We start from the raw sequence: 44534 nt of genomic DNA, 5'->3' as shown, positions 1-44534 counted from the left end.
ACAGACTGAAAAAATAAATCCTACTATGAATCAACTTTTTCCTAGTAAAGTTCTAAGTCAAATTACAGCAGATAGACGCTATTATATTAATTCTGATGCATTTACTACGCCAAAAGCCTACCAAAGGATATTTCACTTTGATACTGCTACAGGTGAAGAATGATTCAAGTCAGAGAATATGCTCAGCTGACTACCGATCAGACAGTATTTCCTAGCTTAGACTTGGCTATCATTGAGCAAGAAACTTTTGATTGGTTAGTGGAATTAAGTGAAAAAGAGAGCTATGGACGGTTTATTACTTATAAGCGTCCAAATTACTTACAGTTGCATTCTTATGTAGGTTATTTGGAAAGCCCTTGCCGCGAAGGTATTGAGATACTACCAAAGACAGGATTAGGTACTCAAGAGTCAGATAAGAGCAGAGAGGTCTTATGCAAAATGCTAAGCTCCGTATTAAACCTATCCTATAAAGAGGCTCAATCTGCCAGTCTCAATCGAATGAACTTACCTATTCATGAGTGGATATACTACCAGTTTTTATATTTGCTAAAGGAGCTGGTAGCGTCTGGGCTCAGATTTGACTATCAAAGAATTGAAGAAGAAAGTAGATTTATTCGTGGCCAGCTTGATATTACAGTTCAACAAAGGCAAACGGTTGGCCGAGCTCATCTTTTTCATATTCGTCATGATGTCTATCATCCAAATCGACTTGAGAACCAACTAATCAAAACAGCATTGGATTACGTACAGCAGCACTGTAGGAGTTCTGAGAACTGGCGACTGGCTAATGAGCTCTCACACATCTTAGACCCTATAACGAGTCTTAGAGAGCCTCTAAACTCAATGCATAAGTGGTCAGACATCAAAATATTGCAATCCTACCGAGCGATAAAGCCATGGTGCCAACTAATACTTGAAAAGCTTAATCCAAACTTTCAAAAGGGAGAGCATCGGGGTATTGCATTGTTATTCCCAATGGAAATTTTGTTCGAGAAGTATGTGGCAAAATGCTTACGACGAGATATCAAGTCGCCCTGGCAACTAACAACACAGGCTTCTAATAAGCACATGGTGAATGACCAAAAAGGTTTAAAATCGCGCTTTCAATTAAAGCCTGATCTATTAATCAGTAGAGAAAGAAAAAATTACCATGTACTTGATACCAAATGGAAGTTAATAAACTCAAATAAAAAGAATTTTGATATAGAACAGGATGATATTTATCAGCTATTTGCTTATGGTCACAAATATTTGAATGGGTGTGGAGACATGATGCTTATTTATCCTAAACACCATCAGTTCGAAACACCTTTGGAATGTTTTCATTTAGCAGAAAAATTGAGGTTGTGGGCAATACCATTTTGTATTGAAACTGACAAAGTGGTTATCGGTGAATGGGTAGAAAGGTTTCCGTCTTTACCTCAAACTTAGTTTGAGGCTGATCCTTTAAGCTCCTGAACTTATCGATAAGCATAAAATTTGGGGGTCAGTTACCATCAGCAACTTTTAATAATCTTGGTCACAAAATGGTCACCGTTTGGTCACCGAGCACTTGGTCACCGATTTTCAAGAAGCAGAGTGCATGTATGCAGACTTATAGAAAATACATTATTAAAGAGTGGACTACTTCTTAAGGGTTGATAAAGAAAGAATAACCAACCCTTATGGATAAAGGCTTTAAGCGGAAATTCAGACACAAAAAAACCTCAAGTAAACTAATACTTGAGGCGAAACTTGCTTAAACTCGAGAGTTTAAATTCGTTTTAAATATGGCGCAGCGGACGGGACTCGAACCCGCGACCCCCGGCGTGACAGGCCGGTATTCTAACCAACTGAACTACCGCTGCTTAGGTCTCTTAGCTTGTTTAGCCACTTGCTAAGAAGTGGTGGGTGATGACGGATTCGAACCGCCGACATTCTGCGTGTAAGGCAGACGCTCTACCAACTGAGCTAATCACCCTTCGAACAATTGCTAGGCAATTTATTCAACATCAACTGAGCTCTTTAGTTTGTCACTAAGCTCCGTTGCTGTGGGAGTGTATTATATAGATTTACAGTTGGGTGTCAAATATTATTTTGATATTTTTAGAAAATAATTATAAATTGCCTTTGTGAGCTATACGAAATGGCACGCAAAGCCTTGTATTATATAGCATTGCCAAAAATCTAATTATTATCATTATTTGTTGTTTGGTGCTGAAAAACTACTATACTATGGATGCTTTATTCGTTGAGCACATATTGTCTGCTAAATATGGTTGATGGAGGCCAGTATAAATACTTTTACTATTCAAGATACTTTTACCAGCTGGACTTTGGGAGATTTGGCGGGTCTAGGCTTGGTGCTGAATATTGTACTTATGATAGTAATGACGCTGCGAGTGGTTTCTGTGCAGCGAAATATTGGCGTGTCTATTGCTTGGGTCGCTGTACTCTACACGTTGCCAGTATTTGGTTTTATTGCTTATATCCTGCTCGGTGAGCCTATGATTGGACGGCGCTATCGTGACCGCGTGGATCAGGCAAGTATTTTGATGAATGATATGGCACAGCGTGAAAACCTGATTTTTGACAAAGGGCAGGACTTACTACCAGCCAACTACCGCGGTGTTAGCCAGATAGGGACTCGCTGGACAGGGCTTGGTGTATTTCCTGACCACCAAATGCAGTTGCTCACGGATCCTGCTTCTATTTTTCAGCGGTTGATTGAAGACATTCATGCCGCCCAGTATATTGTTTTGATGGAATTTTATATTGTCTATCCAAAAGGCCAGGTATTAGAAGTCATAGAAGCGCTATCCGTAGCGGCGCAGCGCGGCGTAGAATGTCATATATTGGCCGATAGTGTGGGCAGCTTTAGCTTTATTAATAGTAGCGTGCATCGTAAATTAGAAAAAGCAGGTGTCTATGTCCATCAATCGTTGCCAGTGGGGTTGTTCAAGACATTATTTAAACGTTCTGATTTGCGCAATCATCGCAAAATGGTGGTTATCGACGAACATATCGGCTATATCGGTAGTTTTAACTTGGTTGATCCGAGGTTTTTTAAGCAAAACAAAAACGTTGGTCAATGGATTGATGTGGCACTAAGAACGACCGGTCAGCACTCTATGAGTATCAATACAGCGATGGCTAAGGTCATTGTTACCGATATCGGTGCTGAAAATAATGATAATCTTGCTGAGCTGCATCAGCGAGTTAATAATTACACCCGTAAGTTATATGTGATGAATCCAACCATCAATGACCTGAATAGTCGAGTGAAAGTATTGGAGGATACGACTGATCCTCACGAACTGCCAGATATTGGTGCCACTTCGATTGTCGTACCAAAAATGCCTGTCGTAGACAAGGTGTTGGCACAACTTATCCCTTCAGCACCGCAGCTGACGGCACATGTGATTTACAATACGCTAGTTACTGTGATTCATCGTGCTAATAAGCGCATCCGCATTACCACACCTTACTTCGTACCAGATGAATCACTATCGGGTGCGCTGGCGATAGCGGCTAAGCGTGGTGTTGATGTAACGATTATTGTTCCTGAAAAGGTTGACTCATTTCTAGTACAACACGCTTCTCAGGCTTATTATCAAGAGTTGTTGGATGCTGGAGTAACGATTGCATTGTTTAAGGGCGGTTTGCTACACGCAAAAACAGTGGTAATCGATGATGATTACTGTTTATTCGGTACTGTCAATATTGATATGCGTAGCTTTTATTTAAATATGGAAGTCAGCTTGGCGATTTATACGCCAGAAATGGTTGCCCAAGTAGCGGACTGTCAGGAAGTCTATTTAGAAAATTGTCGAATCTTGGATAGTGATGAATGGCAACAGCGTCACGGATCAAAACGCTTGTTTGATAATGTTGTGCGCTTGTTTAGTCCTTTATTGTAGCACTCTGATTTTTAGGGTAAGGTAATCTACTAGTATCGATCTATTGTCTTAGTAATACATCATTTTTATAGCTTATAGTTTTTAATTTGTCTATTTGCAAAGAGGTTACGCCCGTCTATGTCTGCATCATCTTTAACGCCACTGGACTATACTGCAGAAGGCTACTGGCAAGACTTCTTGGCTGGGCGTCCCATTGCAGGTGGTATCGCTTATGAGACTGAGCTGCGTACTTGTATGCTAGACGAGTCACTTGAGAGTTTACAGCGTATCGACACGCTATTGTCTCAAGTGCGCCGAGAAATGATCAAGAGCGGTATATGGAATGAGACGACGCTGTTGGTCAATGAGCGCTATCGTAATTTCATGGTGTTTTTGGCGTTTTATACTGGCCGTGTATTGGCGAAGCAGTGGCAAAGCAAATCACATTGGTATGGACGGTTTGAGCTGCGTAAGCGTTACCCTGAGCTGTCATTGATCACCGATGATTTTTATCAGCATATGGCAGTTGGTTATAAGAATGATAACGTGGGTACAGAGCGCTTGTTTTTTGCCCTAGAGCCAATAGGGCTGCGTCTGTTTGGTCATATTGATCGACAGTTTGACGCAGTACAGGGCGAGCAAGTAGATAGTGGGCTGTATCAAGCGGTTAGCCTTAGACTACCAAATATTGTAAGCAGCAATGTTAATTCAACGTCCGCATTAACAGATCGTAAAGCAACAACGCATAAAGTAATTACTCATCAAGTAGCTGAAAGTATCGCTCCAAGCACAGATACAGATTCAGGTGCGCATGTCGGTACTAGCCAATTAAGTGCTTCCTTTAAAAAGCCAGAGGAAGTAAGAGTAGAGGCTGAGCATAAAAAAGCCGATGCAGTTTTAACTGATAGTAAGAGTGGCTTAGACCCATCTGATACGGTAACTGAGTTGCAGGCACGCGTAGTACCTTCTGAGTCAGTAAGTCTAATAAAGCCTGAACTGACTAAAGTAGCGCAACAACCCATCAACCCTATGTCACCTGTGAAAAGCACCTCGACGCCAGAAATGTTTACGCAGCTGCTCATAGAGTTAGACGAGATAACGGTGCCACAACCAACTGGTGATATGCAGTATCAGCAAGCGCGCAAAGTACTGGATCAGTTCGAGCGGCATATCGCCAAACAGAACAAACCTCGTCGCCAAGTTATGTTTTCAGATAATCACATCGCGGCCAAAAAGAAAGCTATGCTAATACTACAAGCTGCTGCTAAAGATGGTAATACAGCGGCTATGCTACGTTTAGCCATGTATGAGCTGTTAGGTGAAGGTTTGACAGCGGACAGTGATAATTCTAAAAAATTTGGCGTTGAATGGGTCAATCAAGCCGCCAGCAAAAACGACAGCCGTGCTCAGCGCCTACTCAGTAAAATTTACTACCAAGGAGTAGGGGTATCTCAAGATATAGATAGTGGTAAATACTGGTTAGAGCAAGCGGCAGATAATGGTCACGCAGAAGCAGCCAATCTAGTTCAGCAGTGGCAGCAAGCACAGGTACTGATGACCACGCAAAAGCAAGAACAACATAGCACCAAGCGTTATCAACTATTATTTGGTGCAATTATTGTCGTCGCTTTGCTGATAATAGTCATTATCTAACAATCGTTATCTAATAAATATGTACTCAGTAATTTTTTAAAAGCTTATTGTTGCCGCTTAAATTCAGGTAGAATTAGCGCGCTTTACATTTCCCTTTTTATTGTTTGATTCATAACTAATCTGGGCTGTTCCATGCCATCATCTAATACCACGTCTGACAACGCTTCAAATCTAATTGACCCTGTATCACAGCCTAGTCGTGCGATACATAAGACACCTCTATATTATCAATCTCTTATTGGATTGCTAAAGCCACTATATCGTCTGCAAGTGTGGCGTCGATCTCATAAAAATGACAATTATCAGCAGGAAGTCGATCAGCGTTTTGGCAAGCAGTATCCATCGCGTCCAGTGGTAAATGCTAATATCGACAAAGGGGTAATTTGGTGCCATGCTGTCTCATTAGGTGAGACCAATACGGTCGCGCCTTTACTAGATATGTTATTGGCTAACGGCTATCAAGTATGGTTGACCAATACGACTCAGACAGGTTTTGCCCGTGGCGCTAGCCGTTTTGCAGAAAAAATAGCTCAGGGTCAGATGAGCCATAGCTATGTGCCAGTTGACAGTTCTGCTGTTATTGAGACTTTCTTGACCCATGTACAGCCTATCGCGGCACTGTTTGTAGAAACAGAGCTGTGGGCAAATATTTTGACCAAGTTGTCTGAGCATCGTATTCCAAGTATTTTAGTCAATGGTCGATTATCTGCTTCTTCTTTTCAGAGTTATCAAAAGATTGGCGCAGTCAGTGCCAGTATGATGAAAAATCTCTCTTTGATTATTACGCAAGACGGCGACTCTGCCAAACGCTTTCGGCAATTAGGGGCGAGTAGCGCTCAAATTCGTGTGGCAGGCTCATTAAAATGGGTTATCAATGCGTCTAAACTCGATGATAAAGCGATAGAAGATAGTAGTATCCATAGTAAGAAAGCTGATCTACGAGCAGAGTTTGGTATAGTAGATCGTCCTGTGTGGGTAGCTGCGAGTACTCATGATGGCGAAGAGGCAGCAGCGTTGTTATTACAGCAGCAACTACTGTCTAAGTCTGCATTAGCAGATACGTTGCTCATTATCGTTCCTAGGCATCCTGAGCGTTTTAACGCAGTAGCAGATCTCATTCAAAAAACTGGACTAAACATGGCTCGTCGCAGTGATGGTGACGCGATTGATGCAGACACGCAAGTCTATCTAGCAGATAGTATGGGTGAGATGATGACTTGGTATACATTGGCAAATGTAGCATTGGTGGGTGGTTCGCTGGTAGATATTGGTGGACATAACCCAGTGGAGCCTGCAAGTGTGGCTACGTCTGTACTGATGGGGCGTTACACTCAATCATGCCAAAGCGTGGTAGATAAATTGGCTAGTGTAGGCGCTTTATATCAGCCAAGTAATGGTTTCTATTGTCCGATTAAGTCAGATAGTTCAAATAGTGCGGCCGCACAGATGGCAAGTGATAACCAGTTAAAGGCAAACAATAAACCCTCTCATAAGAAGACCGCTTATAACCGTGAAGACGTTGTAAGTATCTATGTACAGCTGGAGAACTGGCTAAGCAATTTGTCATTAGCCGCACAGGCAGGGCAAGCAGGCGAGCAAATAACCGTGCAGCAGCAAGCGGTACTGACACGTCAATTTACGATGATTGAAGACGTTATTGAAGAATATACCAACTCAGAGACCTTATGAACTGTATATTATTGCCCGCTGAGAATTTCTCATCCGATACAGCAAAAATCGATACCTTGTCTCAAGTCAGCCATGTGACCAAAGTGCTGGGCGCAAACATCGGCGACACGCTTAAAATTGGACAAATTGGTGGCAATCTTGGTACGGCTATCATTAAAAGTATCAACTCTGAAAGTATTCGATTAAATAACGTTCAGCTTAATACTGCGCCGCCGGCAAAATTGGATCTAACTGTCATTTTGGCGTTACCGCGTCCTAAGGTGCTAAGACGATTGATTATGGATATGACGGCGCTGGGTGTGCGCGATATCATTCTTATCAATAGTTACCGTACCCAAAAAAGCTACTGGCAAAGCCCGATGCTTGAACGGATTGACGAGTTTGTATTAGAAGGCCTACAGCAAAGCATCGATACGATTGTTCCTAGTGTTACACTACAAAAACGTTTTAAGCCATTTGTTGAAGATACACTTCCAAGTTTAATGAGTAACCGCGCAATTGTCGCGCATCCTTACAGTCAGCAGTCTTTTTCTGAGTTTTTACAACGGCAACCGTCACGAGAACTACCCAATATAGTCTGCATAGGTGCTGAAGGTGGCTTGATTGATTATGAAGTAGAACTCTTGTCAACACAGGGCTGCACACCTGTGCACATAGGACCTCGTATCCTGCGTACGGAAGCGGCGGTCAATGCAATTTTAGGGCAGTGGTTGCTCTAGCTTGAGTAAAGAAAATCGCTAGCACTAAACTATTGAGAATATTGGTAAAAATAGTTCTTAAAAAGCAGTGCTAGAGGCTCATCGCTGGTAGGTTTGTCAGTTAAACAAATGTATTGATAATTAATCTCACTTCCATTAGTATGTTGCTTTGATATATTATGGCCTGACTACTGCTAACGCTTAGCAGCCAGAGTTATAATCACCATTATTCTGTCTCACCATTCGTCTTACTTTTTTATAGCATTACTATGGGGAAAATCATGTCATTGAACGCTATCAGCGCTAATCTAACCTCTACGAAGCTTATCTTACCTGCAGCCGTATTTGGCATGATGTTGGGTCTGGCAGGTTGTAGTAATTCTTCAACCACAGAAGAGAGTGGAGAAGTAGAGTCAACAGAAGCAGGTGCTGAGCAGCAAACAGCAACTGACGAAGCTACGACTGCTGATGGTCAGACGGTTACTATCTACTCATCACGTAATGAGCAGCTTATTAAGCCATTGCTAGATCGCTATACTGAGCAAACAGGTGTCAAAGTAGAGCTAGTCACAGACAGCACAGGTCCGCTCATGGCACGTTTAAAAGCGGAAGGCCAAAATACCCCTGCTGATATGTTGTTGACCGTTGATGCTGGTAACTTATGGCAGGCTGCAGAGCAAGGTTTGCTACAACCAGTATCTTCTACTGTATTGGAAGCCAATGTCCCTGCAAAATACCGTGATCCACAAGGTCAGTGGACAGGTCTATCACTACGTGCCCGTACTATCTTTTATGATCCAAGTAAAGTTAGTGCTGATCAGTTGTCTACTTATGCAGATTTAGCCGATCCAAAATGGAAAGGCAAATTATGCCTACGCACGTCTAAAAAAGTTTATAACCAATCGCTTGTGGCTAGTATGATGGAGCACTTGGGTCAAGAAAAAACGGAAGAAATCGTTCGTGGTTGGGTAGATAATTTAGCCACTGATGTGTTCAGTGATGATACCAGTATGCTGGAAGCTATCGCTGCTGGTCAGTGTGAAGTAGGTGTGGCGAATAGTTATTACTATGGCCGTATATTAGATGAGAAACCAGATTTCCCTGTCAATATATTTTGGGCAAACCAAGATACGACTGGTACGCACGTAAATATCTCAGGTGCTGGTGTAGTGGCAAGTTCAGACAATCCAGATGGTACGCTTAAATTGATAGAGTGGTTGTCATCTGATGAGTCACAAGGTCTTTATGCCAGCTCAGACAAAGAGTTCCCAGTAAAAGAAGGCATTGATGAGTCAGATATGCTCAGATCATGGGGCCCATTCAATAAAGATGATATCAGTGTGCAGAAGTTTGGTGAGCTACAAACTCAAGCGATTCAGTTAATGGACAAAGCAGGTTATAAATAAGGGCCCGCTAATAATAGTTTTGCCAACTTCAGAATCATAACTTTGAAGCAATAGTTTTTAAAGATTAGTCATTTTAGATAAATTATCCAGATAATGACGATTTTGAGTTTGGTACAGGCTTACAAGGTCTCTATACGTATGACACGGTAATGATAATATGATCACAACGCCAGACGCGTCTGTTAGTCAAAACGATACTGTTAATGATGGTATTAATGACAAGCAGACTGTCAGCCAAGACCACGCTCTTCGTAAACGTATTATCTCGAAATCAGTCTTAGGGCTGATTTCGTTGTTTATGCTAGTACCGATTTTAATCGTGCTGCTGTCGTGGACTCAGCCAGTGGCAGAGATTTGGACACACATGGCAGATTATGTACTGCCACAAGTGCTCAAAAACACGGCAATCTTGTTGCTTATGGTAACTGTTGTTTCAGGAACTATTGGTACTGCGCTGGCTTGGGTTACTAGTATGTACCGTTTCCCTGGTCAGCGTTTCTTTTCGTGGGCGTTGATGTTACCACTTGCTATTCCTGCTTATGTATTGGCATTTGTCACTATCGGCATTGTTGACTTTAGTGGGCCGCTACAGACTGCTTTGCGTGATTTCGGTATTAGTACAGCGATCCCTTCGATAAGAAACGTATGGGGTGCAGGCTTAATATTGTCGCTAGCGTTTTACCCTTATGTGTATTTGCTAGCACGTCAGGCATTTTTGTCGCAAGGCAGACGAGCGATAGAAGCGGGTCAGATGCTTGGTTTGAGTCGTAGCCGTGTGTTCTTTCGATTGGCATTACCACAAGCACTACCTTGGATCATTGGCGGCTTGTTGTTAGCCAGTATGGAGACCTTAGCGGATTTCGGGGCAGTATCGGTATTTAATGTCGATACTTTTACTACCGCCATCTATAAAGCGTGGTTTGGTTTTTTCAGTTTGACCACAGCGGCTCAGCTAGCAGCCTTGCTTATCGGTGTGATATTTATCGTGGTATTGTTTGAGCAGTATTGGCAAGCTAAGCGTGGCAGCTCACTTACCCAAGGTAGCAGCCAACGCTTTGACGCTAGCAAACCTGCCAAACTTGCCATGACATTGCTGTGTACGATCATTTTTTTGATGGCTTTCTTAATCCCTTTCTTGCAGCTTATCTATTGGACGGCACTGAATTTCCGCCAAGATTTTGATGCGCGTTACATTGATTTTGTCACCAATAGCCTCATGATTGCTAGTATGACCACGCTATTTATTGCCTTTTTGGCTATTATCATTGCGTGGATCAAACGGCAATATCCTGATAAATCGACTAAGCTAATGACCACTTTGGCCAATTTAGGCTATGTCGTGCCGGGGACAGTGTTGGCGGTAGGGATCTTTATACCTATTGCGTGGCTTGATAATCAAATGATTGCGTTTGGCATTACATCACAGCAAGTACTGTCTGGCAGTGTAATTGTTATGCTACTAGCGCTATCGACACGTTTTATGACGGTGAGTTTTCAGCCGGTTGATAGACAGTTGCAGCGATTGACAGTCAATCAAGAAGCCGCTGCAAAATTACTGAGCGACAGTTCTTATCAGCGCTGGCGTCATGTGATGCTGCCTGTACTTAGCCCTGGTGTATTGACTGCATTATTGATGGGTTTTGTCGAAGTGATGAAAGAGATGCCTATTACTTTGATGACACGGCGTCAAGGCTGGGACACGCTGGCAGTACGAGTGTTCGAAATGACAAGCGAAGGTATGTGGGGACGAGCTGCATTACCGAGCTTGCTAATAGTGCTGGTTGGGTTACTCCCTGTTTGGATACTATTGCGTCAAAGTGATAAACACAGCTAATAGCAACAAGGCTAGTAGCAATAATTTGGCATAAGTTTTACAGCATACTTGTAGTGTAAGCTATATTATAATTTGCCCTGTTTTATCGATGGTTTTACTTACTAATAGCGAACTGGTACCGTCTATGTACACTGATTCAATGAAAGACTCAACGAATGCTAAGTCGGCGAAAGCTCGGGCTAACCATATGCTTGTAGCAAAATCACCAATGTCACAGACCAATATCCATCCAGTTCAGCCAAATAACACTGTAGAGCAAAACAACACCTCACAACAAAGTACTGAGAAACATATCGCGAACGATCCTTATTTTAGCGTGCAAAATTTAATCGTAGGCTATGACGATACTATCGTCGTCAATGGTCTATCGTTGGTATTGGAGCAAGGCGAGATCGGTTGCTTCTTAGGTTATAGCGGCTGCGGGAAAACCACTGCTCTACGAGCTATCGCGGGATTGGAACAAAGCCGCGGCGGTACCATCTATTTAAACAACCAACGTTTAACTGAAAAGACAGCTCGCCAGTCATTTGCAGTTGCGCCAGCCAAGCGCGGCATGGGTATGGTGTTTCAAGATTATGCTCTTTTTGGTCATTTAAGCGTGGCGAAGAACATCGCCTTTGGTCTTAATAAATGGTCATCTGCCGACAAAAAGGCTCGGGTGTCTGAGATGTTAAGCTTAGTTGAATTAACTGAGCATGCAGACAAACGCCCGAATGAGCTTTCTGGTGGTCAGCAGCAGCGAGTAGCGCTTGCAAGAGCGCTCGCCCCAAAGCCAAAACTACTGCTACTTGATGAACCGTTTTCTAATCTAGATGTAGTATTACGTGAGTCATTAGCAATGAATGTCCGTGATATTCTCAAACGTACCAATACCACCGCGATTTTGGTCACTCATGATCAAAACGAAGCGTTCGCGCTAGCTGATAAAGTAGGGGTAATGGATAAAGGACGATTGGTGCAGTGGGCGCGACCAAGCGAGTTGTATCATGAGCCTGTCAGTCCTTTCGTCGCTGAATTCGTAGGTGAAGGCGCGATGATAGACGGTATTATCAAAGAAGGTCATGTCGAGACGGCACTGGGTAACATTTATCGTCGTATGGAAGTCCATGACGAATCAGGCCAACCACAGTATTGTGAATATGATTATCCAAATGGCACGCCTATCAAAGTACTTGTACGTCCTGATGATATTATTCATGATGATGACAGTACGCAGACAGCTTTAGTGATTGGACGTGTTTTTCGCGGTGCCAACTACTTGTACCGTCTACAACTAGATGACGGACAGACGGTCTTATCTTTGGTTGCGAGCCATCATAATCATGCTATCGGCTCGCATATTGGCATCATGCCTTTACTTGAGCATGTCGTCGTTTTTGATGAAAAAGATATTAATGCCACTACTTGGTCAGAATATGATAGATCATCAAGAGTTGATGAAGATGTTTAGTAGTCTTCGTAATCCCTAAGCTAACGTTTAAACTCAACGTTTAGCTAGAATGTGTAAGTAACGTCCAAGCCATTTGTACGGCTCTAATTGTGAGTAGCGTAGCTCCATTCTGATCACGGCATCTGGGTCATTATGTCCCCCACGCTTAAGCGGTGCATAGTCATGAAATACTCGTAAACCACTGCTACGAACAGTTTGATAGTTGTGCGCTTTGAGCCAAGACTCGACCTCTTCTTTGGCCACTGGATGATTCGGCGTTAAACTTTTGATGTTATCTGCTTTGTAGGTATTATTATCAAGTAGGCTATTGAGTAAGTTGAAGTTCCCCATGATAAGATTGCGATAATCAAAACTTGCTGGATTATAGAAGCAGACAGATAGCGCGCCATCATCTGTTAAATGCTGATCAAAAAAATCCATGACCGCCGCGGGTTCTGCCAACCATTCGAGTAGCGCATGCGACATAATCAAATCAAATTTTTCTGTTTCTGCCTGAGCCAAATTTTCTTCCAGCGCCTGATAAGGACAAACGTACCATGTGATGTCTAGTTCTTGAGTGAATTTTTCTGCGCTCGCTTTTGCCTTCTCAAGCATATTTTCTGAGATGTCATTGATGACGATGCTATGACCTTGAGCAGCAAGTTCTATCGCAATTTGGGCGAGTCCTGCACCTACGTCCAAGATACGTAAAGGTCGCCCAAGCGCCTCACTCATCTGCGCACTGTATTCAAAAATATCACGGCGTAGCACGGCCAATCGAATCTCGCCTTTTAAACCACCATAGACTTTCTTTTCAAAATGATCAGCAATAGTGTCGAAGCTACGATCTACTCGATCATTTTCTGCTGGTATAGAAAGGTTTGAGTCAGGCTGGCTATCTTGATGTTTAATTGGCATATGGTATTCAGATCAATAAGTAAAAAGGATTCAAGCAATAAAAGGTTTTAGCATGAACTAGCGTTTCAAACGTCTGTTAATTACCCATTTAAAAACGACCTTCGCTAGTACAATAACGACAAATACTACGATAACAAACACCCACATACCATTGCCCTGTAGGTTTTCTTGGTAGGCTTGTGCCAAGTATGCTGATAAAGCCATAGCGACTAAAAGCGCTCCCCAACGGACATAAGGGACAGCACTATTGTTGTGGTTAGGAAAGCTAGCAACATAATCGCTCGAAAAGCTATATAGCACCATTGCTAAAATCCAAACGATTGCAAGAATGATATCCATAATAAGGGTAGCCTGTTAGGTCGTTATTTAAGTGATATAAAAGATGAGTCAGTGTAGCGGTTAGAAATTTTTTGTCCAGTACCACTAAAAATAATAGTGTCATTAAAGTGATTTAAATTACAATATTTTCATGAAAACCATTGGCTTATGTCCAAGCCAGTTGTAAGTGTCGCTTTATTAGCTAGTTATTCTAGTTATCACAGTTGTTTGTTTGATATGATTTATAGGCAAGCCACTTGTGAGTTCTGTGCTCAAGGTTTTAGCGCTAGTTTGAATATCGATGCTACATTAGATGAAATGTCATGTTGGATTAGAGGTATAAATACTCACTCATTGAGTCAAAATAAATCTTATCTAGCTGTGCCAAATGAGTATAGTGTTTTTTGATTCAAAGCTATCATACACAGAGATTAAACAATGAAATTAATTACCACAGCACTATTAGCCCTAGTATTTGGCTTCGCCTCTATGAGCCAAGCTCAAGCTTGAAATACGCCTTGTTCAGGAAAAATGGGTGGGGTGTCTCATTGCTCAGTAGATGGTAAATTCGTCTGTAAAAATGGCAAAATCAGCCAATCAAAAAAAACCTGCCATTAGAATTAATTTAGTGTGTACGGATCATTAAAAATATCACTGTGAATGAACCGTCCAGCTTGATTTTAATGGTGCTCAGAACCCCCTAAATCAGCAATTTTGTGCTAAAATAGCTTCTTTTATTAAACATTGTTTTTAACAAAAACCGTATCACTATTTTCTGGTTGTTTTGCACGTATAGTAATGTTTTTTATGGTATGTATTTTGGTCATGACTGCGCATTGATGTGGCAGTATTTTTACATGATCTATGGGTGCTGTAAGCGATGTGTCAACGTTAGAAAAAGAATGTGAGTGAAGGAGTGTATATGAGCGAATCGGTCAGTCCTATTGGCATCGTAGATGAACTAAAGCAGTCGTATTTGGATTATGCGATGAGCGTGATCGTCTCGCGTGCGCTGCCTGATGTGCGTGATGGGTTCAAACCTGTACACCGCCGCGTGATGTATGCCATGCACGTGCTATCAAACGATTATAATAAACCGTACAAAAAATCAGCACGTGTGGTTGGCGATGTTATCGGTAAATACCATCCACATGGCGATAGTGCAGTTTATGATGCCATCGTACGTATGGCGCAGGATTTTAGCTTGCGTTATCCAATGGTTGATGGTCAAGGTAACTTTGGTTCGATCGATGACGATCCGCCGGCGGCCATGCGTTACACCGAAGTACGTATGACCAAACTGACTCACCAGATGCTCGCTGATTTGGACAAAGATACGGTCGATTGGGAAGATAACTACGATGGTTCTGAGCGTATGCCAAGCGTGATGCCAGCGCGTATTCCTAACCTATTGGTCAATGGTGCCACAGGTATCGCCGTTGGTATGGCGACCAATATGGCACCGCATAACCTGACCGAAGTGATTAATGCTTGTTTGGCGTATGCTGAAAACCCACAAGTTTCAGCTGAAGAGCTGATGTCACATATCTCAGGTCCTGATTTCCCTACGGGCGGTATTATCTATGGCCGTGCGGGCATTTTAGATGCTTATCGTACCGGTAAAGGACGCTTGCACATCCGTGGTCGTTATCATATTGAGCCGATGAGCAATACTGGTGTCAATCGCGATCGTGAGCGTATTGTATTCACCGAAGTACCTTATCAGGCTAACAAAGCCAAATTGATCGAGCGTATCGCAGAGCTGGTCCGTGATAAAAAAATCGAAGGCATTAGCGAGATTCGTGATGAGTCTGATAAAGACGGTATGCGTATCGCTATTGACTTGCGTCGCGGTGAAACGGCTGAAGTCATCGTCAATAACTTGTTTTTGCAAACGCCACTAGAGTCTAGCTTTAGTATCAATATGGTGGCTCTCGATAATGGTCAGCCAAAACTATTGACCTTGCGTCAGCTTATCGCTGCGTTTGTCCGTCATCGTCAAGAAGTGGTGACGCGTCGTACGATTTATGAATTGAACAAAGCTCGCGTTCGTGGTCATTTGCTCGAAGGTTTAACCGTTGCTCTAGCAAATATTGATGAAATTATTGCAACGATTAAAGCTTCTGCAAACCGTGGCTTGGCGCGCGAAAGCTTATTAAATAATACGTGGGGCTCAGGTAGCGTCGTTGCGATGCTCGCCGCTGCTGGTAGTCAGTCAGTGCGTCCTGAGTTTATTGAGGGCGAAGATCCTAACGCACCGTTTGGCCTAATCGAAGGCGAAGAACGTTATCGTTTATCACTTGAGCAGGTCAATGCGATTTTAGACATGCAATTGCATCGTCTGACTGGTCTTGAGCAAGACAAATTGACTGAAGAATACCAAGACTTACTGCGTGAAATTGCGCATTTAGAGTCTATCCTTGGTGATTTTGATAAGCTGATGACCATTATCTCTAATGAGATGATCGAGATTCGTGATAACTTTGGTGATGAGCGTCGTACCGATATTATCGATTCACGCATGGACTTTAGTCGTGAAGACCTGATCCCTGAGCAAACTGTTGTCATGACGGTATCGCGTACTGGTTACGCTAAAACTCAACCGATTGATGATTATGTCGCGCAAAAACGCGGTGGTAAAGGTAAGTCGGCTACAGCAATGAAAGAAGATGATGTGATTGATCATCTAATAGTGACATCGACGCATTCTACTGTACTATGTTTCACTGATAGTGGACGTGTCTTTAGCTTACGCGGTTTCGAGGTGCCAATTGCCAGTCGCGGTGCTCGTGGTCGTCCATTGGTCAATCTGATTGGTCTGAATAGCGATGAGACTGTTACAACGATATTGCCAATTCCAAAAATTGTAGAAGATACATCAGTAGTAAGTGAAGTATCAGAAGTAAGCAATGATGACAATTCGGTAGAAGATAGCAGCCAAGCAGAGGCTCCTTTTGTGTTCTTTGCCACTGCCAATGGTACAGTGAAACGGGTAGAGCTGAAGCAATTTGCTAATATTCGCTCGAACGGTCTGATTGCGGTTGGATTAGAAGACGGTGATAAGCTGGTCAGCGCTCGTATCACTAACGGTAGTCAAGAAGTGATGTTGTTTGCTTCAAGTGGTAAAGCCATTCGTTTCGATGAGAATGATGCGCGTGCGATGGGCCGCACGGCTAAAGGTGTCCGCGGTATGCGTCTGGCTACTGATGAATTTATCAAGTCATTAGTGGTTATCGAAGATGATGTACACGAAATCCTGATTGCTTGTGAAAACGGCTTCGGTAAACGTACCTTTATCGAGGAGTTCAATACACAAAATCGTGGTGGTGGCGGTGTAATCGCTATCAAGACCAGTGAGCGTAATGGCGCACTAGTACGAGCGACTAAGGTTGAATCTACCGATGATATTATCTTAATCTCTGACAAAGGTACGTTGGTTCGTACTCCAGTTGAGCATGTCGCTAGCTCTGGTCGTAATACACAAGGTGTGACATTGATTCGTTTATCAAAAGATGAAAAACTGGTCGCTATGGCACGTGTCGAGCATGAAGAAAGTGATGATGAGCTTATCGATGCCATGAGAGAAGATGGTACGTTCGATGTAGAAGGTCAGGAGCAGATAGATATCGATGCGACAACTGATAGTGCTACAACGACTGAGGTTGATGATGTGATCGATATTGCAAATGATCATAAACCAAATGACGATGCATAACAGAATGACGGATACTAGTCTTGGTAGTTAGCTTTTGAGCCTAGTCTCTTAGCATTTTCTAGAAAAAGCCTCTGACGTCGTCGTCGGAGGCTTTTATTTTTTTAATTCTCATTTTTATCAATAAGATAAATAAGGTTCTATTTTTAAGGCTGTTGCTATGTTTACGACCAATCAAACTTTTCAGGGAACTGTTGCCTCAGTATCATCGAGCTTTTTATTTGCGATGATGTTTTTATTTGGGCTATTTATGATGCCTTTAACTGGTACGCAGGTGGCATCATGGCGTGTGCTCATGATGTTGGTCAGTTTGGTGATATTGGTCAGTTTTACTAAGCAGTGGCAACATGTTTTTGATTATATTAAGACGCTAAAGACCGCGAAGGACTGGCTGATTTTTGTATTACCTGCGCCAATATTAGGTGGACAGATTTGGCTGTTTATGTGGGCGCCTGTCAATGGATTTGGTCTTGATGTTACTTTAGGATATTTTTTATTGCCGCTAATGATGATTGTGCTTGGTCGTTTTTTTTACCGTGAGCATATGAGTGTCTTACAGCAGGTAGCTGCGATATTTGCAGCATTAGGCATTGGTTATGATGTTTTTCAGTATGGCTCGGTCTCTTGGGTGACACTATTTGTATGTTTGGGGTATCCACCGTATTATCTATTACGGCGTACGCTTTCTGTCCCTCCTATCACAGGATTACTGTTTGACTTAACTTTATTGACGCCAGTTGTATTTATCATGCTTTATATGACAGGCGGTTTTAATGTAGCGGCACAAGACATGAAGTTTTGGTATCTGTTACCGCTATTGGGCGCTTTTAGTGCGATGGCGATGTCGCTGACCATGGTTGCCAGTAGCAAGCTGCCCGTATCACTATTTGGGGCATTAAGTTATATAGAACCAATGCTGTTGTTTGTGTTGTCGATTACGATTTTGAGTCAGAGCCTTGAAGAGGGTGGCTCGTTATTTATGTATAGTATGATTACGCTTACACTATTGGTCATGATGGTCGATAGTGCAGCAGGCTATATTGTTCGTCGTCGCAATGACCACCTATATGGCTATAGAGAACCGCAAGTAGGAGGCTTTCCACCGCGTCGTCATTTTATCAATCAGCGTATCGATGGCGTGCTAAAAGCCCACCGCTTTCGTAAGATACGTCGTTATCAAAAAAAGATGAATAAGCTACAGCAAAAAATCGAACAACTTGATGTAAAATAAGCACTTACCTGTATTAAATTTACTCAATACGGAAGTTTAGACACTAGATGAAAAGTGGCATTGCTTATTCATTCTGACTTTGACATAATGCCGCTCATAATGTGAGTCTAATACATTAAAAGCGTTTATCTTAGATTACGCGACGACCTTATATGCAAAAGCCTCAGACGTTCTCGTCTGAGGCTTTTGTTTTTTTTAAAAATTGCCATGGATGTGCCCCAATCTTTAAAGGCTGTTGTGATGCTGACTACTAACCAAACCTCGCAGGGTACAATCACTGCTGTCGCTGCAAATTTTTTATACTCATTACTGTTTTTATTTGGTCTACTGCTGCAACCATTATCAGGTACGCAGGTCGCTTCGTGGCGCGTGCTGACAATGTTTTTTAGCTTGGTATTGCTGGTAAGTGTACTAAAGCAGTGGCAGCACATTTTTGATTATCTAAAAACACTGAAAAACGCTAAAGAGTGGTTTTTATTTATACTACCCACACCGATTTTGGGTGCGCAAATCTGGATATTTATGTGGGCGCCAGTCAATGGCTTGGGGCTTGAGGTAACGTTGGGTTATTTCCTATATCCAATGATTATGATTGTTGTTGGCCGATTTTTTTATAACGAAGACATGAGTTTGCTTCAGTGGGCTGCCATTATATGTGCAGGTCTTGGTATCGCTTACGATATTTTTCAGTATGGTGCGATCTCTTGGGCAACTTTGTTTGTTTGTTTGGGTTATCCTCCTTATTATCTACTACGTCGTAAGTTAGCAGTACCGCCTATTACTGGTCTGATTTCAGACCTTGTACTGTTGTTACCAGTCGTACTGGTCGCACTATATATGAATGGCGGTTTTGAAGTAGCTATCACCAACTACAAGCTTTGGTACTTGCTGCCGTTATTAGGCATTATCAGTACCGCTGCGATGTCACTAACAATGGTGGCGAGTCAAAAGTTACCTGTCTCATTGTTTGGGACTCTGTGCTACCTTGAGCCGATATTTTTGTTTATATTCTCAATTGCAATTTTAGATCGTAACTTACATGACGGTGGCTCTGTACTGATGTACAGCATGATCTTTATCGCACTGTTAATTATGATTGCTGATAGCGCACTTGGCTATATGGCACGCAAACGTGAAGATCGCCTACATGGCTACAATGAGCCGCAAGTGGGCAGTTTTCCACCACGTCGTCGCCTCAAAAATCGTCGTATTAAAGGTGTACTGATCGCGCATCGATTCCGCCAAATCAAAAAATATCAGCAAAAGATAGACAAAATGACGCGCAAAATCGAAGCGTTAAATCTAGACTAGCGTTGGCAGGTAGGTCGTCGATAGTACTGATTGGTAGGTATGACTTTCTAGTATGTCTGCCAATTCACAGTATTAAAGAGATACGAATTACGCTATTATCGATAGTAGTGCTGCGATCGAGTGAGCGTATGGCGCTATATCTGAGATACTATGGGTGATTTACTACAATATATAACTAGGACGGTTTATGTTACATCTTCATCATTTAGCAAACTCACGCTCGTTTCGTATTATCTGGCTATTGGAAGAGCTTGACGCCGATTATAAACTGACTTGTTATGAGCGAAACAAAGCATACCGTGCTCCTGATAGCCTAAAGCAAGTACATCCGATTGGTAATGCGCCAATGTTAGAAGCGGACGATCGTGTGCTGATTGAATCAGGATTTATCATTGAGTATCTGATTAAGCACTATGATAAAGAAAAGCAATTTAAACCTGACGATAATAACGAAGCGGCTTGGGAAGCCTATACGTTTTGGCTACACTTTGCAGAAGCTTCACTGATGCCGCTGTTGGTCATGCGTTTGGTATTCACAAAGGTGGTAGCTCAATCACCAATGCTAATCAAACCTATCAGCAAAAAGATCCAAGGTCAGGTTGAGAAAAACATGATCAGTAGCGGTTTGGAGAAGATGCTAGATATGATGGAGCATCATCTGCATGAAAACCATTGGTTTGCAGGTAGTGACTTTAGCGCCGCTGATATTCAAATGCATCTTGCAGTTGTTGGTGCCAATGCTGGTGCAGGTTTAGACCAGAGTAAATATACCAATCTTTTGAACTGGCTGAAACGTTGTGAAGAGCGAGATGCCTTTAAACGTGCAGAAAAAAGAGGTGGTCGTTTACAGTTTTAGACGAAACACATTTGCACAGTGAGAAATAACTCATTTAATAGTAAAATAAAAGGTTTTGTTTATCATAGACAAAACCTTTTTAGGATAAAAGATGACAGATCTGAATAAATCAAATACAGATAGCACTACTGAATCACAAATTGATAGAGCCGCTATTAATAGCCAGCAAGTCTCTATCAAATCTTGGTCGCAGAAAATTCTGGTTGTCATACTATGCGCAGCGAGCTTTTATGGTGGTTGGAAGTCTTATGAATCCAATATGGTCAATGAGTGTACGGCCAATGGTGGACAGATGGTTGAAGCACAAAAAACCATGATGTGCCAATTATCATAACCGCCGATTGTTATATATAAGAGACGTAACGCGATGCTAAAGCTAACTTTTTTGGGTACGTCCGCAGGTGTACCGACCAAACAGCGTAATGTGACTGCACTGGCAATAGAGTGTCTGAATCCGCATACCTCTAGCGCACAGCAAGGCAGTCGTCAACAGAATAATCAGAGTAAGAAATCGCGTCCATGGGTATTAATTGATTGCGGTGAGGGCACGCAGCAGCAGCTATTACATACCAAACTGTCTATACATCAATTGGTGACTATCTGTATCACCCATGTGCATGGCGATCACTGCTACGGATTACCAGGATTATTGGCTAGTGCAGCTATGTCAGGACGCCGTGAACCGTTGACACTGATCGCCCCAAAAGCAATTGCGACATTGCTCGAGGCCATTAAACTAACCACAGAGTTGTATTTACCCTTTCCTGTTAACTTTGTAGCGATTGAAGACGTGCTATCTGAGAAACATGATACAAAAAAAGTGAATATCCGCTTAAGCGACCAGCATCAGCTTGATATTGATATTACAGCGCTATCACATCGAGTCGCGTCTCATGCATTTGGTATCACACAAACCATTCATCATCGCAGGCTTGATAAGGATAAACTGCTGGCACAAGGCATTCCTGCAAGCGCGCTATGGGGTAAACTACAAAAAGGCGAGGATGTCATCACTGAAGATGGTCAGCAGTTATGTGCAGCCGACTATGTCAATGATGACCTATCACGAACGCGAATAGTGGTAGCAGGAGATAACGATACGCCAGCGTGTCTCACCGATGCACTGGTCGATACGGATTTATTGGTGCATGAAGCCACTTATACTCATGAGGTGCTCACTAAGATTCAAGGCAAAAACCCAGAGTTTGATCCGATGCATAGCAGTGCGCAATTGGTGGCTGGTCTTGTAGAAAAAAGCGGCGTCAATAATTTAATTTTGACTCACTTCAGTGCGCGTTATCAGGGTTTTGATAATCCTAATAGCAAGACGCCAAACATGGCATACATTCGTTTAGATGCTGAAAGCGTCTATCAAGGCAATCTTTGGTTAGCTGCTGATTTTGATCAATACACGGTCGATGGCGCAGTTGAACCGATAGGCAATAAAAAGTGCAGCCAAGAAGGTAGTGAAGAGAACAGTATAGAAGACAGCCGCGTGCAGTATATAGGCTCTGCACGCAGTGATTAGAGGTGGTCTAGTGTCAGATATGGCCTAGTATTAAATATAAGTAGCACTAGATATGGCTTAGCGCTTGCTGTCTTCAATTTTTAATTGCGTTATACCGCTCCAGTAGCGACTGAATTGATAGGCCACACGTCCTGAACGTCCACCACGCTCTGATGCCCAGCGTAGCGCATCCTTTCTAATCTTGTCAGGCATTAGCTGACTTTCTAAAATGCTCTTAGCATCACTATCCATATCAGCTGAGATTTTTTGCTGCTCTAAATTCAGATAATGCTGAATGATATGCAGATAGGTCTGCTGATCCATGGGGTGGAAAGTGAGTGATAAACCAAATCGGTCTGACAATGATACGGTTTCATCAATGGCTTCATAAGGATTGACTTCATCCGTCTGACCATTGTAGATATTAATATTATCTTTCATCATTTGCGGTAGCAGGCGACGGCGATTACTGGTAGCGTAGACCAATAGTTTGTCCTGTTCTGAATCAAGCGCACCATCAAGCACGCTCTTTAGCGTACGATAGCTCTCGTCTTGACTGTCAAAAGCGAGATCGTCACAGTATACGATGTAGCGGCAATGACAATCTGCTGGTAGAGCATTAATGGCAGCGCGAATCTTGTCTAATATTTGTAGATCATCGCGGGCAACCTCAATGATACGCAAGCCTTCATTATGATGGGCTTGAAGCAAGGCTCGAATTAATGATGATTTACCAGCACCGCGTGTCCCTGACATCAATACGTGATTGGCAGGATAACCTTTAATAAACTGACGGGTGTTTTGAACCAGTTTCGATTTTTGCTTATCGATACCATGCAAATCATCTAAGCTCAAAAACAGGTTGACCGATAAAGGTTGTAGATGGCCAGTGCGCCCGCCAACCCAGCGATAAGCCAGCTGGGTTGGATCGATTTCAATAGTCGGTGTCACCTGCTCTTGTAAGTATTGACTGAGTAAGTCTAACAAAGGTGCGGGTAGGGCATAAGTAGGTTGATCAGATGGCGTGGTCGGGATAGTTGGTTGTGACATAGTGGCTCTAGCAATTAAAGTTATCTTTAATACCATACCCAAAAATACAATTAACGCTGCTAAAATTCAGTGCCTATAATCTTAGTAGCTACTAAGCGTAATACTTGTAACCATTATTCGCGTTATTATTATTTTTGGAGATGATACGAATGGTAAGGTAGTAATCCCACTATATTATGAGAAACAATACTATGGAAAATAGTGCCAGTAATCCGTCTATTACGCAAGCTTTGCAAGCTCAGGCGGAGCAGCTATTGTCCATTATTACCCAAGAGTTAGTTGCACAGAATTTTAGTGAGATAGTATATCAACGTATTGCTCAACAAAGCACAGAACAAACACAAGACATCGAAGAGATTCATTATCAAGGCGTAACGCGTGCCCAGCATTCACAGTTTGGTCAAGTCATGATCAAATGGCAGATGATTGCTGATACTGATATGAATAATATGTCTTTTGATTTAACTCATGAAGCGGAAGCGCTAACTTCTGTAAATGCGTTATCAACAATCGAAGATAAGACTATCGCAGCGCCACTATTGGCTTATCATTGCGTAAACGTTCAAGCGCTAGAGGCGCCTCAAAAGCTAATAATCACTGTCATGCCTTATTACCCTAATGGTAGCTTGGCAAGACAGTTGAGTACTCAAAATCAGCATTCATTGACAGCGCAACGTAGGTATCACTTTTTAGTACAGTCCGCACATTTGATAGCTAATTTGCATCAGGCTGGCTGGTTGCATAATGATATTAAGCCTAGCAATATTTTGCTTGAAGGGTCTGACAATGAGTTGCCAGTAGATATTATGAGTAATGGTCTGACACCTGGATTATTACTCACTGATTTTGCGTTAGCACAACATATAACAGTGGCTAAAAGTCATCCAAATCTTGCTGGCACACTAGCATATATATCACCTGAGCGTTGGCAAGGGCAGGGTGCAACAGCACAAAGCGATATCTATGCATTTGGCATCATGATGTACGAGATATTGGCGGGCAAGCGACCGTTTCAGGTCGCTGCTAACAGCAAGGATAAATCAAAAGCGTGGGCGATTCAGCATTGCCAGCAACCTATTCCAAAGCTGCCGCTAGAATATAGTCATTATCAATGTATTGTCGATAAGGTATTGGCGAAGCGGATAGATAGACGGTATCGGAGTATGGACGCTGTTTTGAAGGATTTAATATTATTAGCTGATAGCTAAATTGATTATTTGATTTTTAAAAAGTGGCTGTTAAAAAGCTATTTTCAAAAAGCGACTGTTTGTAGTATTCACATATTACCTAGTCATTGTTTTTTATGTTTGAATGGATATTCAGGCTCATTTTAAGCTAAGTCGCTATAGGGTAATTTGAGTTACTATATTTTTATGACAATACAGGAAGAGTATCATGGCTAAAGTACTTATCATTACTGGTGATTTCGTTGAAGACTATGAAAACATGGTTCCGTTCCAAGCGCTTCTAGCAATGGGGCATGAGGTTGATGCGGTATGCCCAGATAAAGCTAAAGGGGATAGCATCGCTACCTCAATACACGACTTTGAAGGGGATCAAACTTATACCGAAAAACGTGGTCATAACTTTGTTCTTAATGCATCTTTTGCCGATATTAATGTCGCAGATTACAATGCTTTGTATTTACCAGGTGGACGTGCGCCAGAATATTTGCGTTTGAACGCCAAGGTTATTGCAATGATTCAGCATTTCGCAAATACTGATAAACCGATTGCATCGGTTTGCCATGGGCCACAATTACTGACGGCTGCTGGCGTGCTAAAAGGTAAAAAAGTATCTGCTTATCCTGCATGTCAGCCAGAAATAGAAATGGCTGGCGCTGAGTATATCGAGTTACCTATGGATGGTGCTATTACAGATGGACAGCTAGTAACGGGTCCTGCATGGCCTGCTCACCCAGCTATGCTGAAGCAGTTTGTTGCTTTACTATAAGCTTTAATTAGGGTCTGTTAAAGTTTTAATAGGCTCCAGTATCGAGAGAGGATATATGTGCCAACTGTTTATTAGTGCTGATGATAGCTTATGGAGCTCTAAAACCAAATCACTTCGAATTCAGGGAGTAGTTACCTCAATTCGTTTGGAAGTGTTTTTTTGGGATATATTAGAAGAGTTGGCATTTCGTGATCAAATGACGGTTAATCAACTGATCACTAAGCTATACCTTGAGTCTCTCGATGCTGATCATGACATTGGTAATTTCACCTCTTTTTTAAGGGTTTGTTGTTCTCGTTATTTGTCTTTAATCGCTGATGGCGATCTTTTTCGCGAAACAACATCACCTTTAGAAGAAGTCGATGCAAAAAATATCATTAAACGTGAAACCCTCCGCAAAAATCAACGTAGTGCATTATTCAATGACAGTGAGCAAAATATTTCTATTAATTAATGATGCTTATAACAAGTGCATAAAGTCATTAGCAAAGCGGGTAGAGAGGCGCTATCAGAGTGCAGATGAAATTTTGAAGGGTTTAGAAAGGTTGTGAAAGTAGCTTAAAGCTTCTGATGGGTTATTTTATAGTTTTAACATCAAATTTCAGACACAAAAAAACCTGCTAAAAAGCAGGCTTCAATATTTGGTCTAAGATGTACTATCCGAAAATGGTGGGGCTGGAGAGACTCGAACTCTCACACCTTGCGGCGCCAGAACCTAAATCTGGTGCGTCTACCAATTCCGCCACAGCCCCATTTTCGTTACTCTATCATCAAAAGCAATTAAACTCAAATGCTAACTAGATAGTTAACTGATTCGGTAGTGCGTCTCAGTGGTTGGCTATTATATAGAGTTTTAATTGTTTGGCAACCCCTATTTGCAATTATTTTTAATTATTTGATATTTATTTTTGGTACCTATTTTAAGTAGTTGATATTAATAGTTATTTATCATAGCGTTTTATACGTTTATTTAGTCTTTAGTTGTTACTCTTGGCGCAGAGATGTCCAGCTGTTGTAATTTGCGTGTTAGAGTATTACGGCCCCAACCAAGTAAGCTTGCGGCCTCTATCTTTTTACCGCCGCTATGATTGAGTGCCGCTGTTAATAAAACGCGCTCAAACTCAGGTGTTGCTGTTTGCAAAATGTCAGTTTCGCCTGTATTCAGGGACTGTTCAGCCCAATCAGCCAAAGCTTGCTGCCAACTTTGGTTTTTAAACATCTGATTATTTTGATTATTGTTTAATGCATTACTATTTGATACTTCGCCATTTTGTACTAAATGTTCTTGGCTTCCTTCCTCTAATTCTGATGAGCTATGCTCGTCATGAAGCACTGCATTAGGTGAGATGTTTTCAAGTAGCTCTGGTGGCAAATCTGTCGCCATTACGGTATCACCAGTGGCCATCACGGTTAGCCACAAACAGACGTTCTCTAGTTGACGCACGTTACCGCGCCAGTCGAATGTCTGCATGATTTGCAATGCAGCAGGGTGTAGGTGCTTCGGTGTAGTACTCATTTGCTCTGCGGCAGACTGCATAAAGTAGAGGGCTAAGGCAGGAATATCCTCAGGGCGTGTACGTAGTGGTGGTAGAGGCAGTCGAATGACATTGAGACGATAAAACAAATCTTCGCGGAATCGGCTTTGTTTTACTAGCTCTTCTAAGTTTTGGTGAGTGGCTGCGATGATACGTACATCGACCTTTATTGGCTGCTGTCCACCAACACGATAAAACTCTCCATTAGCTAGGACTCGCAATAGCCGCGTCTGAGTGCTAAAAGGCATGTCACCAATTTCATCTAAGAATAGAGTCCCGCCGTCAGCTTGCTCAAAACGTCCTTGACGCATTGTCGTCGCACCAGTGAATGCGCCTTTTTCATGGCCAAATAGCTCAGACTCGATCAAGTCGTGCGGTATGGCTGCCATATTGAGGGCAATAAATGGTTGCTGTTTACGCGGTGAATGCTGGTGTAGAGCGCTGGCAACTAACTCTTTACCTGTACCAGACTCTCCAGTAATTAAGACAGAAATAGGAGATTGAGCCAGCCTGCCAATAGCACGAAATACCGTTTGCATGGCTGGGGATTGTCCAATGATGCCGCTAGGATTCCCATTACCTTTGGTTTCGACTGCTTCTTTGTTCTTATTGTCTTTGGTTGTCTTACTAGCAGATACTGCTTTAGGTTTTATCGGATTTTCAGTGGAGGTATCAGACGTTATATTGGTATTAGGTTCATCTGAAAGGTTAACGGTAGCTGTTTCTAAACTGGGCTGATAATTGATGGCCTTATAAATCGTTGCAACCGCATCATCTAAGTCAAAAGGCTTGGGCAAGTATTCAAAAGCACCTGTCTGATAGCTATTAATAGCAGAAGTCAGGTCTGAGTGTGCCGTCATAATGACGATTGGCATTTTTGGGAAATGCTGATGGACCCAGTCGCTAAAAGATAATCCGTCCATCATTGGCATACGAATATCAGTCAATATGACGTCAGGTAATTGCTCTATTGACTCTTGCTGTTTTAAAGCATCGTTAAGGCGAGTCCATGCTGCCTGCGCTTGGGTAAAACTGATAACGGTCAATCCAGCATCTTCAAACGTGTCTGCCAACACCATACGTAGGGCTGCATCGTCATCGATTAACCACAATGTCGCAGGGTGGTCGCAGGGTGCATTGTTCACAGTTACTATTTGTGATTGTGGTGATGTAGTATCGCTTTTAGGTTGGAGGTCGTCGCTATATTCAGTCATGTATTGGGCCTAATCAGCAATTATTGGTGGTAAGTTGGGGATTGGGTATGGAGCGTTATGAAACTTAGCAGATTTATGTCGTAATATATTTATGTCTCGGTGATAGGTTGAGTAAATGGCAGGTATAGCGTAAATTGCGTTTGCTTATCTTTTTGCTCTTTTGTCGAGCTCACATCAATCATACCATGATGATGACTGATAATATCTTGAACGATGGATAACCCAAGACCTGTCCCTGCTGCACGGCTGGTGACCATTGGGAAAAATATTTGATCGATTAGCGCCGGATCAATGCCTGAGCCATTATCGGTAATGGTAATTTGCATCACTTGCTTGTGCTGCTGCCCTACAATTGTATGCTGAAAGGCAACCCGCGTTTGAATATGCAACGTTGGTTGATAATCAGAACTGCTAGCAGCTTGTCTGGTAGCTGGTGGTGATTCTTGAGACTCTGAGATTTTATTCTGTTGCAGCGTTTGTTCGAACTCAGTCATCGACTCACAAGCATTATTAATGAGGTTTAAAAACACTTGAATCAGCTGATCCTTGTCAGCGCATAACTCTGGCAATGATAAATCATAATCACGCTGTAACATTACCTGTGGATACTGATTGGCCACTAAGGTTAAGACATGCTCTAGGGGCTCATGGATATTAAGCGTCTGCCAGTTTGGTAGTTGATTAGAACCCAGAAGTTGACCAATAAGATGAGTTAGTCGATCAGTTTCTGAGATAATAATATCCGTATAGTTACGCAGCTTTTGATTCATTTTTTGCAAATCATGCTGCGTGTCAGCGTTAGTAGTTGTCAAAGCACTATCAGTGCTAGTAGTAGATGCGTCACTGAATTTAATAAACTGTCGTTGTAGCAGTTGTGCTGCCCCACGAATACCAGCGAGAGGATTTTTTATTTCGTGCGCCACTGAGCGTAGCATATGACGAGCAACTGTATACTGCTGCTGTTTGCGCTCCTCTTCAGAGATACGACTTTGACGATCTTTGCCCCACATCTCGATAATAAAATAGGGCTGCTGTTCATAGATGACTGGCGTGACGCTATAATCAACTGACAACGATAAATTGCTATTTAGTGGTGTTTTTATAATGTGATCATGATCGATAAAAGGCTGCTGGTAGTTTTGCGATTGTACAAAGCGCTCGGTCAAAGAGTAAGCTGGCTCGCTCGAAGGCTCGTTTGCATTCGTATCGTCACTATCATTATCGATAGATATAGTCTCTTTAGCCTTCAGCTCATCGGGTGCTAATAGTGTCAAGATTGATTGATTAATGAGTCTGCCGGTACTAATGGCGAGTAGCTGCTCGGCTTGAGCATTCAAACGCGTGATGAATAGCTCATCGTTGACCCATAAAATAGCAGTGAATAAATGCTGAGATATAAATGTAAGATCAGGAGTTGTTTTAGCGGTTATAAAATCAGCGTTCATTAGTCATGCCCAAAAAAGTCAGATGCTTGAGATAATATTTAACCACAAATCAAGACTATAGAGCGGCAAAACTGGTGATTTTTGCAAAAAAAACGTACAATGCGCTCAGCCAATTTATCTCTAGCAAGGTCAGCCATGTCCAAAACTTCTACCGAGTCAGTGAATACGACAGCAACAAATCCTCTATCTGCCGTACAAGACACTGCCACTATTTTCAATCCTGCCGCGCCTACAGCAGTACAAGAGCAGAATCAGACAGATATCAGTCAAGCAGATACTAAACAACCTTATCATCATAAAGCCAACCATAACCAAAATCGTAGTGTAGCCCAAAGCCGCGATGCTACTTCAGCCTCGACTGCGACTGCCACGATGCCAGTTAGTGCAGCGCCAAAGATTGGCTTTGTGTCACTAGGTTGTCCAAAAGCATTGGTAGATAGTGAGCGTATTATCACTGAGCTCAGCCGTGACGGCTATCAAGTAGCCAGTGATTATGATGGTGCTGACTTGGTCGTGGTAAATACTTGCGGCTTTATTGAGTCCGCAGTACAAGAGTCGCTTGATGCGATAGGCGAAGCCATTAGCAAAAACGGTAAAGTGATTGTCACTGGCTGTTTAGGTAAAGAAGCAGAAAAAATCCGTGAAATGCATCCAGCTGTACTAGCGGTGACGGGCGCGCATGCCTATGACGAAGTGATTACGGCAGTGTCGCAGCATGTGCCCAAGCCAAATCGCAACGAAGATGCGAACTATGATCCAAAAATAGATTTGATCGATGAAGCGGGTATCAAACTGACCCCAAGTCATTATGCTTATCTAAAAATATCAGAAGGCTGTAATCACCGTTGTACGTTCTGCATTATCCCAAGTTTACGTGGTGATTTGGTATCGCGCCCGATTGATAACGTGATGAACGAAGCACTGGCGCTCAAAAAAGCTGGTGTGAAAGAGTTGCTTATTATCTCGCAAGATACTTCAGCCTATGGTCTTGACCTAAAGTATAAGACCAGCTTTTGGAATGGTATGCCGCTCAAGTCTAAGTTTTATGACTTATGCCAAGCATTGAACGATTTGGGCATTTGGGTTCGCTTGCATTATGTTTATCCGTATCCACATGTGGACAAAGTTGTTGAATTGATGGGTGAGAAGAAGCTGCTCCCTTACCTAGACATTCCGTTCCAGCATGCCAGTCATCGTATCCTAAAAGCGATGAAACGTCCTGCGCATAGTGAAAATACCTTGGCTCGTATCAAAGCATGGCGTGATATCTGTCCTGATATTGTGATTCGCTCGACCTTTGTGGTTGGCTTCCCAGGCGAGACAGAAGAAGATTTCCAGTGCTTACTTGATTGGTTGGTTGAAGCACGCCTCGATCGCGTGGGTGCATTTACTTATTCAGAAGTAGAAGGCGCAGTGGCCAATGACTTGCCTGATCATGTGCCTGAAGACGTTAAGCAGTCTCGCTATGAGCGACTAATGGCGCTACAACAGGATATCTCAGCGCAAAAGCTGCAAGAAAAAATTGGCAAGACCTTAATGGTATTGGTCGATGAAATCGATAGCGATGAAAATATTGCTATTTGCCGTAGCTATGCTGATGCACCTGAAATTGATGGTCATGTCTATGTTGATGACATCAACGCTCAAGTTAAGGTAGGGCAGTTTTTAACAGTGACTATCGACGATGCTAGCGAATACGATCTGTTCGCCAGTTATCAAGGCTAGATATCCAATAAGATATGTGAGTGAAAATTGCCCAATGACGGGCAGTTTTTGCTACAATTAGCGCAATTTGGCCTTTTTAATACGCTTAGCTGTAAGTGTAGCGTTGTGGACAAACTCGATTTGTATTTTACCGATAATTTTCTTTATAATTTCATGATAACAAGGTGACCTCATGTCTGACAAAAACCCGCGTTACGCTCGTATCTTGCTAAAACTCTCCGGTGAAGCCTTAGCCGGTAGTAAAGACATGGGTATTGATACCGAAGTGCTTGATAAAATGAGCTTATCTATTGCTCACTTACGTGGACTTGGTGTTCAAGTTGGTATCGTGGTCGGCGGTGGTAACTTATATCGCGGTGCGCAATTACAAAAAGAAGGTCTCGTTGGCCGTGTTACTGGTGATCAGATGGGCATGCTAGCGACCGTTATGAACGGACTGGCAATGCGTGATGCGCTTGAGCGTCGCAATATCAAAACTCGTTTGATGTCAGCGTTACCGATTGGTGAAGTCACCGAAAGCTATAGCAGTCGTAATGCGATTCGTTATCTCAAAAACGGCGAAGTTTGTATCTTTGTTGCAGGTACGGGTAACCCGTTCTTTACCACTGACACCGCTGCCTGTTTGCGCGGTATCGAAATCGAAGCTGGTTTGATTTTGAAGGCGACTAAAGTTGATGGTGTCTATGACAAAGACCCAAGTCTAAATGATGATGCAGTCAAATATGACGGTCTGACTTTCGATGAAGTACTAGAGCAAAAGCTAGGCGTGATGGATTTAACGGCTATCGCATTATGCCGTGAGCATAACGTACCGCTACAAGTGTTTGATATGACTAAACCTAATGCATTATTGAATGTCATTATGGGTGAAAATGAAGGCACACGAGTTTTTCACTAATTGATGTGATACTGGTAATTAACGTCAGTAAATAGCTAATGATTAGCAAAAAATAATTAATATCCCAATAGCAAATAAAAGATTTGTCGGTAACAATAAATAAGGATACACAATGATTAAAGAGATTAAGCAAGACGGCGAAGCACGCATGCAAAAAACGTTGGAAGCGCTTGAAAGCACTTTCAGTAAAGTTCGTACTGGTCGCGCGCATCCAGGCATGTTGTCAGGTGTGATGGTCAGCTACTACGGTTCTGATACACCATTGAACCAAGTGGCAAGTGTCAACGTTGAAGACTCACGTACTTTACTGGTCCAACCGTTTGACCGTACGATGGTACAGGCAGTAGATAAAGCCATTCGTGAAGCAGATTTGGGTCTGAACCCAATGACCGCTGATGTGATTCGTGTTCCGATGCCAGCTTTGACAGAAGACACTCGTCGCGACATGCAAAAGCTTGCACGTGGCGAAGCTGAAAGCAGCCGAGTATCTATCCGTAATATTCGCCGTGACATGATGAACGACATCAAAGACTTGGCAAAAGAAAAAGAAATCTCAGAAGATGATGAGCGCCGTGCTAGTGATGATATTCAAAAAATCACTGACAAATATATTGAAACGATTGACGCTCGCTTGAGTAAGAAAGAAAGCGATTTGATGGAAGTTTAATACTGATATACTTGTTATTTATAGCAAGAATCAGCTCGGTAGATTACCTGTAATTGAGCAGCCAATACTTTATAGTTATTGGCTGTTTATTATTATGCAGACTGATATAGTCAATCCTGTATAAAAGAGCTAAAGCGTTAATCTCGCTTGGATTATCATATATATCTGCACTCGGTTGCTTTGCACCTCTTTTAAACTGAATCAACTATATGAAACCATGTCTATATTATGCCAAAGACATTGATTGAACTGTGTTCATCGTGTTCTGGGCATTAAAAACTAACAACGCAATTGTGATAAGTTAGTGAATTATATCAGTGGCGCTTTTTAATCGTCATTGCACACGTTATTATTATTTACCTTAACAATAAGCAAGTTCGCCTATGTCTACTTCAGCCGTTTTGGCACCCGCTAGTCTTCCCCGTCATATCGCTATCATTATGGATGGTAACAATCGATATGGTAAGGCCAATGAATTAGGCCACGGTCAAGGACATGTGGCTGGCAAAGATGCGCTTGATCCTATCGTCGAATATTGTGTCAATACAGGCATTGAAGTGTTGACCGTATTTGCATTTTCTAGCGAAAATTGGCAAAGACCGCCTAGTGAGGTAGCACTGCTGATGCAGCTACTCACATCGACGATTCATGAGCAAATGCCGCGCATGAACGAGTATCGTATTCGCCTGCGCTTCATCGGTGATCGCAGTCAACTCAGTGAGTCATTACAGACTCTAATGGCTGATGCAGAAGAAAAAACGGCAGAGTTTGATGCGATGACGCTGGTAATTGCGATTAGTTATGGTGGACAGTGGGATATTGCAAATGCAGCAAAACAAATGGCTCAGCAAGTGCAAGCTGGCGAATTAAAAGCTGAAGACGTCAGCAAAGAGTTGTTAGGTAACTACGTACAATTGGCCGACACGCCAGCAGTAGATATGCTAGTGCGTACGGGCGGCGAGTATCGTATTTCCAACTTTTTATTGTGGCAATCTGCTTATGCTGAGCTGTTTTTTACTCCCACATTGTGGCCAAATTTTGCAGCAGAAGAGTTGGCTTTGATGATTGCAGAGTTTGCTAAACGTCAACGCCGCTTTGGCAAAACCAGCGAGCAGGTAGTGACAGAACAGCAGTCTCACTGAGCAGCGAGTGGATAGATAAATTCAGTCGGCTCAGTTTAGTTAGTATTGTATAACTGGTCAATAGTGCTGGTTTGTGCAATGATAAACGGCTTGAATTGATAGTGATCGCTATCACTAGGCCATAGCTAGTTAGCTGCTATAATGTATTTTTTGACCATCTGTTCTTCATTATTATAAGGCTCGATAAGTATGTGGCAACGAATTAAGACGGCAATTGTTCTCGTTATTATCGTTGGTATTGCAATGTTTGCGAGCCAAACACCTATTTTATTTGCACCATTATTGGCTATCGGCGTCATCATTGCCGCTCATGAGTGGGCCAAGTTGATGCCTAAGTGGCGCCAACCCGCCGTATTTGTTTTAGTGGTTTTAGCGCTCACTATATTATCACTAATGTTCAAGGTGACTTGGCTATTCTGGTGGGTAGCTTCGTTAGGGATATGGCTGATGGCACTGTCTTGGGTTCGAGTCTTTCCGACACAAACGAGATGGTACGGCAACCAGCTGGCAATGATGGGCGCGGTTATTTTGACGGCATCTATTACAGCGATGTTCTATCTCTGGCAGTTATCTGCGTGGTGGTTGCTGTATGTGTTCTTATTAGTATGGTGTGCAGATAGCGGCGCATATTTCGTTGGACGCAAGCTTGGTCGCCGAAAAATGGCACCCAACGTTTCACCCAATAAAAGCATGGAAGGGTTGGCCGGTGGCCTCGTCACAGGGCTGTTGGTTGTGGTAGCTATCAGTGTCTTTAAACTACAGCTGACGGGCGTACCATTAATCGCATTTGTATCGTTATCAGCCATCACTATTCTTGTCTCTGTACTTGGAGACTTGTTTGAGTCGATGCTCAAACGCCGTGCTGATGTAAAAGATTCAGGCACTATCTTGCCAGGTCACGGTGGTATTCTTGATCGTATCGATTCATTGTTGTCTGCAACACCGATATTTGCACTTGGTTTTTGGGCGATACAGCAGCTTGGTTTAATAGTGGTGTAAGGTTATATAGCAGCACTGTTCTGTTTAAACCTTTTCTGTAGTTTATTCTCAGTAATATTGATATAAGTGAGCCAAGTGCAAGCAATGTATTAGTATAGCTAGCGAAGTTACCAGAGCAATAGTTTTGTAGTGGATAGACGATATTCTATTTTTATTATTTTTAAGTATCATGGGCATTAATGGTTATGACGCAACGCATCGCCGTACTAGGCGCGACAGGCTCGATTGGCGATAGTACCTTAGCAATATTAGCTGCTCAACTGCATACCTATGAAGTCTATGCTTTGTCAGGTTACCATCGCTTGGACAAGCTATTTATGCTCTGTCAGCAGTTCCTGCCGAAGCGCGTCGGTGTGCCGACAGCAGCAGTGGATGATTTTGCTAGCAGACTCAAAGCGGCAGGAATCGCTAGTGATGTCGTTGGGGGCGAGGCAGGATTGGTAGATATCGCCACTGACTCACAGATTGATACGGTTGTAGCAGCTATCGTAGGTGCTGCAGGACTGGTGTCTACATTAGCAGCAGCACGTGCAGGCAAACGTATTTTATTGGCTAATAAAGAGGCGTTAGTCATGGCAGGTAAAGTCATGATTGATGCGGTTAAGACGCACAAAGCTACTTTGTTGCCGCTCGACTCTGAACATAATGCCATCTTCCAATGCTTGCCACTTGCTATTCAGCAAGATAATACGCAAATTCATCAGACAAATCATGGTGTTCGCAAACTATGGTTAACAGCTTCTGGTGGGCCATTTTTGCAGCAACCATTCGAGCAAATGCAGCAGGCAAGCGTCGCAGAAGCGGTCAAACACCCTAATTGGTCAATGGGTCAAAAGATATCTGTCGATTCGGCTACAATGATGAATAAGGGGCTTGAGCTGATAGAAGCCTGCCACTTATTTGATTTGCCTGAAGATAAGATAAATGTGGTCATTCATCCACAAAGTATCATTCACTCAATGGTAGAATATAGCGATGGTAGTTTTTTAGCGCAGTTGGGCAGTCCAGATATGAAGACGCCAATTGCGCATGCGCTGAGCTACCCTGATCGGATTGATAGTGGCTCGCAGCCGTTAGATTTATTTGCACTTAGTGGTTTAGAGTTTATTGAGCCTGATATCCAAAAATTTGCCTGCTTGAGTTTGGCTCGCCAAGCAATGCAAGCGGGTACGCAAGCCACGATTGTGCTTAATGCAGCAAATGAAATTGCAGTAGCAGCATTCCTAGATGGGAAAATTCGTTTGACTGATATTGCTGACATTAACGAACAAGCGTTAAATGACATACAGCTGCCACCATTGAACGAAACCGCTGATATAGAAGATATATTGGCAATCGATAAGATTGCACGCCACCTGACTGATAAGTTGGTAGCGAAGCTGACATAATCGTAGCAAGCGTCTCTTAGCTGTTACATGACACTGATAAACAATATTAGTAAAGATGTTAATAAAAATGCTGAGAGATAATACTGAGAAAAAATCATGACGTTTTTACTAACAGTTTTAGCCGCTATATTTGTCTTGGGCCCACTTATTGCCTTACACGAGTGGGGACACTACATCGTGGCGCGGCTTTGCGGTGTCAAAGTGCTAACGTACTCTATTGGTTTTGGTCCTAAGATTTTTGGTTGGACCAGCAAAAAGAGTGGCATTGATTATCGTATCTCAGCATTGCCACTCGGCGGCTATGTAAAAATGCTAGATGAGCGTGAAGGTAATGTTGCAAAAGATGAGCAACATCTTGCGTTTAATCGGCAACATCCACTGAAGAAAATTGCTATCGTTGCAGCTGGTCCCATCATGAATTTTGTCATCGCTATCGCGCTATTTTGGGTATTGTTTATGACCCCATCTGAGCAGTTGGCGACTAAGATTGGACAAGTACTACCAGACACGCCTGCTGCAATGGCACAATTACCAGTCGGTGATAAGATTGTTGCGATTGATGGACACGACGTGCAGACATGGGAAGGTATTAACTACCGTCTTGCAGGACGTATGGGTGAGACGGATAAGGTTAGTATTACCTTGCAGTCAGATGCCCAAACCGAACAGTCGACTAAAACCTATCAAGCACCCGTCACGCAGTTTATGCAAGGCGAAGCTCAAGGCCAAGATGCATTGACCAGTTTTGGTATGTTGCCGTGGCAGCCGCAGATTGCTCCGATTGTAGGTGGCTTGGCTCCTGATGGCGCAGCTAGCCGCCAAGGGTTAAAGGTTGGTGATCGTATTACTGCTATTGATGATAAGGCAATTGAAGATTGGATTAGTGCCACACGTATCATCCGTGATAATCCTGAGACGCTATTGAACTTCACGGTGTTGCGTGATGAAAAGCCTGTACAGTTGCAGATTATGCCTCAAGGCAAAAAAGACAACTTGGGCAATGATTACGGACAGATCGGTGCGATGGTGGATCAGACCGAGATTGTTATCCCTGATGATTATAAGACCACCGTGGTTTACGGCCCTAGTGAGTCGTTAGTTAAGTCGTTCGAAAAAACTGAGCAGCTAGCGGTAATGACCGTAAGTTCGATGGGAAAAATGCTGTCAGGTATGATTGGCTTAGACAATCTATCAGGACCAATCACCATTGCCAAAGTCGCTAAGCAAAGCTTTGATATCAGTTGGCAGATGGTATTATCGACAGCGGCGCTGATTAGTTTGAGCCTTGCCGTTTTGAATCTCTTGCCGATTCCAGTATTAGATGGTGGTCATATTGTCTATCATGTTATTGAGCTAATACGTGGTAAGCCATTATCTGAAGGTGTGCAAGTGGTCGGTCTAAATATTGGTTTACTCTTGCTGGCAGGTTTCATGGTGTTAGCAATTGGTAATGATATTAGTCGCCTATTTTGATCAGCTAATGAGAAACATAGCTGATAAAGCACGATATACTAGAGGTTTTACGCCTATTACAGGCTGATTATTGTTATGATAGGCATGCTACTCTGTGTCGCAGCCTCTGTACTAATCGTAATTTTTAGTTTATTTTGTGATGCAATTTATATAAAGTGTTCTGAGTTACCCTTGCATGGAGTTATAGCCCTATGTGAATGGGTTAGACAATACGTGCCTTTTAACTTAATTTAAGCAATTTTTTTATTGACGGATAGTGTTTATGCGTACGCCTTTAATTATGAGCGCGGCTGGGTTGCCGTTAGTTGTAGCGATGATGAGTATGCCAGTACAGGCTGCAGAATTTGTAGTAACTGACATCGGCTTTAATGGTCTACAACGCCTAACCCCTGATAGCCTCTATCCGGTCTTACCTGTTACGGTAGGCGATACAGTGAATGATAGTAGCTTAGCTGCCAGTATCAAGGCGCTATATGCAACTGAGAACTTTGCTGATATTCAAAGCCGTGTCGAAGGTGGCCAGCTAAGATTTGACGTCATTGAACGTCCAACAATCGCTGAAGTAACCTTTGAAGGTAACAAGCTCATTCCAAAAGAAGGGCTTGAACAAGGTCTTAGCAACGCTGGACTATCAGCTGGTGACGTGCTTAAGCAGTCTACTTTGCAAGGCGTGGCCAATGAGCTACAACAGCAATATGTTAGCCAAGGTTATTACAATAGTAATATCGAAGTAGAACAAACAGTCCTAGACGGTAACCGCGTAAAACTTGACGTGAAGTTTATAGAAGGCAAGCCTGCTAAAGTTGTTGATATCAATATTATTGGCAATCAGCACTTTAGTGATGAAGAGATTAAAGACGTCTTCGCGGTAAAAGAGTCTTCATGGACGCAACTGCTATCTAAGTCTGATCGGTATGCTCAAGAAAAACTGGCTGCCAGTCTAGAGAGCTTAAAATCGCTATATCAAAACGACGGTTATGTGCGTTTTTCAGTTGATAATGCCGTATTAAACATCAGCGAAGACAAAAGTAGTGTATTTATTGAAGTCAGTCTAAGCGAAGGCGAGCAATATCAGTTTGGCGAAGTGAACTTTTTAGGTAAGCCTACCTTTGAAAATAGTGAGCTAAGAGAACTGGTTACCTTTGAATCTAATGAGAAATATTCACAAGCAAAACTAGACGCTACCACTGCTTCTCTTGAGAGACGCTATGGCAATGAAGGCTATTATTTAGCTCAAATTAGACCAGTTCCACGTATCAATGACGATACTAAAATGGTTGATGTCGATTACTATATTGACCCTGCACGTCCTATCTACGTTCGCCGTATCAATTTTACCGGTAATATTAAAACGCAAGACGAAGTATTGCGTCGTGAAATGCGTCAGTTAGAAGGTACGCTATCTTCTAATGAAAAAATTCAGCTGTCACGCACGCGTTTGATGCGTACTGGATTCTTCAAAAATGTCACTGTCGATGTTAAACCAGTACCTAACCAGCCAGATCAAGTCGATGTAAATTATGTGGTTGAAGAGCAACCTTCTGGTAGCTCAACGATTGCCGCCGGTTACTCACAGAGTGGCGGTGTGACTTTCCAGTTGGATCTGACTCAAAATAACTTTATGGGTACAGGTAACCGCGTCAAGGCTGCACTTTCTCGCTCAGAAACTTATGATTCTTATAGCCTAGGTTATACCGATCCATATTTCACAGAAAACGGTGTCTCTCAAGGTATTAGTGGTTACTATCGCAAAACCAAATATGATGATGATAATGTTAGTAACTATGTGACTGATTCATATGGTGCCACACTGAACTATAGTTATCCTATTGATGAAACCAAACGTCTTAGTGCCGGTCTGAATGTGGACAATACAAAGGTTCGTGGTGGTCGCTATCTAGGGATATCTAATGCTCAGGAGATTCTAGACGATGGTGGTACAAAAACACCTGAGGTCGATACGGATGGCGTTGCTAGCTTCAAGAATGACTATCAGACTTACAATCTATTGTTTGGTTGGGACTATAGTACTTTAGACCGCCCAGTATTCCCTACCAAAGGGATGAGCCATGCGGTTGATGCAACTATCGGTCTTGGTGATGCCAACTACCAAAAGCTAACCTATACCGGCAATGTATACTATCCTGTTTATAAAGACGTAATCGCGCGTGGTTATACTAAGCTTGGTTATGGTAACGATTTGCCGTTTTATGAAAACTTCTATGCTGGTGGTTATGGCTCAGTACGTGGCTATGAATCATCTACTCTAGGACCTAAGTCACAAGTTTATCTTGATGCGGTCAATGATCCAGATAACCAAACCTTTACTGGGGAAGAGGTTGGTGGTAATGCGCTAGCAACGTTTGGTGCTGAATTGATTTTGCCAATGCCGTTTAAAGGTGATTGGGCAGATCAGGTACGCCCAGTATTGTTTGCTGAAGGCGGTCAGGTCTTTGACACGTCTGATAAAGAAGATCGCACTTTTAATGATTCAGATGTTCCGTTATTGACCCAAGATAATGACTTCCGTTACAGTGCTGGTGCTGGTATCACTTGGTATACGCCAATTGGTCCAATTTCACTTAGCTACGCGGTACCATTTGGTGACAAAGAAGGCGATGAGACTGAAAAAGTCCAGTTCCAGATTGGTAATACATTCTAAATTAGTGACATTATTCTCATCTATTTGAATAATTTTAAAGATTGTCTCAAATAGATAGAAATATCATTAGAGCTTAGTAGGTCGTCAAAACGCATTGTTATTTTGGCGACCGTTTCATTTATAACCATATTTTATTATTAGTCATTATGATAACAATTGAGCAACTCATTACTCGAATCGAGCAGCGTCAGCCTATTATTAATAAGGCTGAGGTTGATACTGATCAATTGTGTCAACCATTCAGTAGCGTCGGTAGTTTGACGACGGCCAGTCAACAGCAGCTAAGCTTTTTGGCAGATCCTCATTATATCTCTAGCTTGGCTAGCAGCGATGCAGGCGCAGTATTGGTGACGGAAGCATATCGTGACCAAGTGCCTACCTCAGCAATGGCACTAGTTGTCTCAAATCCATATTTAGCCTACGCCAGTGCTAGTCAGCTGTTTGCACGTCATTCTTTATCCAATGGGATTCATCCTAGTGCTATGATTTCAGAGAGTGCTGTTATTGGCGAGCAAGTCAACATCGGCCCTTTTTGTGTGATTGGTGACCATGTGCAAATAGGAGCGCGCAGCTCACTCGATGCTCACGTCGTGGTTGAAGCCAATACTCGTATCGGCACTGATTGTGTGATTAAGTCACAAGTCGTTGTCGGTCCTGAGTGTGTTATCGGTAATCACGTTAGGTTGCATGCAGGGGTAAGTATTGGATCTGAAGGGTTTGGTTTTGCTCCTACTAAAGATCCTAGTATCACAGGTTGGGAGCGCATAGCTCAGTTGGGCCGTGTCATTATTGGCGATTATGTGCGAGTTGGTAGCCAGACGTGTATCGATCGTGGCGCTATCGATGATACCGTTATTGGCAATCATGTTATTATTGATAATTTGGTACAAGTTGCTCACAACGTCCGTATCGGTGACGGTACTGCTATTGCTGCGCAAACGGGCATTGCGGGTAGTACTACGATAGGTAAGCGCTGTATAATAGGCGGCGCTGTCGGTATAACAGGGCATATTGAGATTACAGACGATGTTGTTTTGTCTGGGATGACTATGGTAACCAAATCCATTAAAACCGCCGGTTCGTATTCATCTGGTACTGCTGCGATGCCGACTGCTAATTGGCGACGTGCTGCGGTACGTTTTCGTCAGCTAGGCAGCAACTAATGCAAACACAAACAAATAATAGATATTCAAAACACAGCAAGGAAGCGTCATTATGAGCAGTAACAATATAGATATCCCAACTGATGAAGACGTTAAAAGCTTGGCTGAGCAAGGTCTTACATTACCATTGACGTATCATACGATTAAGCATTATTTACCACATCGTTATCCTTTTATGCTGGTAGATCGTATCGTCGCTTGTACGCCAGGTGAGTGTATTACTGGTATCAAGAATGTGACTATCAATGAAGAGTTTTTTAACGGTCATTTTCCTGATGAGCCGATTATGCCAGGTGTATTAATGGTAGAGTCTATGGCTCAGGTGTCAGGAGTGCTTGGCTTTATTAGTGCAGGACTGACTGCAGAAGACGGTTACCTCTATCTGTTTGCAGGTGTGGATAAAGTCCGCTTTAAACGTCGTGTGATTCCTGGTGATCAACTTATCATTCGTGCGAAAACCGTGATGCAAAAACATGGTATTTATAAGTTTGATTGTACTGTCCACGTCGAAGATGAACTGGCTGCCAGTGCCCAAATTATGATTGCACGTCAAGAGCAATAAGAACCTATTAAAACAAAGGATGTTTAAGTTGGTGATAAGTCATAACATATAAAGGGCAATATCTAAATCGCTCGTTATAATTGTATGATCAGCTATATGTAGATTCGACAACGCAAATGGTATTAGCTTCGTTAGTAAGACTGAAATAGCGATACTTTTTTATTATTTACTCGCATCAAATGATACAAGGGCCCATATTATGAGTCAGATTCATCCTACAGCACTCATCTCACCGTCCGCGCAGATTGACGAGACTGCCATAATTGGGCCTTACTGTATCGTTGGTGATGAAGTATCAATTGGTGCACATACGGTCTTGCATAGACATGTCGTTGTGACGAAGCTGACTCGTATTGGACAGCACAATGAGTTTTATCAGTTTGCAAGTATTGGTGAAGACCCTCAAGATTTAAAGTATGCAGGTGAGCGTACTTGGCTTGAAATCGGTGATCACAATACGATTCGCGAAGCCTGTAGTTTGCATCGTGGTACAGCACAGGATGGCGAGCTAACCAAAATCGGTAGCCACAATTTGTTGATGGTAAACACGCATGTCGCACATGATTGTGTGATCGGTGATCATAACGTATTGGCAAACAATGTGGGTGTGGCAGGGCATGTGACTATTGGCGATCATATCATCATCGGAGGCAACTCAGGTATTCACCAGTTTTGTACAGTAGATGACTATAGTTTAATTGGCGGTGCTAGTTTAATTCTAAAAGATGTGGCTGCTTTTACGATGGTGTCTGGTAATCCAGCTAAAACTCATGGTATGAATGTTGAAGGAATGCGCCGTAAAGGTTGGTCCAAAAAGACTATCAACGCATTGCGTCAAGCGTACCGCGTGATTTTTAGGTCAGGTTTGACGACAGTACAAGCACTTGAAGCATTAAATAATGAGCTACTACCTCAAGAACCAAAGATTCAGCTGCTTATTGACTCACTACAAAATAGCAGCCGCGGTGTGGTACGCTAAAAAATATTTCTCGATTGATGATGAGTCTTATACTTTTAATAAACCAAATTCTTATATACTAAAGATGAATCATACAAAAGCCATAACTATTTGTTATGGCTTTTTATATTTATGAATACTTGACTTTTTTGGTCGCTTAGCAGAAACTGAGCGTTTATGATATTGTAAACAATTCTTTCTTAATGTTGCTGGACGCTTTGTATCGACGCGTTTACTAAATAGTCCGATAGTAAGACCGACTATTTATGTTTATCAAGGAAGATTATCAGCAATGTTAATTGAAGCACGAGGACGGAAAAAATGGCTATCAATAAACAAGAACATGCACAATGGAGCTCAAGCTTTGGCTTCGTGTTGGCAGCAGTAGGCTCAGCAGTTGGTTTAGGAAACATATGGAAATTTCCATACATGGTTGGTGAAAGCGGTGGCTCAGCTTTCGTTATTGCTTATTTGTTTTGTATTGCACTGGTCGGTTTTCCGATATTGGTTGCTGAATGGCTAATTGGTCGCCGCGGTCAAAAAAACCCAGTCAATACGTTTGCAGACGTAGCAGCCGATGAAGGTAAATCTCGTAGCTGGGGTATTGTTGGTGCTACTGGTGTTTTAGGTGGTTTCTTAATTCTATCGTTTTATAGTGTCATCGGTGGCTGGGCTCTTAACTACATTACAAAAATTTCGTCGGGCAGCTTTGTAGGTCAAGATAGTGACTCTGTCGCTGCAACTTTTGATACTATGCTAGCCTCAGCTGGTACGTTGACAATCTGGCACACAGCTTTCATGATTATAACGGCTGTTATCGTTGGTATTGGTGTGACGAGTGGTATTGAAAAAACCGCTAAAATTTTGATGCCATTACTAGGGGTAATTCTTTTCGTTATCGTTGGTTATAATGTGATGAATGGCGGGTTTGGTGAAGCAGTCGCTTACTTATTCACGCCAGATCTTAGCAAGTTGACTGCTGATGTTATGCTGGCCGCATTAGGTCACGCATTCTTCACGCTATCAATTGGTATGGGTATCATGGTTGCTTATGGTTCTTATCTAGGTCGTGAAGTGAACCTACTAAAAACAGCCCGTACCGTTGTTATTTTAGATACCGTTATTGCTTTAGCCGCTGGTCTAGCGATTTTCCCGATTATCTTTAGCAATGGTTTAGATCCTGCAGCAGGTCCTGGTCTTATCTTTGTGAGCTTACCAATTGCTTTCGGTAGCATGAGTGCAGGTACCATCATCGGTGCA

General features: G+C 42.5%; 34 protein-coding genes and 3 tRNA genes (1 of these 37 only partly in view). 29 read left to right on the top strand and 8 right to left on the bottom strand.

Going from position 1 to position 44534, the window contains the following annotated elements; all coding sequences use genetic code 11:
- The first annotated feature begins 159 nt into the window (after positions 1-159).
- Positions 160-1431, top strand: a complete 1272-nt coding sequence (locus tag ACT3QQ_RS04690) for an McrC family protein (RefSeq protein ID WP_201595097.1) — start codon at positions 160-162, stop codon at positions 1429-1431.
- Between the two features lie 339 nt (positions 1432-1770).
- Here ACT3QQ_RS04690 and ACT3QQ_RS04685 read toward each other — a convergent pair.
- A tRNA-Asp gene (locus ACT3QQ_RS04685) sits at positions 1771-1847 on the bottom strand.
- Positions 1848-1884: 37 nt separating this feature from the next.
- A tRNA-Val gene (locus ACT3QQ_RS04680) sits at positions 1885-1960 on the bottom strand.
- A 301-nt stretch (positions 1961-2261) separates the two neighbouring features.
- On the opposite strand from ACT3QQ_RS04680, the gene ACT3QQ_RS04675 reads away from it, so the two are divergent.
- The 7 genes from ACT3QQ_RS04675 (at position 2262) to ACT3QQ_RS04645 (ending at position 12608) form a co-directional block, all read left to right on the top strand.
- Positions 2262-3899 (top strand): cardiolipin synthase, encoded by a 1638-nt coding sequence (locus ACT3QQ_RS04675; RefSeq protein WP_444527120.1) that lies wholly within the window; start codon positions 2262-2264, stop codon positions 3897-3899.
- A 117-nt stretch (positions 3900-4016) separates the two neighbouring features.
- A complete protein-coding gene (locus tag ACT3QQ_RS04670) occupies positions 4017-5531 on the top strand; it encodes a tetratricopeptide repeat protein (RefSeq protein WP_444527119.1) in 1515 nt (504 codons plus the stop codon).
- A 132-nt stretch (positions 5532-5663) separates the two neighbouring features.
- Entirely contained in the window at positions 5664-7220 is a 1557-nt protein-coding gene (locus ACT3QQ_RS04665) for a 3-deoxy-D-manno-octulosonic acid transferase (RefSeq protein WP_444527118.1), read from the top strand.
- Positions 7217-7939: a 16S rRNA (uracil(1498)-N(3))-methyltransferase gene (locus ACT3QQ_RS04660; protein ID WP_444527117.1), complete on the top strand. Its 723-nt coding sequence runs from the start codon at positions 7217-7219 to the stop codon at positions 7937-7939. The genes ACT3QQ_RS04665 and ACT3QQ_RS04660 overlap by 4 nt, the downstream gene beginning before the upstream one ends.
- Positions 7940-8199: 260 nt before the next feature.
- Entirely contained in the window at positions 8200-9324 is a 1125-nt protein-coding gene (locus ACT3QQ_RS04655; RefSeq protein ID WP_444527116.1) for an extracellular solute-binding protein, read from the top strand.
- Positions 9325-9481: 157 nt separating this feature from the next.
- Positions 9482-11158 carry an ABC transporter permease gene (locus tag ACT3QQ_RS04650; RefSeq protein ID WP_444527115.1) on the top strand — a complete coding sequence of 559 codons (1677 nt, stop codon included), beginning with the start codon at positions 9482-9484 and terminating at the stop codon, positions 11156-11158.
- Between the two features lie 124 nt (positions 11159-11282).
- Entirely contained in the window at positions 11283-12608 is a 1326-nt protein-coding gene (locus ACT3QQ_RS04645; RefSeq protein WP_444527114.1) for an ABC transporter ATP-binding protein, read from the top strand.
- A 33-nt stretch (positions 12609-12641) separates the two neighbouring features.
- On the opposite strand, the gene ACT3QQ_RS04640 is transcribed toward ACT3QQ_RS04645, so the two are convergent.
- Both ACT3QQ_RS04640 and ACT3QQ_RS04635 read right to left on the bottom strand, forming a co-directional pair.
- Positions 12642-13505 (bottom strand): methyltransferase domain-containing protein, encoded by an 864-nt coding sequence (locus ACT3QQ_RS04640; protein WP_444527113.1) that lies wholly within the window; start codon positions 13503-13505, stop codon positions 12642-12644.
- Positions 13506-13562: 57 nt separating this feature from the next.
- The gene (locus ACT3QQ_RS04635) at positions 13563-13844 is read right to left on the bottom strand and encodes a hypothetical protein (RefSeq protein ID WP_444527112.1); all 282 of its coding nucleotides are present in this window, start codon (positions 13842-13844) and stop codon (positions 13563-13565) included.
- A 901-nt stretch (positions 13845-14745) separates the two neighbouring features.
- On the opposite strand from ACT3QQ_RS04635, the gene gyrA reads away from it, so the two are divergent.
- The 6 genes from gyrA (at position 14746) to ACT3QQ_RS04605 (ending at position 22461) form a co-directional block, all read left to right on the top strand.
- On the top strand, positions 14746-17538 hold the full coding sequence (gyrA, locus tag ACT3QQ_RS04630) for a DNA gyrase subunit A (protein WP_444527111.1): 2793 nt from the start codon (positions 14746-14748) through the stop codon (positions 17536-17538).
- 157 nt (positions 17539-17695) lie between these two features.
- Positions 17696-18766, top strand: coding sequence for an EamA family transporter RarD (gene rarD, locus ACT3QQ_RS04625; protein WP_444527110.1), 1071 nt, complete (start codon positions 17696-17698; stop codon positions 18764-18766).
- A gap of 240 nt (positions 18767-19006) precedes the next feature.
- On the top strand, positions 19007-20077 hold the full coding sequence (gene rarD / locus ACT3QQ_RS04620; RefSeq protein ID WP_444527109.1) for an EamA family transporter RarD: 1071 nt from the start codon (positions 19007-19009) through the stop codon (positions 20075-20077).
- A 187-nt stretch (positions 20078-20264) separates the two neighbouring features.
- Positions 20265-20933 carry a glutathione S-transferase gene (locus tag ACT3QQ_RS04615; protein WP_444527108.1) on the top strand — a complete coding sequence of 223 codons (669 nt, stop codon included), beginning with the start codon at positions 20265-20267 and terminating at the stop codon, positions 20931-20933.
- Positions 20934-21024: 91 nt separating this feature from the next.
- The gene (locus ACT3QQ_RS04610) at positions 21025-21267 is read left to right on the top strand and encodes a hypothetical protein (RefSeq protein WP_444527107.1); all 243 of its coding nucleotides are present in this window, start codon (positions 21025-21027) and stop codon (positions 21265-21267) included.
- A 33-nt stretch (positions 21268-21300) separates the two neighbouring features.
- A complete protein-coding gene (locus ACT3QQ_RS04605; RefSeq protein ID WP_444527106.1) occupies positions 21301-22461 on the top strand; it encodes a ribonuclease Z in 1161 nt (386 codons plus the stop codon).
- 57 nt (positions 22462-22518) lie between these two features.
- Here the strand turns inward: ACT3QQ_RS04605 and ACT3QQ_RS04600 are convergent, their stop codons facing one another.
- Positions 22519-23490, bottom strand: a complete 972-nt coding sequence (locus ACT3QQ_RS04600) for an ATP-binding protein (RefSeq protein WP_444527105.1) — start codon at positions 23488-23490, stop codon at positions 22519-22521.
- Between the two features lie 191 nt (positions 23491-23681).
- Here ACT3QQ_RS04600 and ACT3QQ_RS04595 point away from each other — a divergent pair, with 191 nt between their 5' ends.
- From ACT3QQ_RS04595 to ACT3QQ_RS04585, 3 genes are all read left to right on the top strand, one after another.
- The gene (locus tag ACT3QQ_RS04595) at positions 23682-24698 is read left to right on the top strand and encodes a protein kinase domain-containing protein (RefSeq protein WP_444527104.1); all 1017 of its coding nucleotides are present in this window, start codon (positions 23682-23684) and stop codon (positions 24696-24698) included.
- 184 nt (positions 24699-24882) lie between these two features.
- Entirely contained in the window at positions 24883-25443 is a 561-nt protein-coding gene (locus tag ACT3QQ_RS04590; RefSeq protein WP_444527121.1) for a DJ-1/PfpI family protein, read from the top strand.
- A gap of 55 nt (positions 25444-25498) precedes the next feature.
- Positions 25499-25897 (top strand): ribbon-helix-helix domain-containing protein, encoded by a 399-nt coding sequence (locus ACT3QQ_RS04585; RefSeq protein WP_444527103.1) that lies wholly within the window; start codon positions 25499-25501, stop codon positions 25895-25897.
- A 213-nt stretch (positions 25898-26110) separates the two neighbouring features.
- Here ACT3QQ_RS04585 and ACT3QQ_RS04580 read toward each other — a convergent pair.
- From ACT3QQ_RS04580 to ACT3QQ_RS04570, 3 genes are all read right to left on the bottom strand, one after another.
- Positions 26111-26195: transfer RNA gene (locus ACT3QQ_RS04580), tRNA-Leu, on the bottom strand.
- 218 nt (positions 26196-26413) lie between these two features.
- Positions 26414-28192 (bottom strand): sigma 54-interacting transcriptional regulator, encoded by a 1779-nt coding sequence (locus ACT3QQ_RS04575; protein ID WP_444527102.1) that lies wholly within the window; start codon positions 28190-28192, stop codon positions 26414-26416.
- Positions 28193-28281: 89 nt separating this feature from the next.
- Positions 28282-29637 carry a two-component system sensor histidine kinase NtrB gene (locus ACT3QQ_RS04570; RefSeq protein WP_444527101.1) on the bottom strand — a complete coding sequence of 452 codons (1356 nt, stop codon included), beginning with the start codon at positions 29635-29637 and terminating at the stop codon, positions 28282-28284.
- A 135-nt stretch (positions 29638-29772) separates the two neighbouring features.
- Here ACT3QQ_RS04570 and rimO point away from each other — a divergent pair, with 135 nt between their 5' ends.
- The 12 genes from rimO to ACT3QQ_RS04510 form a co-directional block, all read left to right on the top strand.
- Entirely contained in the window at positions 29773-31362 is a 1590-nt protein-coding gene (rimO, locus tag ACT3QQ_RS04565; RefSeq protein ID WP_444527100.1) for a 30S ribosomal protein S12 methylthiotransferase RimO, read from the top strand.
- A 172-nt stretch (positions 31363-31534) separates the two neighbouring features.
- On the top strand, positions 31535-32260 hold the full coding sequence (pyrH, locus tag ACT3QQ_RS04560; RefSeq protein ID WP_424509833.1) for a UMP kinase: 726 nt from the start codon (positions 31535-31537) through the stop codon (positions 32258-32260).
- Positions 32261-32372: 112 nt separating this feature from the next.
- Entirely contained in the window at positions 32373-32927 is a 555-nt protein-coding gene (gene frr, locus ACT3QQ_RS04555) for a ribosome recycling factor (RefSeq protein WP_444519440.1), read from the top strand.
- Positions 32928-33310: 383 nt separating this feature from the next.
- A complete protein-coding gene (uppS, locus tag ACT3QQ_RS04550; protein ID WP_444527099.1) occupies positions 33311-34069 on the top strand; it encodes a polyprenyl diphosphate synthase in 759 nt (252 codons plus the stop codon).
- A 189-nt stretch (positions 34070-34258) separates the two neighbouring features.
- Positions 34259-35068: a phosphatidate cytidylyltransferase gene (locus tag ACT3QQ_RS04545; protein ID WP_444522341.1), complete on the top strand. Its 810-nt coding sequence runs from the start codon at positions 34259-34261 to the stop codon at positions 35066-35068.
- Positions 35069-35247: 179 nt separating this feature from the next.
- Entirely contained in the window at positions 35248-36456 is a 1209-nt protein-coding gene (ispC, locus tag ACT3QQ_RS04540) for a 1-deoxy-D-xylulose-5-phosphate reductoisomerase (protein ID WP_444527098.1), read from the top strand.
- A gap of 96 nt (positions 36457-36552) precedes the next feature.
- Positions 36553-37929 (top strand): RIP metalloprotease RseP, encoded by a 1377-nt coding sequence (gene rseP / locus ACT3QQ_RS04535; RefSeq protein ID WP_444527097.1) that lies wholly within the window; start codon positions 36553-36555, stop codon positions 37927-37929.
- A gap of 262 nt (positions 37930-38191) precedes the next feature.
- The gene (gene bamA / locus ACT3QQ_RS04530; protein ID WP_444527096.1) at positions 38192-40591 is read left to right on the top strand and encodes an outer membrane protein assembly factor BamA; all 2400 of its coding nucleotides are present in this window, start codon (positions 38192-38194) and stop codon (positions 40589-40591) included.
- Positions 40592-40737: 146 nt separating this feature from the next.
- Positions 40738-41754 carry a UDP-3-O-(3-hydroxymyristoyl)glucosamine N-acyltransferase gene (gene lpxD / locus ACT3QQ_RS04525; RefSeq protein ID WP_444527095.1) on the top strand — a complete coding sequence of 339 codons (1017 nt, stop codon included), beginning with the start codon at positions 40738-40740 and terminating at the stop codon, positions 41752-41754.
- A gap of 52 nt (positions 41755-41806) precedes the next feature.
- Complete coding sequence (gene fabZ, locus ACT3QQ_RS04520; RefSeq protein ID WP_444519447.1) at positions 41807-42316, top strand: 3-hydroxyacyl-ACP dehydratase FabZ; 510 nt, start codon at positions 41807-41809, stop codon at positions 42314-42316.
- Between the two features lie 199 nt (positions 42317-42515).
- A complete protein-coding gene (gene lpxA / locus ACT3QQ_RS04515; protein WP_444527094.1) occupies positions 42516-43295 on the top strand; it encodes an acyl-ACP--UDP-N-acetylglucosamine O-acyltransferase in 780 nt (259 codons plus the stop codon).
- Between the two features lie 300 nt (positions 43296-43595).
- Positions 43596-44534, top strand: the 5' portion of a protein-coding gene (locus ACT3QQ_RS04510; protein WP_444527093.1) for a sodium-dependent transporter. It continues 414 nt past the right edge of the window; only the first 939 of its 1353 coding nucleotides appear in the window; the start codon lies at positions 43596-43598; its stop codon lies beyond the right edge, outside the window.

The organism is Psychrobacter sp. AOP7-A1-24, assembly GCF_052376235.1.
Classification (GTDB): Bacteria; Pseudomonadota; Gammaproteobacteria; order Pseudomonadales; family Moraxellaceae; genus Psychrobacter.
Note: the sequence above shows the minus strand (reverse complement) of the source record. Positions and strands in the feature narration are given on the sequence as shown.

What these genes read in the sequence shown, in the direction of transcription:
- ACT3QQ_RS04690 (WP_201595097.1), top strand. Translation starts at nt 160, where the DNA reads ATGATTCAAGTCAGAGAATATGCTCAGCTGACTACCGATCAGACAGTA.
- ACT3QQ_RS04675 (WP_444527120.1), top strand. Translation starts at nt 2,262, where the DNA reads ATGGAGGCCAGTATAAATACTTTTACTATTCAAGATACTTTTACCAGC.
- ACT3QQ_RS04670 (WP_444527119.1), top strand. Translation starts at nt 4,017, where the DNA reads ATGTCTGCATCATCTTTAACGCCACTGGACTATACTGCAGAAGGCTAC.
- ACT3QQ_RS04665 (WP_444527118.1), top strand. Translation starts at nt 5,664, where the DNA reads ATGCCATCATCTAATACCACGTCTGACAACGCTTCAAATCTAATTGAC.
- ACT3QQ_RS04660 (WP_444527117.1), top strand. Translation starts at nt 7,217, where the DNA reads ATGAACTGTATATTATTGCCCGCTGAGAATTTCTCATCCGATACAGCA.
- ACT3QQ_RS04655 (WP_444527116.1), top strand. Translation starts at nt 8,200, where the DNA reads ATGTCATTGAACGCTATCAGCGCTAATCTAACCTCTACGAAGCTTATC.
- ACT3QQ_RS04650 (WP_444527115.1), top strand. Translation starts at nt 9,482, where the DNA reads ATGATCACAACGCCAGACGCGTCTGTTAGTCAAAACGATACTGTTAAT.
- ACT3QQ_RS04645 (WP_444527114.1), top strand. Translation starts at nt 11,283, where the DNA reads ATGTACACTGATTCAATGAAAGACTCAACGAATGCTAAGTCGGCGAAA.
- ACT3QQ_RS04640 (WP_444527113.1), bottom strand. Translation starts at nt 13,505, where the DNA reads ATGCCAATTAAACATCAAGATAGCCAGCCTGACTCAAACCTTTCTATA.
- ACT3QQ_RS04635 (WP_444527112.1), bottom strand. Translation starts at nt 13,844, where the DNA reads ATGGATATCATTCTTGCAATCGTTTGGATTTTAGCAATGGTGCTATAT.
- gyrA (WP_444527111.1), top strand. Translation starts at nt 14,746, where the DNA reads ATGAGCGAATCGGTCAGTCCTATTGGCATCGTAGATGAACTAAAGCAG.
- rarD (WP_444527110.1), top strand. Translation starts at nt 17,696, where the DNA reads ATGTTTACGACCAATCAAACTTTTCAGGGAACTGTTGCCTCAGTATCA.
- rarD (WP_444527109.1), top strand. Translation starts at nt 19,007, where the DNA reads ATGCTGACTACTAACCAAACCTCGCAGGGTACAATCACTGCTGTCGCT.
- ACT3QQ_RS04615 (WP_444527108.1), top strand. Translation starts at nt 20,265, where the DNA reads ATGTTACATCTTCATCATTTAGCAAACTCACGCTCGTTTCGTATTATC.
- ACT3QQ_RS04610 (WP_444527107.1), top strand. Translation starts at nt 21,025, where the DNA reads ATGACAGATCTGAATAAATCAAATACAGATAGCACTACTGAATCACAA.
- ACT3QQ_RS04605 (WP_444527106.1), top strand. Translation starts at nt 21,301, where the DNA reads ATGCTAAAGCTAACTTTTTTGGGTACGTCCGCAGGTGTACCGACCAAA.
- ACT3QQ_RS04600 (WP_444527105.1), bottom strand. Translation starts at nt 23,490, where the DNA reads ATGTCACAACCAACTATCCCGACCACGCCATCTGATCAACCTACTTAT.
- ACT3QQ_RS04595 (WP_444527104.1), top strand. Translation starts at nt 23,682, where the DNA reads ATGGAAAATAGTGCCAGTAATCCGTCTATTACGCAAGCTTTGCAAGCT.
- ACT3QQ_RS04585 (WP_444527103.1), top strand. Translation starts at nt 25,499, where the DNA reads ATGTGCCAACTGTTTATTAGTGCTGATGATAGCTTATGGAGCTCTAAA.
- ACT3QQ_RS04575 (WP_444527102.1), bottom strand. Translation starts at nt 28,192, where the DNA reads ATGACTGAATATAGCGACGACCTCCAACCTAAAAGCGATACTACATCA.
- ACT3QQ_RS04570 (WP_444527101.1), bottom strand. Translation starts at nt 29,637, where the DNA reads ATGAACGCTGATTTTATAACCGCTAAAACAACTCCTGATCTTACATTT.
- rimO (WP_444527100.1), top strand. Translation starts at nt 29,773, where the DNA reads ATGTCCAAAACTTCTACCGAGTCAGTGAATACGACAGCAACAAATCCT.
- pyrH (WP_424509833.1), top strand. Translation starts at nt 31,535, where the DNA reads ATGTCTGACAAAAACCCGCGTTACGCTCGTATCTTGCTAAAACTCTCC.
- frr (WP_444519440.1), top strand. Translation starts at nt 32,373, where the DNA reads ATGATTAAAGAGATTAAGCAAGACGGCGAAGCACGCATGCAAAAAACG.
- uppS (WP_444527099.1), top strand. Translation starts at nt 33,311, where the DNA reads ATGTCTACTTCAGCCGTTTTGGCACCCGCTAGTCTTCCCCGTCATATC.
- ACT3QQ_RS04545 (WP_444522341.1), top strand. Translation starts at nt 34,259, where the DNA reads ATGTGGCAACGAATTAAGACGGCAATTGTTCTCGTTATTATCGTTGGT.
- ispC (WP_444527098.1), top strand. Translation starts at nt 35,248, where the DNA reads ATGGTTATGACGCAACGCATCGCCGTACTAGGCGCGACAGGCTCGATT.
- rseP (WP_444527097.1), top strand. Translation starts at nt 36,553, where the DNA reads ATGACGTTTTTACTAACAGTTTTAGCCGCTATATTTGTCTTGGGCCCA.
- bamA (WP_444527096.1), top strand. Translation starts at nt 38,192, where the DNA reads ATGCGTACGCCTTTAATTATGAGCGCGGCTGGGTTGCCGTTAGTTGTA.
- lpxD (WP_444527095.1), top strand. Translation starts at nt 40,738, where the DNA reads ATGATAACAATTGAGCAACTCATTACTCGAATCGAGCAGCGTCAGCCT.
- fabZ (WP_444519447.1), top strand. Translation starts at nt 41,807, where the DNA reads ATGAGCAGTAACAATATAGATATCCCAACTGATGAAGACGTTAAAAGC.
- lpxA (WP_444527094.1), top strand. Translation starts at nt 42,516, where the DNA reads ATGAGTCAGATTCATCCTACAGCACTCATCTCACCGTCCGCGCAGATT.